51 protein-coding genes and 6 pseudogenes (2 of these 57 running past the window's edge) are annotated in these 57671 nt (G+C 58.6%); 17 read left to right on the top strand and 40 right to left on the bottom strand.

Annotation, left to right across the window (positions count from 1 at the left end; translation table 11 throughout):
• From P3T25_RS06880 to glnT, 5 genes are all read right to left on the bottom strand, one after another.
• Positions 1 to 423, bottom strand: the beginning of a protein-coding gene (locus P3T25_RS06880) for an APC family permease (protein WP_154563661.1). The gene continues 1014 nt to the left of window position 1, outside the view; 423 of the gene's 1437 nt are visible here — the first part of the coding sequence; its start codon is at positions 421 to 423; its stop codon lies beyond the left edge, outside the window.
• A gap of 80 nt (positions 424 to 503) precedes the next feature.
• Entirely contained in the window at positions 504 to 1865 is a 1362-nt protein-coding gene (locus P3T25_RS06875; protein ID WP_154563659.1) for an FMN-binding glutamate synthase family protein, read from the bottom strand.
• A gap of 25 nt (positions 1866 to 1890) precedes the next feature.
• Positions 1891 to 2580 carry a protein glxC gene (locus tag P3T25_RS06870; protein WP_154563657.1) on the bottom strand — a complete coding sequence of 230 codons (690 nt, stop codon included), beginning with the start codon at positions 2578 to 2580 and terminating at the stop codon, positions 1891 to 1893.
• A complete protein-coding gene (locus tag P3T25_RS06865) occupies positions 2568 to 3476 on the bottom strand; it encodes a class II glutamine amidotransferase (protein ID WP_154563655.1) in 909 nt (302 codons plus the stop codon). The genes P3T25_RS06870 and P3T25_RS06865 overlap by 13 nt, the downstream gene beginning before the upstream one ends.
• Positions 3477 to 3487: 11 nt before the next feature.
• Positions 3488 to 4876 carry a type III glutamate--ammonia ligase gene (gene glnT / locus P3T25_RS06860; protein WP_174825311.1) on the bottom strand — a complete coding sequence of 463 codons (1389 nt, stop codon included), beginning with the start codon at positions 4874 to 4876 and terminating at the stop codon, positions 3488 to 3490.
• Positions 4877 to 5100: 224 nt separating this feature from the next.
• Here glnT and P3T25_RS06855 point away from each other — a divergent pair, with 224 nt between their 5' ends.
• Positions 5101 to 5706 (top strand): helix-turn-helix domain-containing protein, encoded by a 606-nt coding sequence (locus tag P3T25_RS06855; RefSeq protein WP_154563653.1) that lies wholly within the window; start codon positions 5101 to 5103, stop codon positions 5704 to 5706.
• Between the two features lie 258 nt (positions 5707 to 5964).
• Here P3T25_RS06855 and P3T25_RS06850 read toward each other — a convergent pair whose 3' ends face one another.
• A complete protein-coding gene (locus tag P3T25_RS06850) occupies positions 5965 to 6930 on the bottom strand; it encodes a LysR family transcriptional regulator (protein ID WP_154563651.1) in 966 nt (321 codons plus the stop codon).
• Positions 6931 to 7116: 186 nt separating this feature from the next.
• On the opposite strand from P3T25_RS06850, the gene P3T25_RS06845 reads away from it, so the two are divergent.
• From P3T25_RS06845 to P3T25_RS06830, 4 genes and pseudogenes are all read left to right on the top strand, one after another.
• A complete protein-coding gene (locus P3T25_RS06845) occupies positions 7117 to 8304 on the top strand; it encodes an NAD(P)/FAD-dependent oxidoreductase (protein ID WP_154563649.1) in 1188 nt (395 codons plus the stop codon).
• A 46-nt stretch (positions 8305 to 8350) separates the two neighbouring features.
• Positions 8351 to 9124 carry an electron transfer flavoprotein subunit beta/FixA family protein gene (locus P3T25_RS06840; protein WP_168435836.1) on the top strand — a complete coding sequence of 258 codons (774 nt, stop codon included), beginning with the start codon at positions 8351 to 8353 and terminating at the stop codon, positions 9122 to 9124.
• Positions 9121 to 10062: an electron transfer flavoprotein subunit alpha/FixB family protein gene (locus tag P3T25_RS06835; RefSeq protein ID WP_429357740.1), complete on the top strand. Its 942-nt coding sequence runs from the start codon at positions 9121 to 9123 to the stop codon at positions 10060 to 10062. Before P3T25_RS06840 ends, P3T25_RS06835 begins: the two co-directional genes overlap by 4 nt.
• Positions 10063 to 10136: 74 nt before the next feature.
• A pseudogene (locus P3T25_RS06830) lies at positions 10137 to 10211 on the top strand (4Fe-4S dicluster domain-containing protein); the annotation flags it as partial.
• A 49-nt stretch (positions 10212 to 10260) separates the two neighbouring features.
• On the opposite strand, the gene P3T25_RS06825 reads toward P3T25_RS06830, so the two are convergent.
• From P3T25_RS06825 to P3T25_RS06765, 13 genes and pseudogenes are all read right to left on the bottom strand, one after another.
• Positions 10261 to 11187, bottom strand: coding sequence for a flavin reductase (locus P3T25_RS06825; RefSeq protein ID WP_154563641.1), 927 nt, complete (start codon positions 11185 to 11187; stop codon positions 10261 to 10263).
• An 11-nt stretch (positions 11188 to 11198) separates the two neighbouring features.
• Complete coding sequence (locus P3T25_RS06820; protein ID WP_154563639.1) at positions 11199 to 12026, bottom strand: alpha/beta fold hydrolase; 828 nt, start codon at positions 12024 to 12026, stop codon at positions 11199 to 11201.
• Entirely contained in the window at positions 12016 to 12603 is a 588-nt protein-coding gene (locus tag P3T25_RS06815; RefSeq protein WP_154563637.1) for an amino acid synthesis family protein, read from the bottom strand. Before P3T25_RS06815 ends, P3T25_RS06820 begins: the two co-directional genes overlap by 11 nt.
• Positions 12604 to 12788: 185 nt before the next feature.
• Positions 12789 to 13478, bottom strand: coding sequence for a GntR family transcriptional regulator (locus tag P3T25_RS06810; protein ID WP_372342457.1), 690 nt, complete (start codon positions 13476 to 13478; stop codon positions 12789 to 12791).
• Positions 13479 to 13572: 94 nt separating this feature from the next.
• Complete coding sequence (locus P3T25_RS06805) at positions 13573 to 14655, bottom strand: ABC transporter ATP-binding protein (RefSeq protein WP_168435831.1); 1083 nt, start codon at positions 14653 to 14655, stop codon at positions 13573 to 13575.
• Positions 14652 to 15449 carry an ABC transporter permease gene (locus P3T25_RS06800; RefSeq protein WP_154563633.1) on the bottom strand — a complete coding sequence of 266 codons (798 nt, stop codon included), beginning with the start codon at positions 15447 to 15449 and terminating at the stop codon, positions 14652 to 14654. Before P3T25_RS06800 ends, P3T25_RS06805 begins: the two co-directional genes overlap by 4 nt.
• A 1-nt stretch (position 15450) precedes the next feature.
• Complete coding sequence (locus P3T25_RS06795) at positions 15451 to 16284, bottom strand: ABC transporter permease (protein WP_233464978.1); 834 nt, start codon at positions 16282 to 16284, stop codon at positions 15451 to 15453.
• Positions 16285 to 16369: 85 nt separating this feature from the next.
• Positions 16370 to 17431 (bottom strand): ABC transporter substrate-binding protein, encoded by a 1062-nt coding sequence (locus tag P3T25_RS06790; protein ID WP_308102515.1) that lies wholly within the window; start codon positions 17429 to 17431, stop codon positions 16370 to 16372.
• A 60-nt stretch (positions 17432 to 17491) separates the two neighbouring features.
• Positions 17492 to 17806, bottom strand: a complete 315-nt coding sequence (locus P3T25_RS06785; RefSeq protein WP_429357739.1) for an NIPSNAP family protein — start codon at positions 17804 to 17806, stop codon at positions 17492 to 17494.
• Positions 17807 to 17816: 10 nt separating this feature from the next.
• Complete coding sequence (locus P3T25_RS06780) at positions 17817 to 19289, bottom strand: aldehyde dehydrogenase (RefSeq protein WP_429357738.1); 1473 nt, start codon at positions 19287 to 19289, stop codon at positions 17817 to 17819.
• Between the two features lie 47 nt (positions 19290 to 19336).
• A complete protein-coding gene (locus P3T25_RS06775) occupies positions 19337 to 20383 on the bottom strand; it encodes an LLM class flavin-dependent oxidoreductase (RefSeq protein ID WP_154563625.1) in 1047 nt (348 codons plus the stop codon).
• Positions 20384 to 21200: 817 nt separating this feature from the next.
• Entirely contained in the window at positions 21201 to 22298 is a 1098-nt protein-coding gene (locus tag P3T25_RS06770; protein WP_154563623.1) for a branched-chain amino acid aminotransferase, read from the bottom strand.
• Positions 22299 to 22573: 275 nt separating this feature from the next.
• Positions 22574 to 22840, bottom strand: a pseudogene (locus P3T25_RS06765) (FAD/NAD(P)-binding oxidoreductase); the annotation flags it as partial.
• Between P3T25_RS06765 and P3T25_RS06760 the strand changes: the two are divergent.
• Entirely contained in the window at positions 22751 to 23092 is a 342-nt protein-coding gene (locus P3T25_RS06760; protein ID WP_174825309.1) for a hypothetical protein, read from the top strand. The pseudogene P3T25_RS06765 and the gene P3T25_RS06760 overlap by 90 nt on opposite strands.
• A gap of 15 nt (positions 23093 to 23107) precedes the next feature.
• Here the strand turns inward: P3T25_RS06760 and P3T25_RS06755 are convergent, their stop codons facing one another.
• From P3T25_RS06755 to P3T25_RS06735, 5 genes are all read right to left on the bottom strand, one after another.
• Positions 23108 to 23875, bottom strand: coding sequence for an IclR family transcriptional regulator (locus tag P3T25_RS06755; protein WP_154563621.1), 768 nt, complete (start codon positions 23873 to 23875; stop codon positions 23108 to 23110).
• Between the two features lie 240 nt (positions 23876 to 24115).
• Complete coding sequence (locus tag P3T25_RS06750) at positions 24116 to 24841, bottom strand: class II aldolase/adducin family protein (protein WP_429357737.1); 726 nt, start codon at positions 24839 to 24841, stop codon at positions 24116 to 24118.
• Complete coding sequence (locus tag P3T25_RS06745) at positions 24826 to 25668, bottom strand: VOC family protein (protein ID WP_429357736.1); 843 nt, start codon at positions 25666 to 25668, stop codon at positions 24826 to 24828. The genes P3T25_RS06750 and P3T25_RS06745 overlap by 16 nt, the downstream gene beginning before the upstream one ends.
• A 10-nt stretch (positions 25669 to 25678) precedes the next feature.
• On the bottom strand, positions 25679 to 27346 hold the full coding sequence (locus P3T25_RS06740) for a bifunctional 3-(3-hydroxy-phenyl)propionate/3-hydroxycinnamic acid hydroxylase (protein ID WP_429357735.1): 1668 nt from the start codon (positions 27344 to 27346) through the stop codon (positions 25679 to 25681).
• A gap of 93 nt (positions 27347 to 27439) precedes the next feature.
• On the bottom strand, positions 27440 to 28294 hold the full coding sequence (locus tag P3T25_RS06735; RefSeq protein ID WP_429357812.1) for a fumarylacetoacetate hydrolase family protein: 855 nt from the start codon (positions 28292 to 28294) through the stop codon (positions 27440 to 27442).
• Between the two features lie 196 nt (positions 28295 to 28490).
• Here P3T25_RS06735 and P3T25_RS06730 point away from each other — a divergent pair, with 196 nt between their 5' ends.
• The 5 genes and pseudogenes from P3T25_RS06730 (at position 28491) to P3T25_RS06710 (ending at position 32071) form a co-directional block, all read left to right on the top strand.
• Positions 28491 to 29531 carry a porin gene (locus P3T25_RS06730; RefSeq protein WP_429357734.1) on the top strand — a complete coding sequence of 347 codons (1041 nt, stop codon included), beginning with the start codon at positions 28491 to 28493 and terminating at the stop codon, positions 29529 to 29531.
• Between the two features lie 39 nt (positions 29532 to 29570).
• Positions 29571 to 30986: an MFS transporter gene (locus tag P3T25_RS06725; protein ID WP_408516589.1), complete on the top strand. Its 1416-nt coding sequence runs from the start codon at positions 29571 to 29573 to the stop codon at positions 30984 to 30986.
• A 24-nt stretch (positions 30987 to 31010) separates the two neighbouring features.
• Positions 31011 to 31079 (top strand): annotated as a pseudogene (locus P3T25_RS06720) (LysR family transcriptional regulator); the annotation flags it as partial.
• Between the two features lie 30 nt (positions 31080 to 31109).
• The gene (locus P3T25_RS06715) at positions 31110 to 31583 is read left to right on the top strand and encodes a LysR substrate-binding domain-containing protein (RefSeq protein ID WP_408516588.1); all 474 of its coding nucleotides are present in this window, start codon (positions 31110 to 31112) and stop codon (positions 31581 to 31583) included.
• Positions 31584 to 31873: 290 nt separating this feature from the next.
• Positions 31874 to 32071, top strand: coding sequence for a hypothetical protein (locus tag P3T25_RS06710; protein WP_171925604.1), 198 nt, complete (start codon positions 31874 to 31876; stop codon positions 32069 to 32071).
• A gap of 119 nt (positions 32072 to 32190) precedes the next feature.
• On the opposite strand, the gene P3T25_RS06705 is transcribed toward P3T25_RS06710, so the two are convergent.
• Entirely contained in the window at positions 32191 to 32376 is a 186-nt protein-coding gene (locus tag P3T25_RS06705; protein ID WP_120298521.1) for a hypothetical protein, read from the bottom strand.
• Between the two features lie 1090 nt (positions 32377 to 33466).
• Between P3T25_RS06705 and P3T25_RS06700 the strand changes: the two genes are divergently transcribed.
• Complete coding sequence (locus P3T25_RS06700; RefSeq protein ID WP_154567890.1) at positions 33467 to 34450, top strand: GlxA family transcriptional regulator; 984 nt, start codon at positions 33467 to 33469, stop codon at positions 34448 to 34450.
• Between the two features lie 453 nt (positions 34451 to 34903).
• On the top strand, positions 34904 to 35212 hold the full coding sequence (locus P3T25_RS06695) for a hypothetical protein (protein ID WP_171925641.1): 309 nt from the start codon (positions 34904 to 34906) through the stop codon (positions 35210 to 35212).
• Positions 35213 to 35443: 231 nt separating this feature from the next.
• Here P3T25_RS06695 and P3T25_RS06690 read toward each other — a convergent pair whose 3' ends face one another.
• The 4 genes from P3T25_RS06690 to P3T25_RS06675 form a co-directional block, all read right to left on the bottom strand.
• Positions 35444 to 36175 (bottom strand): carboxypeptidase regulatory-like domain-containing protein, encoded by a 732-nt coding sequence (locus tag P3T25_RS06690; RefSeq protein WP_408516586.1) that lies wholly within the window; start codon positions 36173 to 36175, stop codon positions 35444 to 35446.
• A gap of 19 nt (positions 36176 to 36194) precedes the next feature.
• Positions 36195 to 38570, bottom strand: a complete 2376-nt coding sequence (locus tag P3T25_RS06685) for a YjbH domain-containing protein (RefSeq protein WP_408516585.1) — start codon at positions 38568 to 38570, stop codon at positions 36195 to 36197.
• Positions 38571 to 39613: 1043 nt separating this feature from the next.
• Positions 39614 to 39916 carry a hypothetical protein gene (locus P3T25_RS06680; protein WP_408516584.1) on the bottom strand — a complete coding sequence of 101 codons (303 nt, stop codon included), beginning with the start codon at positions 39914 to 39916 and terminating at the stop codon, positions 39614 to 39616.
• A 537-nt stretch (positions 39917 to 40453) separates the two neighbouring features.
• Positions 40454 to 40942 (bottom strand): GDP-mannose mannosyl hydrolase, encoded by a 489-nt coding sequence (locus P3T25_RS06675; protein WP_408516583.1) that lies wholly within the window; start codon positions 40940 to 40942, stop codon positions 40454 to 40456.
• A gap of 700 nt (positions 40943 to 41642) precedes the next feature.
• On the opposite strand from P3T25_RS06675, the gene P3T25_RS06670 reads away from it, so the two are divergent.
• The 4 genes and pseudogenes from P3T25_RS06670 (at position 41643) to P3T25_RS06655 (ending at position 46225) form a co-directional block, all read left to right on the top strand.
• On the top strand, positions 41643 to 43016 hold the full coding sequence (locus P3T25_RS06670) for a UDP-glucose dehydrogenase family protein (protein WP_408516582.1): 1374 nt from the start codon (positions 41643 to 41645) through the stop codon (positions 43014 to 43016).
• 1312 nt (positions 43017 to 44328) lie between these two features.
• Positions 44329 to 44412 (top strand): annotated as a pseudogene (locus P3T25_RS06665) (IS6 family transposase); the annotation flags it as partial.
• Between the two features lie 130 nt (positions 44413 to 44542).
• Positions 44543 to 45525: pseudogene (locus tag P3T25_RS06660) on the top strand (IS110 family transposase).
• 313 nt (positions 45526 to 45838) lie between these two features.
• Entirely contained in the window at positions 45839 to 46225 is a 387-nt protein-coding gene (locus P3T25_RS06655; protein WP_408516581.1) for a transposase, read from the top strand.
• 26 nt (positions 46226 to 46251) lie between these two features.
• On the opposite strand, the pseudogene P3T25_RS06650 reads toward P3T25_RS06655, so the two are convergent.
• From P3T25_RS06650 to P3T25_RS06600, 11 genes and pseudogenes are all read right to left on the bottom strand, one after another.
• Positions 46252 to 46374 (bottom strand): annotated as a pseudogene (locus tag P3T25_RS06650) (UDP-glucose 6-dehydrogenase); the annotation flags it as partial.
• Positions 46375 to 46435: 61 nt separating this feature from the next.
• Positions 46436 to 47671: a glycosyltransferase WbuB gene (locus P3T25_RS06645; protein WP_408516580.1), complete on the bottom strand. Its 1236-nt coding sequence runs from the start codon at positions 47669 to 47671 to the stop codon at positions 46436 to 46438.
• Between the two features lie 260 nt (positions 47672 to 47931).
• The gene (locus P3T25_RS06640) at positions 47932 to 49935 is read right to left on the bottom strand and encodes a right-handed parallel beta-helix repeat-containing protein (protein ID WP_408516579.1); all 2004 of its coding nucleotides are present in this window, start codon (positions 49933 to 49935) and stop codon (positions 47932 to 47934) included.
• Between the two features lie 988 nt (positions 49936 to 50923).
• A complete protein-coding gene (locus tag P3T25_RS06635) occupies positions 50924 to 51496 on the bottom strand; it encodes a putative colanic acid biosynthesis acetyltransferase (protein ID WP_408516628.1) in 573 nt (190 codons plus the stop codon).
• Entirely contained in the window at positions 51496 to 52239 is a 744-nt protein-coding gene (locus P3T25_RS06630) for a glycosyltransferase (protein WP_429357733.1), read from the bottom strand. The genes P3T25_RS06635 and P3T25_RS06630 overlap by 1 nt, the downstream gene beginning before the upstream one ends.
• A complete protein-coding gene (locus P3T25_RS06625; RefSeq protein ID WP_408516577.1) occupies positions 52233 to 53339 on the bottom strand; it encodes a hypothetical protein in 1107 nt (368 codons plus the stop codon). The genes P3T25_RS06630 and P3T25_RS06625 overlap by 7 nt, the downstream gene beginning before the upstream one ends.
• A gap of 80 nt (positions 53340 to 53419) precedes the next feature.
• Positions 53420 to 54655 (bottom strand): glycosyltransferase, encoded by a 1236-nt coding sequence (locus P3T25_RS06620; protein WP_429357732.1) that lies wholly within the window; start codon positions 54653 to 54655, stop codon positions 53420 to 53422.
• Between the two features lie 8 nt (positions 54656 to 54663).
• Positions 54664 to 55110 carry a DapH/DapD/GlmU-related protein gene (locus tag P3T25_RS06615; RefSeq protein WP_408516575.1) on the bottom strand — a complete coding sequence of 149 codons (447 nt, stop codon included), beginning with the start codon at positions 55108 to 55110 and terminating at the stop codon, positions 54664 to 54666.
• A gap of 53 nt (positions 55111 to 55163) precedes the next feature.
• A complete protein-coding gene (locus tag P3T25_RS06610; RefSeq protein ID WP_408516574.1) occupies positions 55164 to 56018 on the bottom strand; it encodes a glycosyltransferase in 855 nt (284 codons plus the stop codon).
• A gap of 12 nt (positions 56019 to 56030) precedes the next feature.
• The gene (locus P3T25_RS06605; protein ID WP_429357731.1) at positions 56031 to 57095 is read right to left on the bottom strand and encodes a hypothetical protein; all 1065 of its coding nucleotides are present in this window, start codon (positions 57093 to 57095) and stop codon (positions 56031 to 56033) included.
• Positions 57096 to 57130: 35 nt separating this feature from the next.
• Positions 57131 to 57671 carry the final stretch of a lipopolysaccharide biosynthesis protein gene (locus P3T25_RS06600; protein WP_408516572.1) on the bottom strand. 902 nt of this gene lie beyond the right edge of the window, so 541 of the gene's 1443 nt are visible here — the last part of the coding sequence; the start codon falls outside the window, past its right edge — the gene reads right to left on this strand; its stop codon occupies positions 57131 to 57133.

Below are 57671 nucleotides of genomic sequence, written 5' to 3'. Positions count from 1 at the left end.
CCACGACGGGATATTGACACCCCAGGCCGTAAAAGCGTTCTGCACGAACACTACGCCTGCGGCGCCAACCCCCATTGCAGTGCCCACGTAAGCCGCGATCAGGCCCCAGCCGGCAATGCCCCCCGCCATCGGCCCAAGCGCGCGCGAGATATAGATAAAGAACGAACCCGCCGACGCGATCCGGCTCGAGAGCGCGATGATGCTCATGCTCACCAGCAGCAGTCCGAGCGTCGAAAGACCATAAATCAACCATGTCCCCGCACCGGCCAGCGCCGCGATCGCGGTCACGTTGATCGACGGCGTGAAGGTCGGTGAAAGGTTCGCGATAGATTGGCCGATGACCTCGGGAAAACCTAACGTGCCGGCACGCAGACCGCCGGATGGTGCCGGCGCTGCTTGCGTGGTGCTTTGCGGAGTGCTCATGTCGGGCTCCTGATAGATTGGTGAATCAAGGTTGAATGCACTCAACTTTTCCACAGTCAAAAAACTCAAAACAATTCAATTCATTTGGTCCATCCGGGAATCCAGGAAGTACCCGCGAGCGGAATGCGCGCCATCGCCGCCGCCTCGACCGTCAGCGCGACCAGATCCTCCGGTTCGAGGTGATGGACGTTCTGCTTGCCGCACGCGCGCGCGATCGTCGTCAGTTCCATGTTCAACGTCTTCAGGTAGTTGCGCACGCGGCGCGAACCTTCATCTGGCTGGACACGCTGTTCGAGCACCGCGTCCTGGGTGGTCACGCCGACCGGGCACTTGCCCGTGTGGCAGTGATGGCAGAAACCCGGCGACGTATTCAGCGCCGCGTAATCCGCCGCCGCCGAATGCAGCGCGCCGTTCTGAAAGTACGTATCGCTGTTGCAGCCGAGCGCCATCAGCATGCCCTGCCCGATCGCCACCGCATCCGCGCCGAGCGCCAATGCCTTCGCCACGTCAGCACCGGTGCGGATGCCGCCCGAGACGATCAGTTGCACCTGGCCTTTCATATTCAGGTCTTCGAGCGCGTCCACCGCCTGGCGAACCGCGGCCAGCGTCGGAATGCCGACGTTCTCGATGAAGCAGGTCTGCGTCGCCGCCGTGCCGCCCTGCATCCCGTCGATCACCACCACGTCCGCGCCCGCATGCACCGCGAGCTTGACGTCGTTGAACGTGCGGGTTGCGCCGACCTTCACGTAGATCGGTTTTTCCCAATCGGTGATTTCGCGCAGTTCCTGAATCTTGATCGCCAGATCGTCCGGGCCGGTCCAGTCCGGATGACGGCTCGCAGAACGCTGATCGACGCCGGCCGGCAACGTGCGCATCGAGGCGACGCGCGGATTGACCTTCTGCCCGAGCAGCATGCCGCCGCCGCCCGGTTTCGCGCCCTGGCCGATCACGATTTCGATCGCATCGGCGCGGCGCACGTCGTCCGGATTGAAGCCGTAGCGCGACGGCAGGCACTGATAGACCAGCGTCTTCGACGAGCGGCGCTCTTCCTGCGTCATGCCGCCGTCGCCGGTGGTGGTCGAGGTGCCCATCGCGGTCGCGGCCTGGCCGAGCGCTTCTTTCACGTTTGCGGACAGCGCGCCGAAGCTCATGCCGGCGATCGTGATCGGAATGTCGAGCACCACCGGTTTTTTGGCGAAGCGCGTGCCGAGCACGGTCTGCGTCGCGCATTTCTCGCGATACCCTTCGAGCGGATAGCGCGACAGCGAGGCGCCGAGAAACAGCAGATCGTCGAAATGCGGCACACGGCGTTTCGCGCCCAGACCGCGAATTTCATAGAGGCCGCGCTGCGCGGCGGCGTGGATATAGTCGATCGTCTTGCGGTCGTAGCCTTGCGACTCTTCCTGCTGCAAGCGGACGAATTGAACGGATTTGGCTTCCATGGGGGCCTTCTTCGAGAGCGTGTGTTCAATATTCCTGGTTCGCGTCGGCGTTCCAGTGATAGAGCGTGCGAGCGGAGGCGATCCGTTTGAACGACGCCGGGTCGTGGTCCATGCCAGCGGCGGTCAGCAGCGCGCGCACCGCGTCGATATCCGTCTGCGTCATCGGCTCGTACTGCGCGTCCGCGCCGAGCGATTTCACGTCGCCGCGCACGTACAGCACCGCTTCGTAAAGTGAGTCGCCGAGCGCATCACCCGCATTGCCACAGATCACCATGCGGCCCGCCTGCGCCATGAACGCCGAGAAGCTGCCCACCGAGCCGCCCACCACGATGTCGCCACCCTTGAGCGAAATACCGCAGCGCAGGCCCGCATCGCCGTCGATCACCAGCAGGCCGCCGTGCGCCGAAGCGCCCGCGCCGTTCGACGCGAAACCCTTCACATGCACCTTGCCGCTCATCATGTTTTCCGCGACGCCGGTGCCCGCGCTGCCGTCGATCTCGATCGTCGCGTGTTTGTTCATGCCGCCCGCGTAATAGCCGGCGTGACCGGCGATCGTCACTTGCACCGGCGCATCCACGCCGACTGCGAGGTTATGCGCGCCATTCGGCGCGACGACCGTCACCGCCTGGCCCTCCAGTTCGCTCGCCGGTTTGTGCAGGAACTGGTTCAGCTCACGGACCGTCGTGCGCGCCAGATCGAAAGTCAGGCTTTCCATACATACATCTCCTCAGGTGCGGGTTCGAAGACCCTGGCGTTCTTGATATCGGGCAGATGCGCGAGCGAACGGAACTCGGAAGCGATAGCGACGTAGTCGTCGTTTTCCGCGACCACCGCCGGCTTGCACGCGAACGGATCGCGAATCAGCGCGAGTTCGGTCGAAGTGCCCATCAGGAACGTGTAGAAGCCGTCGAGTTCTTCGAAACCCTTCTGCAAGGCGACCGGCAACGTGTCGCCTTCGCGCAGCCGCCATTCGAGAAAGCGGCAGGCGGCTTCGGTGTCGTTGTCGGTATCGAAGTGAATGCCTTGCGGTTCGAGCTTGCGGCGCACGCCATGCGCGTTCGAGAGCGATCCGTTGTGGACGAGGCAGAAGTCGTCGCCGGCCGTGAACGGATGGGCGCGGTCAGGCGTCACCGCCGATTCGGTCGCCATACGTGTGTGGCCGACCAGGTGCGAGCCTGTCAGGTTCGCAAAGTCATAACGCTCGGCGACTTGCGACGGCGAGCCAATATCCTTGTACAGATCGATCGAGCGGCCGCTCGACAGCAGATACAGCTTCGGATAGCGCTCGCGCAACCACGTCTTCACGCGCTCGACATTGCCTTGCACCGTCAGTACCGCATGATTGCCCTTCGCATCGGCACGGGCAGTCACGTCCATTGCCGCGTTCAATGCGTCCAGCAGCGGTTGCCATGCGAAGTCCGCGCCTTCGTCGGTGAAGCCCGCGTAGATGCTCAGCTTGCGCTGGCTCGCTTCGACCTGTTTGCCGAACACCGCGAGGCCCGCCGAATCCGGTCCGCGCTCGGTCATGCCGATCAGCATCGGCACCATCAGTTCGCCGAGCCGTTCGCGCAATGCCGGCGTCTTGACCAGCAAGCCCACAATTCCGCACATGGTGCTTCTCCTTAGAAAAATTCGAGGTAGGTCTTCAGTTCCCAGTCCGAAACGTGGCGCATGTATTCGAGCCACTCCATCCGTTTGAGCTTGAGGAATTCATCGGCAACCGGGCCGAGCGCGTCGCAGATCACGCGGTCGCTTTCGAGCGCATCGAGCGCCTGCTCGAGGTTTTGCGGCAACACGCCGATGCCGTGTTCGGCGAGTTTCGCGGGCGACCACTCGTAGAGATTTTCGTTAGCCGGTTCGCCCGGCGACAGACCACGGTCGACGCCGTCCAGCCCCGCGGCAATCACGGCCGCCGTCGCGAGATACGGATTGCATGCGCCATCCGGCAAGCGCAGTTCGATGCGCTCGCCGGGCATGCGCACCATCGTCGAACGGTTGTTGTCGCCGTAGCTGATGTAGGCCGGCGCCCACGTTGCGCCTGTCAGCGAACGGCCAACCACGAGGCGCTTGTACGAGTTCACCGTCGGATTGCACAGCGCGGCCAGCGCCGGCGCGTGCGCGAGCAGGCCCGCCGTGAACTGGTAGCCGAGCGTGGAGAGGCCCATGCCGAGCTTGTCGCTCTTGTCGGAGAACAGGTTGCGTTCGCCGTCGCCGATGGACATATGCATGTGCATGCCATTGCCGGGACGGTTCGCGAACGGCTTCGGCATGAACGAGCAGATCATGCCGAGTTCATTGGCGATCTCGGAGGCTGCCATCTTGAAGAACACGTAGTGATCGCACGAGGTCAGGCAATCGGTGTACGTGTAGTTGATTTCGAACTGACCGTTCGCGTCTTCATGATCGATCTGATAGACGTCGATGCCGACCGCGCGCATCGACTCGGTGAGCTTTTCCAGGAAGACGCGCGTACGCGAGAGTCCCTTGTAGTCGTAGCACGGCTTGGCGAGCGTATCGCTCGGATCGCAGGGCTCCAGCGTGCCGGACGCCGAACGGCGCAGCAGCGAGAATTCCGGTTCGAGGCCCGTGAAGAGCGTCCAGTCGCGCTCGGTCATCCGTGCGACCTGCTTCTTCAAGGTCACGCGCGAATCGTATTGCCACGCTTCGCCATCCACATGACCGTCGCAGACGATCCGTGCGAGACCCGGCTGCCACGGCACCGGCGTGAGCGTCGCCAGATCGCCGACGGCCATATAGTCGGGGCCGTTCGGCTCGATACCGACTCCCCAGATCGCAAACCCCGCGAAACCGGCACCCGCTTTCAACACGCTCTTCAGATGACTGACCGGCACCGATTTCGCCTTGGCCACGCCGTGAATATCGACAAACTGCGCCAGCACGTACTTCACGCCCTGCTGCGTCAGATACGCTTGCGCCTCTTCCGCCGAGCCGAAGCGGGGCACGCATCCGAGCTCGTTGACCGGCAGCTTGCTCGCATCGTTCAAGTTCATCGCCACTCCTTGCAACTGCATCTTTCGTGGTTTGGAAAAGCCACACACAACGCGTGTGACCGGGTTACGCAATACGCTCCCGAACGCCGGTTGCGGCGCGCTTCGAGCCTGTTTTCAATCGGCCGGATACTTTATTGGTGAGAAACAAAGATTCTTTTAGTGAAACTCTTTGCGCGTGACTTGGCGCTGCAATCTGCTACGCTTTCCTTTTACGTGAGGCTTACATGCAAATCGGTGAAGACAATAAAACGCCGCTTGAACGCTACCTCGGCAACACCATTCGCGAATTACGCCAACGCCACGGCCTGACCATTGCTCAGGTTTCCGCTCAGGCCGGCATCAGCCGCGGCATGCTCTCGAAGATCGAAAACGCGCAGACTTCCGCAGGTCTCGAGGTCCTCAACCGCATCGCCCAGGCACTCGGCGTTTCGCTCTCCATGCTGTTCCGCAATTTCGACGTGCCGCAAGGCGGTGCACAACTCGTCAAAAAAGGCAGCGGCATGGAAGTGGTGCGCAAGGGCACCAAAAGCGGCCACACCTATCACCTGCTTGCCTATGACCAAGGTCCGCATAAGCTTTTCGAACCCTTCCTGATCACGATGGAGGACGAAGCCGAACGCTTTCCCGTGTTTCAGCATCCGGGCACCGAATTCATTCACATGCTCAAGGGCGTGATCGAATACCGCCACGGTCAGCAAACCTACATTCTTCATCCTGGCGACACCCTCACCTTCCAGGGCGAGATACCGCACGGTCCGGAACGCCTGATCAAGACGCCCATTCAATTCCTGTCGATCTTCGTGTATCCGCAATCGAGTGCAACTGACTGATCGCTCGCTGCGGCCGTCTCAGTCGATGCCTCTATCAATGCAACGTTTGTGCCATGTTTATCTGAGTGAATCAAAGATTCCCACCAATAAACGCTTTGGACGCCATGCGCCGTTCCTGATTTCGACGCTGAAAGGTTCATCAGTCTGACTGCGGTGCACATCGTCGCTGTGACTGGTGCGACTTTGCACAAAAACGAGGTGTGCGGTTAAGCAGCGTTAAAAGCAACACTTATACAAACTCGCGCTATCGCGCCTGAATCAGCGCAATGCATCGTCCGGCAGATCGGGCAGCGCCCGCGCGAGCGACGGTTGAATCGCGTTGTCCAGCACGCCGCGCGTCAGCATGACGATGTCGCCGGCGAACTGTTCCCACTCGCCCTGGCGATGCAGCAGGAAAAAATCGCGCCGCCCGAGGCGGCTCGGCGGCAACGGCATCACCGCGATATCGTCCAGATAGTGCCGCGCCTGCCACAGACACAAAGGGGTCGAAATCGCGAATCCCACCCGCGCGGCTACCAGACTCAGCAGCGGATCGGTCGCGTCGAACTCGTAACGCCGCGGACTGTTGATGCCCAGATGCCGCGCGAAACGCTCGATCTGCTGGCCGATCACCGAGCGCGCCGTATAGCGGATCAGCGGCAGCTCAAGCGCAAGCGTGCGCCAGTCGATATTGCGGCGTCCGTTTAATTGGCTGCGTGCAACCACCACCACGAATGCCTCGGAAAACAGCGGCACTTCGATGATCCGTGCGTCGCTCAGCGTGGTCTGCGTGCAGATCGCGATATCCAGTTCGCGGTCGTGCAACTGTTTGCTAAGCCCCGGCGTGAGACCGGACCACATCGAAATCTGCCGCTCTGAATTCGACACCGCACGAATCAATTCAGGCCCGACAGTGGCCGCGAACGAATCGACGCACCCCAGGCGTACCGGCATCTTGCCGGCCTGCGAGGCATCGCCGATGCGGGTGCTCACCATCTGCGCGTGTTCGATCAACGGCCCCGCCAACTCCAGCAACGCGCGCCCCGCTACATTCGGGCGCGGCGGACGGCTCTCGCGATCGAACAGCGTCAGGCCCTGATCTCGCTCCAGCGCGGCAATCGACTGGCTGATGGCGCTCTGGCTCACGCCGAGCTGCTTCGCCGCGCCCGTCATCGAGCCGCTGTCGCAGACAGCCACAAAAGCCTGCAACGCGCGCAGATCGATCGGGGTCGGGGTTCGTCTCATGAAATGCTCCGCTCGCGTGGGTGACATGCCGGTCATCCTGTGCGGTACGACAGCATGGTGCCGAGGTTCGCGCGGTTGGTGCACAGGATGAGAAATTGCATTGGCTCGCCATAAGTTTGCCTAATACAAAATTGGCGCGGCCAACGTTTTCCTAGAATTCGCCTCATTGCCTACACAGAGGTCCACATGAGCCACTACGATTTCATCGTGATTGGCGCTGGCGTCATCGGCGCGTCGGTCGCCCATCATCTCGCCGCATTGGGCGCGCAAAGCGTGCTGGTTATCGAACAGGGCACGATCGGCGCGGGCACCACGTCACAGTCGTCCGGCCTGTTGCGCACGCACTATTCGGTGCGCCAGAACGTCGAACTCGCGCGCTCTTCGTGGTGGGCATTCAATAATTTCGCTGACTATCTCGGCGACGACGAAGCGTCCTGTGGTCTCGTCAAATGCGGCTATCTGATCTGCGCGCCCGACGGCGACAAGCTGGAGCCGCTGCGCGCCTCGCTCGCCGCGCAGCAGGAGATGGGCATCGAAGTGCAACTGCTCGACAGGGCGCAAGCGCACGAGCGCCTGCCGATCGCGAACTTCGACGACGCCGCGCTGATCGGCTATGAACCGGAGGCGGGTTTTGCGGATGCCTATCTGGTGGCGACCGGCTTCGCCCGTTCGGCGCGCCGGCGCGGTGTCAAGATCATGGAAGGCGTGACGGTCACGGGGCTCGTGCGCGAAGGACGCCGGATCACCGGCGTCGCAACCAGCGCGGGCAACTTCAGTTGCGGAACTCTCATCAGCACGCAGAATATCTGGACGCCGGAACTCGCCGGCTGGATTGGTGTGCCGCTGCCGGTCAAGCCTGAGCGTCACACGGTGCTCGCGCTCGAATGCGATGGCGCCGCGTACTCGTTCAAGATGCCCGCGTTCAAGGACCTGGGTTCGGCCGGCATGCTCTATTACCGTAGCTATGGCGGCAGTCAGATGCTCGTGTCCGAAGGCGTGGTCGGCGAAACGCTGAACTCGCCGGAAACCGAACAGGGCGATATCTCGCTCGACTACGTCGCCGAAGTCGGCGCGCAAGTTGCCGAACGCTTCCCTGCTTATGAGGCCGCCGGGCTGGCTTCGTCATGGACCGGCGTCTACGACGTGACGCCCGACTGGAATCCGGTGTTGGGCAAGGTCGCCGATATCGAGGGACTCGTTGTCGGCTTTGGCTTCTCCGGGCACGGCTTCAAGCTGTCGCCGGGCATCGGCAAGATTCTCGCGCAGCATGCGCTCGGCCAGCCCACGGATGTTTCTCTCGCACCCTATGCGCTCGACCGGTTCGCCAGTGGCGCGCTACTGGTGGGCAAGTATGGCTCGGGCGCGGTCTCCTGACTACTGGACGTAAATACAGAACGTAAAGGGTGCTCAAGTCATGACAATCAACATTCTGGTTCCAGTCAAGCGCGTGGTGGACGCCAACGTCCGCGTGAGGGTCTCGTCGAACGGTTCGATCGACACCACCGGCCTCAAGATGTCGCTCAACCCGTTCGACGAATGTGCCGTCGAAAAGGCATTGCAACTCAGGGAAGCCGGTGTTGCGTCGAAGGTGACGGTGATCACGTGCGGCACGCAAGCCAGCCAGGACGTGTTGCGCACGGCGCTCGCGATGGGTGCCGACGATGCCGTGCTGATCGACACATCGGCGGCAACCGCCACGCTGGATTCGCTGGCGGTGGCGCGTCTGCTGAACGCTCACATGGCGAGTCGGGAATACGGCCTCGTCCTATGCGGCAAGCAGGCGATCGACGGCGACATCGGCGGTGTCGCCGCCATGCTCGCCGCCCTGCTCGACTGGCCGCAGGCGTTGAACGCAGGCGCACTCACGGCGGATGGCACAGGCTGGTCCGTCATGTGCGACGACGACACCGGCACGGCGACGTGGCGGCTCGAGGGCGCGGCTGTCGTCAGTGCGGATCTGCGCCTCGCCGAGCCGCGCCGCGTGACCTTGCCGAGCATCGTCAAGGCGAAGCAGAAGCCGCTCGCGATCGTGGACGCCGCCACGCTGTCAATCGACCTGACGCCCCAGAGCCATATCATCAAGCTCAGCGATCCGCCGGTTCGCCAGCCCGGCATCAAGGTCGCCGACAGCGCCGCGCTCATCGCAGCGCTCGCAGAACGGCGCGTATTCGATCAAGCAGGAGTGTCCGCATGAGAAGCCTTGTCGTAGCTGAGAGCGAAAACGGCCGAGTGGCCGACGCGACGCTTCGCGTCATCACCGCGGTCATGCAACGCGGCCTGCCGGTCGATGTGCTCTTGCTGGATGCCGCGCTTGCATCCACGGTCGAAAAGATTGCCGGTGTCGAGCGCGTTCTCGTGATGGCCGACGCGATGAGCGAGGGCGTTGTGCCTGAAACGCTCGCCGCGCAGTTGCACGCGATGCATGGACCATACTCGTTGATCGCCGCGAGTCATCGGACGCTCGGCCGTAGCACCCTGCCACGCGCCGCGGCGCTTGTCGGCGGTGCGTTCATTCCAGATGTGATCGCGGTGGAAGGCGAAGGCGCGTTCGTGCGCAGCCTTTATGCAGGAAGCGTCATCGCCAACGTGAACACGGCCAGCGCCGTGACGTTCGCGACATTTCGGGCGTCGTCGTTCGCGCCGGCGACCGACAGCGGCGGCAACGCGCAACGCGTGACGCTTGAACCGGCTGCGGGCTTTAGCCGGACGAAGCTCGTCGAGCGCCAGGCATCGGCACGGACTGGCCGCGAATTACCCGACGCGCGGATCGTCGTCGCGGGCGGGCGCGGTCTGGCATCGAAGGACAACATGGATCGGCTCGGCGAACTGGCGGAAAAGATGGGCGCGGCGCTCGGCGCATCGCGGGCCGCGGTGGATGCCGGCTACGCGCCGAATACCGCGCAGGTCGGGCAAACCGGCAAGATGGTCGCACCCGACGTCTACCTTGCATTCGGCATCTCCGGCGCGATTCAGCATCTGGCCGGGATGAAGGACTCGAAGACCATCGTCGCAATTAATAAAGATCCGGACGCGCCGATCTTTTCGGTCGCGGACATCGGGCTCGTCGGCGATCTGTTCGAGGTGGTGGGCGAGATCGAAGCGCATGTCGGCGCGGGAGGCGCGAGCCGATGACGCTTCATCTGGCGGGCGCGATTGAACCGCTGGCGGACCGCTAAGAGAACCCTATGGCAAGCAACGCACTGATCGTCAAGGACCCGACCCAGAACATCGTCTGGGTCACGCCGGAAGGTGGTGATAGACCGAACTACGCGAACATGTGAGCGCCGTAAAAAAGGCGGCTTCGGAGTCGAAGCCGCCTTTCTTATGCATTCACGCATTTGCCATCAGCGATTGCACGGTGCCTTTTTCGACATCGCCGACATAGATGCCAAAGGCATCTTCGGTCCGCTCCTTCACGTAGCGGCGCAGCATCGACTGCACGGCCGGGTCGCGAATCTCGTTCCATGGTATCGCGTCGAGCGGCACATAGCGGACGTCCGCGACTGCCGGCGCGTCGTCGACGACGCGCCCGCGATAGTAGATGTGCGTGACGCCCTTCTCCTCGAACACCGCGAACAGAAAATCGAGGTTGACGTTCAGTTTCAGAGCGTCAAGCACGCCGCGCAAACTCGTAGCGTCCGCCGACGGTTCGAGCCGCGTGCCGGTAGGCAACTGCAATCCGCTCGCGGTCCTGGTCAGCACGAGCCCTCTGGCATGTTCGAGAATCGCGCCGACTTGCGCACGTTGGCCAGTCGCCGCCAACGCTTCCTGCGACAAACTGAAATTCACATACGCGCCGCGGCAATACCCTAATGGCGTCGCGCTGGAATGCGTGAAGTCCACCACGCGCCCGATCAGGATGATGTGATCGCCGGCGTCCACCACCTGATGCGTCTCGCAGTCGAAGCTCGCCGCCGCGCCGTCCATCACCGGGCTGCCGGTGCGCCGTGCGTGCCAGGCGACCTGTGCGAACTTGTCCGCGCTCTTCGACGCGAACACGCCCGACACCGGCCGCTGGTCTTCCGCAAGCACACTGACCGCAAAACGCTGCGTCTGCGAAAACACCGGATGGCTCGACGCGGTCCTGGCGATGCACACGAGGATCAAGGCAGGATCGAGCGACACCGACGTGAACGAATTCGCGGTAAAACCGCGCGGCGTGCCGTCCGGCTGGATTGTCGTCACCACCGTCACGCCGGTGACGAACGCGCCCAACGCGCGGCGAAACTGGATGATGTCAAAAGAAGAATCGGTCATGGCGCTGCTCCTCAGGACTGACGGCTCACATCGCGAATAAAGTGCAGAAGCCGCTGATTCACAATCGACGGCGCCGTGACGTTCATCATGTGCCGTTCGTTGGCAATAATCTCGGCGCGGCCGAGCGGCGCTGCGGCCGCCATTGACTCCGACATCGCCGGACTCGAATTCGGATCGCATTCGCCGGTCATGAACAGCGCCGGCATCGCGAGTTGCGGCAAGCGGCCCAGATGCGCCTGGTCCGAACTCGCAAAAAGCCGGTACGCGCGCGCATAGCCTTCGAGATCGACGCTCTCCAGCAACGAGCGCACGAGCTCCGCGACGTTCGCCAGATGACCCGGCACCGGGTCGTCGAACCAGCGTGCGATCGTGGCATTGATGCTCGGCTGGTCGAGCCCGCCGTTCAGCGACGCCGCGCGCTGCATGACGGCGGCCCGTTGCGACGGCGTGCGGTCGTACACCGCATTGAGCGCGGTGACGCTCGTCACCCTCGGCGGGTAGCGCAACGCGAATTCGAGCGCGATCAGCGAACCCATTGAATGACCGACGACATGCGCCGTCCGAATGCCGAGGTGATCCAGCAGCGCCAGCAACTGCGCCGCGTATTCGTCCAGTTGCGGCGACGCGGCCGGCAGCCGGCTCGCGCCGTGTCCTAGCATGTCGTAGCTAACGACGCGAAAGTGCGCTCTCAACGCTGCGACCTGCGGCTCCCACACGCAGCGATTCATCCCCACGCCATGGATCAGCACGAGGACATCACCCTCGCCGGCCACGCTGTAGGCCGTGCCGTCAAACACGCCTTTCATCGACGCATTTGCGATGTCGGTTTCACGCTTCATTGGAGCCCAGCTCCTTCAGATCCTGATAGCGGTCGCCGATCCGGTGGTGCGGCCGCCCGCCAATCGACGCACCGAGCGCAATCACGAGTTCGTCCGGCGCAGGCGCGTCGATGATCGAAAACTGGATGGTCAGGTAGTGCGAGCGCATGCCTTCGTCGCCCTTGTGCATCAACGGGATCGTGACCGGGCAGTTCGGGCCGCCACGCAGGTTCGTAAAGCTCAGATAACTTTTAGCGCCGACCGCTTCGCGAAACTTGTTGCCAAAGCGCAGCGTATGAATCAGCGCCGACGCGTGTTCGACTTCACCTGACGTCCCAACGATCGCCGCCTTGCCGTAACCCTCCACCGCATCGCCGGAACCGGCGATGCGCAGAATCTCGGCCGTCAGCACTTCACCGAGTTGCGGCGCGAGCGAGTGAATCTCCGGCCTCAGGTCCTCGACGAAGCCGCGCCCGGCCCATGGATTGCGCAGCACCGCCGCAGCCGCGAACAGTTTCAACGGCCGGGCAGCAGCTTTGCCGCCTTCGATGAACGTGTCTTCCACATAGGTGATCAGTTTGCGAATCTCGAGCTTCATCAGACTTCCTCCGGAGACAGATGCGCCTTGGCTCAGTGCGCGGCGCGCTGGGAGTATTATGGTATTCCATATTAGCGTATGCAAGATTTTTCATTCCGACGACGGGTTTACGAGACTCCCTTCAGTGCACGGACGAAAAAAAACCGTCGCGCGCGACGGTTTTTCTGGCGAACGATACGAAGTGTTCAGGCGCTTTCGCTTTGATCCGCGACACGCTCGGCGAGCGTGGCCATGGCGATGGCTGCCGTGCGCCGCACATGCTCGAGCGACGCGGCAGCAGCCGCAGCGCCGTCCTTCTTTGCAATCGCGCTCAACAACTTGTTCATTTCGCGATTCGAATCCACGCCGCGCCCCGGCGACGAGATCGTCACCGAACGTAACTGGTTGATGCGGCCGTTCAGCGATTTGACCACCTGATGCATCATCAGCTTGTGGCCGCCCGCGAACATCGCTTCGTAAAAGCGTTCGGTGTAAGCCAACACCCGGCGAAAGTCGGACTTGTCGAAAGCGTCTTCGATTTCCTTGCGGATTTCGCGCAACTGCTTCACGAGCGCGGGCGTTGCAAGCTCGGCGCAAGCCCGGGCCGCCTCCGACTCGAGCAACGCCCGAATCTCGTAGATTTCCTGCACCTGTTCCGGATCGAGCCGCGCGACGATGGGGCCGGAATGCGCGACCGTCTCCACCAGCCCTTCCGTTTCCAGATGGCGCAGCACTTCGCGCACCACGGTGCGGCTCACGCCAAGCTGATCGCACAATGTTCGCTCGATCAACCGGTCGCCTGGACGATAGAAGCCCTGCGAAATGGCCTCGCGCAGCTTCTCGAGCGTGAGTTCGCGAAGGGTCGGCGCACTACGGTCAACGCGCATCTGTTCGATCATGGCGAGCTTCCCAAGCGAGATGCTGGGTCAGTTGGTTTTTGGAATACCATAGTATCGCACAGTCGTCGGCTACGGACCGCGATGCCGCGCGTCATGCGGGAAACACCTGCGCATGGGCGCGGTCCCAGTCGAGCCAGGCTTGCGCGCCCACCGCGAGCCCCGCCTCATGGGCGCCCACCGCTGTGCGCACCGCGATCTCCTGCTGCCAGGGCGTCGCCACCGAATAGTGCATGGTGTCGCCCAGATACGTGATGTCACGCACGACGACCGGCAAGCCATCGTTCGCCATGTGCGGCGCCTGCACGCGGATACGGATCTGTTCGGGCCGCAGCATCAGCGCGCCGCCGTCGCCCGCGTTAAGCGCATGGTCGCAGCCCGCGATCGGCACCGGCCTGCCGTTGGGAAACACCGCATGCGAGTCCGCATGGCCGCCGGCCAACGTGACCGGCAGGAAGTTGGAATTGCCGATGAAGCTTGCCACGAAGCGCGACGCCGGCTTTCGGTAAAGATCCTCACCCGTGCCGACCTGCTCGATGCGCCCTTTGTTGAACACCGCGATCCGGTCGGACAGGCGCAATGCCTCTTCCTGATCATGCGTCACGTACAGGATCGTGACACCGGTTTGCTGATGAATGCGCCGCAGTTCGGTCTGCAGTTCTTCACGCAGCTTCTTGTCGAGCGCGGACAGCGGCTCGTCCATCAGCAGCACTGGCGGATCGTAGGCCAGCGCACGCGCAATCGCGACACGCTGTTGCATGCCGCCCGACAACTGCCCGGGCATCCGGTCACGGCAATCGGCCAGATGCACGAGCTTGAGCATTTCATCGACTTTCGCGCGCACTTTCGCCTCCGCCCAGCGTCGCACGCGCAACGGAAACGCGACGTTCTCGCCGACCGTCAGATGCGGAAACAGCGTGTAGCGCTGAAACACCATGCCGATGTTACGGCGGTTCGGCGCGACCGACAGCAGCGGCTTGCCGTCGAGCAACACGCGGCCGTCGGTCGGCGACTGGAAGCCCGCAACGATGTACAGCGTGGTGCTCTTGCCCGAGCCAGACGGCCCGAGGAAAGTCATGAACTCGCCCTTCTCGATGTCGAGCGACACCTGATCAATGGCGACGACCTGATCGTAGGTCTTGCGAAGACGCTGAATCTGCAAAAACGGCGCGCTCACGATTTACCTCTCTTCAATACAAGGCTCAGCAACATCAGGACGACGGTCAGTCCGACGAGCAACGACGACGCGGCGGCGATCACCGGGGTCAGATCCTGCCGCAGCGTGCTCCAGATGCGCACCGGCAACGTCTGCAGCGTCGGGCTGGCCATAAAGATCGACACGACGACCTCGTCCCACGACGCAAGAAACGAGAAGATCGCCGCCGCAAACAGGCCGAGCCGGATACCCGGCAGCGTGACGCGCCATTTCACTTCAAGCGGCCCGGCGCCGCAGATCAGCGCGGCATCCTCGAGCGACGTGTCGAAACTTTCCAGCGAGTTGCTGATCGCGATGATCGAAAACGGCAACGCGATGATCAGATGGCCGATCACGAAACCGACCAGCGTGCCGGTCAAGCCGATACGCAGGAAGAAGCCATACAGCGCAACGGCGAGCACGACGACGGGCAGCACCATCGGCGTCAGAAAGAACGCCTTGAGCAAGGCACGTCCACGAAAATTGCCGCGTGTCAGCGCCAGCGACGCGAGCAGCCCCAGCACTACCGACAGCACCATCACGACGAGCCCCAGCTCGACGCTCGTCAGCAGCGAGTCGAGCCAGCCCGGATCGGCAAACAGCATGCCGTACCACTGCAGCGTCCAGCCGGGTGGAGGAAACATTAGCCATTGCGAATTACCGAACGAGAGCGCGACGATGAACAGCACCGGCAGCAGCAGGAACAGCGACACCGCTCCGCCGACGCTCAGCAGCAGCCAGCGCAACGGGCCAAGACGATCGAAATCGAGCAGCATGTCAGTGAACTCCTGTGGCGCTCACGGCGCGGCTCGAGAAGCGAAGCTGCACCGCGTACAACGACAACGTGACGAGCAGCAGCACGAACGCGGCCGCCCCCGCCAGCCCCCAATTCAGCAACTGCTGGACAAGTTGGGCGATCAGTTCGGCAAGCATCATGTATTCCGGGCCGCCCAACAGCGCGGGTGTGACGAAGTAGCCGAGCGCCATCACGAACACCATCAGCGCGCCGCTCGCAATGCCTGGCATCGCGAGCGGCACCAGCACCCGCCAGAATGCCTGCCAGCGGGTCGCGCCGCAGATTGCGGCGGCGCGCAGCGTGGTCGGATCGATCGCGCGCAAGGTGGCATGCAACGGCATCACGAGAAACGGCAACATGATGTAGGTCATGCCGATTGTCACACCGGTGAGGTTATTCACGAGCGTAAACGGCTCATGGATCACGCCAAGCCACATCAGCAAACGGTTGATCGGGCCAGTCTGTTGCAGCAGCACCATCCATGCGAAAGTGCGCGCAAGCAGATTGGTCCACATTGACAGCAGCAGGATCGCGAACATCAGCTTGCCGATCCAACGCGGCGCGATCGCGAGCAGCCACGCGGTCGGAAAACCGATCACAACCGTCACGAAGGTCACCACCGAAGCGACGAAAAACGTATTGCCGAACACGCGCAGATAGGTGGTCGAGCCGAATAGCTGCGCGTAGTTCTGAATGCCGGGCGTCGGCTCCAGCACGCTGCGCAGCAGCAGCGAAAGAACCGGCAACACGAAGAACACAACCAGCAGGAACAGCGCCGGCGCGATCAGCCGGATTTTCCTGAGGCCGACTGTCATCTTCGGCGCCACGACCGGCGGTTCCGCGATAGTACTGACGGCATTCGACATGATGACTCCTTCGCTGGGTTCGTCCGGCCGCGCTTTACTTCGACTGCCACGCGTACCAGCGCTTCGCGATTTCATCGCGGTGATCGGCCCAGTACTTCATGTCGAGATTGATCTGCGTCGTCTTGTACTGATCCGGCTGGGTCTTCGCGACATCCGGCGGCAGAAGCGCGGCGGATTTCAGATTGACGGGCGCATAACCGGTTTCCGCCGCGAAATTCGCCTGGGCCTGTGCACCCGTCGCGCTGGCAAGGAGCTTCATGGCCTCGGCTTTATGTTTCGTGCCCTTCGGCACGACCAGCATGTCCGCTGCGGTCAGGTTCTGATTCCACGATATGCCCACGTCCACACCGGTCTGCTGCAATGCATGCAGCCGGCCGTTCCAGAACACGCCGATCGGCGCTTCGCCGGATGCCATCAATTGCTGCGACTGAGCGCCGCCGCTCCACCAGACGATCTGGCTCTTGATCGTGTCGAGCTTTTTGAAAGCGCGATCGAGATCGAGCGGATAGAGTTTGTCAGGCGCGACGCCGTCGGCGAGCAAAGCGACTTCGAGCACGCCGGGCGCAGACCACTTGTAGAACGTGCGCTTGCCGGGAAAGCGCTTCGTGTCGAACAGATCGGTATAGTTCGCCGGCGCGCCGCTCTTGTACGCCGCCTTGTTGTAGCCAAGCACGAACGAATAGTAAAAGCTGCCCACAGCGCCCGCCGACATGAAGCGCGGGTCCAGTTGCGCCTTGTCTACCACCGAATAGTCGATCGGTTCGACGAGGCCGTCACGCAGCGCCGCATACGCAAAATCACCTTCGACGTCGACCACGTCCCACTGCACGTTGCCGCTGTCGACCATGGCCTTGAGCTTGCCATAATCGGTCGGGCCGTCCATCAGGACCTGAATGCCCGATGCCTGCGTGAACGGTTGCGTCCAGTCCTTCTGCTGAGCCGACTGCGTCGTCCCGCCCCAACTGGCGAATACGATCGGCGCGGGGGCCGCTGACACCGGCGCATGGATCAACACGGCCGCTGTGGCGGCCACGGCGGCAACCACAGTGACGGCCACTGCGCGCGCCCGCGCGGGCATACGTAGCGCTTGCTTCATGACGACTGCCCCTTGAAAGGATACGGCTGGCTTCGAGAGGACGGTTTGCGAATACGGTGCTTACTTCAGCGGCGAAAACGCGGCGGGCTTCATGATCTTGCTTTCCATCGTTTCCATCAGCGCCTGAATCTTCGGAATGAAAACCTGCCATGCGGGATCTTCCGCAAGCCGTTGACGGCGCGCTTCGCGCTCGTCGAGACTCGGATATGCCCACATGTGGACAATCTGGTTCAGCGGCCCGATCTCCGAGAAGAAGTAGCCGACGAGTTCACCGAGATAGCGCTTCTGCAGTTCGATGCCTTCTTCCTCGACCAGCTTCAGATACGCGGGCACCGCGCCTGTTTTGATCTTGTACGTGCGGATTTCGTAGTACATGTCAGCCTCTTTAGCGCATGACGAACGGGTCGGCGATCGGGTCGTCCGACGTACGGATCCAGACGGATTTGGTACGTGTGTAGTCGAGCACCGCATCGAGGCCGCCCTCGCGCCCGAGGCCGCTCAAGCCATATCCGCCGAACGGCACGATGGGCGACACGGCGCGATAGGTATTGACCCACACGATGCCTGCACGCAATTGTCGAATGAGCCGATGCGCGCGCGTCAGATCGCGCGTGAACACGCCCGACGCAAGGCCATACTTCGTATCGTTGGCGAGCGCGAGCGCTTCGGCTTCAGTGTCGAAAGTCATGACGCTCAGCACCGGACCAAACAGCTCCTGCGCGACGCTTGGAACGGTGGATGACGGGCAATCGACGATGGTCGGTTCGAAGAAGAAACCCTCGCCGTGTCCTTCTGGACGGCCGCCCCCCGTCAGCAGCGTGGCGCCCGCTTCGAGACTGGCAGCGAGCACGGCTTCGATGTGATCGCGTTGCTTGCGCGTCGCGAGCGGCCCCATTTCGGTACCCACATCCTGCGGATCGCCGATCCTGATCGCGCGCGCCTTTTCGATGAGCCGCGCGAGCAGCCGGTCACGGATGCCGCGCTGCACCAACAGGCGCGAACCCGCCACGCAACTTTGCCCGCTCGCGGCGAAGATGCCTGCGATCACCGCGTTGCTGACGCTGTCTACATCCGCGTCGTCGAAAACGAGCACCGGCGATTTGCCGCCCAGTTCCAGCGACGTTGCCGCGAGGTTCCCGGCGGAGTTATGCACAATCTGACGCGCGGTGTCTGGGCCGCCCGTGAACGCGATCTTCGACACGAGCGGGTGACTCGTCAGCGCGCGGCCGCAGTCCACGCCGAAACCGGTCAGGATATTAACGACGCCCCGCGGAAAGCCCGCCTCATGCACGAGTCTGGCGAATGCGAGCAGCGGTGCAGGGCCTTCCTCAGACGCCTTCAGGACGATCGTGCAACCGGCGGCGAGCGCCGGTCCGATCTTCACGGCCGAGAGAAACAGCTGCGAATTCCACGGCACGATACCGGCGACCACACCCACCGGCTCGCGTCGCAGGAAAACGTCCATATCGGGTTTGTCGACGGACAGGCAGGCGCCCTGGATCTTGTCGGCAACGCCCGCGTAATAGCGGTAGTACTCGGCGACGTAGCCGATCTGGCTGCGCGTCTCGCGAATGATCTTGCCCGTGTCCGCCGTTTCAAGTTGCGCGAGCTCCAGCGCGTTTGCCGTAACGAGGTCCGCGAGCCCGTATAGCAACTTGCCGCGCTGACTGGCCGTCAGACCCGCCCACTCTGGCGCGAACAACGCGCGGTCCGCAGCGTTCACCGCGCGGTCCACGTCCGCCGCGCTGGCTGCGGGCATCGTCGCCCATGCGGCGCCGGTCGCGGGATTCACGCTGTCAAAGGTGTCGGCCGCCTCGCTGAACTCACCGTCGATGTAATGCTGGAACGACTTCAACATAACTTCTGCTCCTGAGTGCAGAACGTCGATTCGAGGACGACCGGCAATCAGCCGTGCGCAGCGAAGGCAGGCATCACATCGGAGATGAAGCGTTCAAGCGAGCGGCGCTTGCGCTCGAAACTCATGTTGCTGTCGACCCAGAAACTGTATTGATCGAAACCGAGTTCCTCATACTGTTTGAGACGGTCGATCACGGTACCCGGTTGGCCGATCACGAGATTCTTGCGAATCTGCTCCGGCGCGTATTGCGGAAACGACGCGATGTCGGCGTCGGTCAACGGCTCGATGAAGCCCTGCGTCACCGGACGCTCGTTCTTGAACCACTTGCTGAAGTAGCAGTAGAAGCGCGACAGGTCTTCGACGGCCGTGTCGACTTCGGCGGCATCCGCGCCGACGAAGGTGTGCATTAGCATCATGATCTGCGGCCGCGGAACATTGGGGTTAGCCTTGCAAGCTGCGTTAAAGCGCTCCATCAGACTGACGACTTCGCCGTCGCCCGCGGCGAGCGAGGTCACCTGCACATTGCAGCCGTTGCGTACCGCAAATTCATGCGAGTTCGGATCCCGTGCGGCCAGCCACATCGGCGGATGGGGCTGCTGGACAGGACGCGGTACCGGCGTGGTGGACGGCCACGACCAGAACTCGCCCTGATGCGCGTAATCGCCCTTGAACAACTGGCGCAACGCAGGAACCAGTTCACGCATTCTGGCGCCGGCGCCGAAAGCATCGAGTCCGGGCAACAGACGTTCGTATTCGAACGAGTAGGCGCCACGCGCAATGCCCAGGTCGAGCCGCCCGTTGCTCGCGACGTCCACCATGCCGGCCTCGCCCGCGAGGCGAATCGGATGCCAGAACGGCGCGATCACCGTGCCCGTGCCGAGGCGAATCCGCTCGGTGCGTGCGGCCAGATACGAAAGGTTGATGAAGGGATTGGGCGCGATCGTGAATTCCATCGCGTGATGCTCGCCGATCCAGGCGGTTTCAAAACCGCCCTTTTCCGCGATCCGAACGAGTTCGGTCAGCTCGTCGAAGAGTTGCCGGTGGGGCGTGGCAGCGTCGTAACGCTCCATATGAGCAAACAGCGAGAATTTCATGATCGACCTGTATGCAGAAAGCTGGGAGTCGGTCCTGCCGCGACCGGCGCTCGTTGAAGGACGCCGTCGCTCCGTGTCGACCGCTGGGACGCCGCGGTTGGTATTACGGTATTCCACCAGAGCGCTCAGATCAAGCGTTTCAATATTATGGAATACCATAATATATCGCGCTGCCGCCGGCGGAGCGCCCAAAGCGATGGTGTAGGCGTGGTTGGCCAGGAACAGGACTCGCCGAACCTGCTGCGGCGATCGGCACAGGTCACGTTCATGCAGGGTACGGCGCCGATTTCGTCCGCGGGAATCAGGGACTGGCGTCCGTCATCTCACGTGCGCTCAGACGCACCCAAGCGCCGCACCCATCAGGCCTACCGCGGGGGCTGTTGCCTTGGCAAAAATCCGCCGCGTGGGGTAAGCAGCTTCTCGCGTGCGTTGGAACACGGTGAATGCGCGCAAGCGTTACTCCGATCGCCGATATCTTTTCGGAAATGCGTGACGACCCTGGCATCATTCATACCGAGGCCTTAGGCTCCCCACGGTGAAAATCAATGGCTTGGCAAAAGCAAATGAAAGTCGTCAGTGCATCCGCTACCGCTTCGCGAGAGTCAACTGACGCAGGTCTATGTTGAAGCATCCGTAGAGGTCCGCACGAGCACCGTAATTGGTGAGCCGAAACGGCGGACAATCACGAATTGCGGGGCCTGGATAACGCACTGACTCTGACGTCAATGATCGCGCCGCCGGTTCCTGGTAGGTGTCGCTATCTCCCGGCGGCGCGCATCAGACAAATTACTCAGTCCATATTATTCGGCCAAATCGCTCAAGCGACGTGATGGACCCAGCCGAACGGATCGGCGATCCTGCCACGCTGTATGCCGGTGAGCCTGGTGCGAATCTGTTGCGTGACGGGGCCTTCGCCACCGTCGCCGATCCTGAACTCGCCGCCGGCATGACGGACCTCGCCGATCGCCGTGACGACCGCCGCGGTGCCACAGGCAAATGTTTCCTTAACGCGGCCGCTGGCGACGTCCGCTTGCCATGCTTCGAACGAGTACGGCGACTGGTCGACAGCGATACCTTCACGCGTGGCCAATTCGATGATCGAGGCGCGCGTGATGCCCGGCAGGATCGTGCCCGACAGGGGCGGGGTGCGCAGCGAACCATCGTCCAGCACGAAGAACACGTTCATGCCGCCCAGTTCCTCGATCCACTTGTGTTGCGCGGCGTCGAGGAACACGACCTGGTCGCAGCCCTTGCTGGACGCTTCGGTCTGCGCAATCAGGCTGGCAGCGTAGTTGCCGCCGCATTTCGCGACGCCGGTACCGCCCGAAGCGGCGCGCGTGTATTTGTCCGACACCCAAACGGTGACGGCCGACTTGCCGGGCTTGAAGTAGGGACCAACCGCACAGGCGATCACGCAGAAGATGTACTCGTGCGCAGCGCGTACGCCCAAAAAACTCTCCGAAGCGAACATGAACGGGCGGATGTAAAGGCTGGCACCTTCGGCGGCCGGAATCCATGCGCGGTCGATATCAACCAGCTTTTCGACCGCTTCAACGAACGCGGTTTCAGGCAGTTGCGGCATCGACATGCGTTCGGCCGATTCACGGAAACGCCTGGCGTTGGCTTGCGGCCGGAATAGCAATATCTTGCCGTCCTCGCCGTGATACGCCTTCATGCCTTCGAAAATCTCCTGCGCATAGTGCAGCACCGCGCAGGCTGGGTCGATCTCGAACGGACGGCGGGCTTCGACCTTGGCGTCATGCCAGCCCGTACCCTCGGTCCAGCGGATCGTGACCATGTGATCGGAGAAGACGCGCCCGAACACCGGGTTGACTAGCTTGGCGGCAATCTGGTCAGCGGGGGTAGAGTTGGCGTGCGGCTCAATGACAAACCGCAGTTGATTCTCAGTGCTCATGTCTCAGTACCTCCAAAAAAATGCGTGTCCTGAATTCTGCCATCGTAAACGGCATTGGTGCCATTGGCCACGTATCCGGTCTTCTACGTCTTCCAGCCTATACGACAGCGGCCACAATGGTGATTTCTACCAGCAGTTCCTCAGAAGCAAGATGTGCCTGCACAGTCGTACGCGGGGGCATCTCCGGCGGGAAGCCATGATTCCCACACCTCATTCAGCGTGACGCACGATCTTGCTCATGCGCGTGGTTACGTCAATGCGTTCAATTTGAGTCGTCATTCCGAGGCATCCTCATCAGTATTTGCTTCGCCTAAACCAATATGCAATCCGCCAAGCGAGTGCAGAGGGATTGGTTTGATTGGCGCACGCGCGCGATACGCTCCAATTTGCTGCGGCGTCTCGTGCCGTGATTCGGCCAATATTTGCGTGACGGTAATCCCACACAGACGACCTTGGCAGGGTCCCATACCGCACCGGCTGAAGAACTTGGTCTGGTTCGGCCCGGTGCAGCCGAGGCGTGCCATTTCGCGCACTCGTCCTGCCGCGCGACGGGCGTAAGCTGGATGCTCGGAATCGGCCGTATCGGCGGTATCGTCGGTGCGTCCATCGGCGGAATTCTGTTGACGATGGGCTGGGACTTCCAGCTCATCTTCAATAGCCTCGCGGTACCGGCCGCGCTGGCCGCTGTGGCCATTGGCGCGATGGGTATCCAGGCGGGGAAGCTTTCGGCGCGTGGAAATCGCGAGGCGAGCGTCGATGCCGGGCCGGATCAATCTGCTCGCAGGCAGACCTGAAACCGGAGCAGCGAATCAGGACGGAACGGCAGCCGTTTCGTCGCGCAACTCCATCTCGATCTCCCGCGCACCGGTCGAGACCAGTGCGGCGAGGCGAGCAATCGTTTTCTCGTCTGTCTGCCCGGTCACGACATAGCTGATGCTTCCGACGCCCGTCCTGTCAGCCGACAGAATGGCCGCCGCGATCCCGACCAAACCGGTATCGACCTCTCCTCGTGTCACGACACTACCGGCTTTGCGCCATTCGCCCAGCACAGACCGAAAGGCGGGAAGTGTCTTGCCCAACCCCGCCTTCGCGATCGCTTTGGTGTGCTTCTCAAAGAGCGCCTTCACACGCCTCGGCGGCAGATACGCGAGCAGCATCTTCGACGTCGCGCCATAGAACAGCGGCATAGGCCGTCCCCGTTCGTAGCTGACTGCCGGCGAACTGCCCGGTGCATGCACGCGGTGAATGCACAGGACGCTTTCACCGACTGCACGGCACAGCAACACGACCGAGCCGGGCGGCGCGTAGGCAGACAGATCATTCATGACCGGGCGCGCGGCGATCAGCAGCGGGTCGGTCAACTGCAACTGCCGGTCGAGCTGTGTGATCGCCGGCCCCAGGCCGTAGCGACCAGGACGGGTCGTGGCGATCAACCCTGCTTCGTCGAGCGCAGACAGATAACGATAGGCCGTGGCAATTCCAACGTCCAAAGCTGCGGCAACGTCTTCCGCGGTCCATTCCGGATGCTCGACCGTGAAGAGTTTCAGGACGGAAAGAGAACGGTCAGATGCGGCCATGGCAAGTATTTTTTGGCAGGAAAATGGTTAAATTTTCTCACCTTTAGATAATTTTGTGCAATCCATGTAAACACCGCGCCCCACGCCGATCAAAGATCTGATCGATGTGGGACCAAGGCGGGAAGTCGCCGTCCGTGCGGACGGCTGGATTGCGGCCGATGCGGCCGTATTGAAGAATGCATATTGACCGGACAATCACGGCAGCCGCGATGTCAGCGTCTCGAGTCGTCTGAACTTGCGTCAGACTTCCGTCTTGCGCCGCGCCGCCGCCTGCTCGGCCCACAGGTCCCAGCAGCGGCTGGTCTGGGTCGCGTTGGCCCGGGTAGCAGCACCGGATTCCGCAGCGCTCAGATAGTCGACTTCCGTACCGAGCGCAATCGCCTGAGCCTGGATCCGCGCGTTGACCTCCGTGTAGACAGCCCGATACACGGACTCGCGCAGGTTGCAACCGACCACGACCGAACCGTGACCGCGAAGCAGAGACACACAGGCGCCACCAAGCGCCTGGGCCAGATAGCGGCCTTTCTCCGCATCGCGGATCAACAGGTCGGTTTCATCGCCGAAACCCTCCCGGATCTCGAAGCGCGTAGCGCCATGCAGGAACGAGGCCATGTGAAATACAGGCTTCAGGCTCACCCGGGATATACCGAACGGAATGACGGATGCCGAGTGACTATGCACCACCGAAACGACGTCGGGCCGTGCCCGATAGATTTCGGCATGGATGAACCGTTCCAGATACACGCCTCGTCCATTCGCATCGACCGGTTCACCATTTTCGTCATGCTCGATGATGTCCTCGGCACGTACCCGCGATGGCGCCATGGAGCGCGAAAGCAGGAAATGCCCCGGCTTGCCGGGATGCCGTACGCTGACGTGCCCAAACGCGTCGACAACATGCTCGTCGAACAGAATATGATTCGCAACGACCAGCTCGGCAATGACCTGTTCTAGGTTCGAATCCATGCGCGTCCCCACGAATTCAGCGTACGTTCGCCATGCGGCCAGACACCCGGCGCATCGTCAATACTGACGTGTGCCAGTTCCGCCGAGAATTCCAACCGGTTGCCATCCGGGTCCGTGACCATGAAGAAGAGGTTGTTGCCCGGTCCATGGCGGCCCGGCCCGAAGAAAATCGGCACTTCCGCCTTCGCGAACAGGTCGCCCCAATCGCGCATGTCATTCCATTCGCTCGTCTCGTAGCAGTGATGATCCCAGACATTCTGGCTGCCCTGAAAGAACGCGAGCGTGTGGTGTTCGTCGTCAGAACGCATGAAGACCACCATCGGTTTGCCGCTGTCGTCGACCACCTCGTCCGAGATCGCAAAGCCGATGACTTCCGTATAGAAGGCAATCACACGTTCCAGTTCCGTCGTCTGGAATACGGTATGTTGCAGGCGCCCCGGCATACCATTTCGCTGCGGCCCGTCAGCCGCCAGCCCAAAAGAAACCAGCCGGCCCTGGGGATCACGAACCATGAACGCCCCGGACTGATACAGCACGCTGTCGGTAGGCAAGCATTGAACGTCGCTCGTGGTCAATCGTTGACGCAGTCTGTCGAGTTCCTGCGTGGACTTGAGCACGAAACCCGAATGAGGCAAACGCCCGCTGCGGGAATCGCTGATTTCCACCGCGCGCGACGGCCCCGTTAGCACGATCCTGTCGTCCAGCGACTCGACATCCTCAAGGCCAAGCCGGGCGCGATAGAAAGCAGCGAGCTGTTGCGGATCATCCGACACGATATGCAGATGATGCAGTCGTGCAGGCGTGGCCTGCTGAAGCGTAGTTACCATGATATTCCCCTCAGACATGCGATGACGCAGCAGCGGACTCAGTCACCGTGACGACATCCGCCACACGCTCGTCAAAGCGATCGATACCGAGTCGTGCTGCATAGACAGCGGCGAACCGTGACTGCTCCTCCACCTTGAAAGACCCGGCAACATAGCGATCAGGGCGTAACAGCAGCACGCGTCCTTCGTGGTGTGCGAGCGGCGTTTCAAACACGCCATTAACGTCAACAACAAATCTGTGCGAGGCGCCACTTCGAAGCGTCGGAAAGGGCGAGCCGGCAGGCAAGACATGCACCCTTGTACAACGTAACGTTCTCCACAGCGGATGATCCAGCGCAGCCAGCCCGCTGACATTAGCCGGACCATACTGGATGAGTGCGAACCCCTGACCTGCCAGATCATCAAGCAGGCATGTCCTGCCATCGGCGGTCCGAACCAGGGGTTGCGGCAGCATGCGCCCGCGATAACTCTGTTTGCCGAGATCGTCCTCCGGTCCCAGCAACCCCTCCTTGAAGCGCGGCTTGGGCTTGAACTTCATCTGCAGGAAATAGTCGCGCAGCGGCGGGATATGACCGGCGAAGGTAAAGAACGACTGCCAGAGGAACGCGCTCAGACGCGATGACGGCGCCATCACCGTGCCAAGATTGAGCGCAAGGCGGATCAACGCCCATGCATGCTCGCGGCGCTCCATCTCGTAGGTGTTGAGCACCTGGGCAGGCAAGCGCCCCTCCAGCACAGCGGCGATCTTCCAGCCGAGGTTGAACGCGTCTCGCACGCCGCTGTTCATTCCCTGCCCGGCATAGGGCGGCGTCAGGTGAGCGGCGTCACCGGCGAGAAATACCCTCCCCTCCTGCCAGCGTTCAGCAACCCGCGCGTGGAACGTATAGACCACCTCGCGAATGATGTTCGTCTCCCGGTCGCCCCGGAACGGCATGAGCAGTTTCCGGATCGCTGCGGGTTCCATGATCGCGTCGGCGGACTCATCGGGATGAACCAGAATCTCGAACCGCCGCGTGCGGTGTGGTCCCGGCACGTCGACGACAGCCCGCTTCGCGTCGCAGTAGACCCGCATCTGCGAGAACGTATCGTCGTCGTCCTCCGTATCGATGACAAGCCATCGCGACTTGAACGTCGAGCCGACCATCTTGATACCGAGCATTTCGCGCACCGGACTGCGGCCGCCATCACAGGCAATGAGGTACCGTGCGCGAATTTCCATCTGCGCGCCATCGTGAGCCGTGACCTGGGCGACCACCCCCTCGTCGTCCTGCGTGAAGGACTCGAGCGTATGACCGAACAGCACCTGGCCGCATTCGAACCGGTTCAACCCCTCGCGCACCGTTGCTTCGAACAGAGGCTGTCGGAACGCGTTCCGGCGCGGGAAGCCATATTCGCTGGCAGTCGGAATCACTTTGCCAAAGCACCGCCCACCGTAACGCGTAAAGTAATGAACGCCGTAACCAGGAACGACGTCTTTCATCACGGGCTCCGCAAGCCCGATTGCCTGCATGGTTCGCAGCGACTCGTCGTCGATCGATACAGCACGCGGCTCTGCGATTGTGGATGGCTTGCGGTCCACGAGCGTGAACTGCACGCCTGCGCTCCCGAGCACATTCGAGAGCGCCAGCCCGGTCGGACCACCTCCGACTACGAGTACGTCGGCATGAATAATCTTCAATTCCTGACTCCATCAGCATCAGCTACCGGCGACGTCACCAGGGACGCGCACCAGCCGCCCACCGTAAGGCGGGCGCCTCCTGGACATTTATTCCTAGCGGGCCTCGTCGATCACCACATTGCGCAGCGTGCCGATGCGGGAGATCTCGACCTCAACCACATCGCCAGCCTTCATCCACAAGGGAGGTGAGCGGAAGGCACCGACGCCGCCTGTGGTTCCGGTGATGATCACGTCACCCGGGCGCAGTTCGGTGAACGTGGAGCAGTATTCGATCAATTGACCCACGTCGAAGATCAGGTCGTCGGTTTTCGCTTCCTGGACCGCTACGCCGTTCAGGCGTGTGATCAACGTCAGTTTCGACGGATCGCCGACCTCATCGGGCGTGACCAGCCACGGTCCAAATCCGCCGGTTGACGGAAAATTCTTGCCCGGAATGAACTGGATCGTATGCTTCTGCCAGTCCCGCACGCTGCCGTCGTTGTAGCAGGAATATCCGGCGACGTATTGCGCGGCATCCTCCCGACGCACGTGACGCGCGGTCTTGCCGATCACGATTGCCAATTCGCCTTCAAAGTCCAGTTTTTCAGACGCACTGGGCCGAACAATCGGGCCGCCGTGTGCGGTCTGCGAATCAGCCCAGCGGGTAAAGATCATCGGAAACGTGGGAATCTCCCGCCCCGTCTCCTTCACGTGCGACAGGTAGTTGATGCCGACGCACAGAATCTTCTCCGGGTCCGGCACAACGGGTAACAGCCTCACGTCCGTCAGCGCGATGCGCTCCTTCGCGCCGGCGACCCATTGCGCGATTGCCGGCAGGCTCCCTTTCGCCAGCGCCGCCTTCAACGTCCCGCCAACTTCGCCGGCGATGGGCGCCAGATCCACCAGGCTATCGCCATCCACCACGCCGAACGACGTGGCACCCCGATACTCGAAACTCACCAGCTTCATCTCATGTCCCTCCGGAATCGATGTCTGAATCATAACGCAACTGGAATTCACGTCAACAAATTTATCGTATTTCGATAATTAAGCGTTAACGATAGTTATGTTTGTATCGGTATAGGGTCAATATTCACGCCATTGCGCGGATGCCAACACACCGGCGAACGACTGGATGACACAACAACATGAAGGAGACAGATAGATGAAAGCAGCATGGCTGGCGGCCGCACTCTTATGCACAAGCGCCACAAGCGCGTACGCGCAAAGCTCGGTCACGCTATACGGCATCGTCGATTCGTATCTTGGCGTGACCCATGCCACCGGTAAGGGAACGGCAGTCAGTATTGACAGCGGCGGGTATCAGCAAAGTCGTCTGGGCCTGCGGATCGTGGAAGATATTGGTGCGGGCTACCACGTCAACGCGGTGCTCGAGAATGGCTTCTCGCTTTCGCAGGGTTCGGCTGCCGATCCCACACGCGCATTCAGCCGGCAAGCCTGGGTGGGTCTTTCCGGCCCGTTCGGCGAAGTGCGCGCGGGGCGGCAAAACTCACCGCAGTACATCATGCTGGCGCAACTCGATGCTTTCTACGGGGCAACCTACGGTTCGATCATCAACAACTCGTCAAGCCTCGGCATCCGCTACGACAACTCGCTCAGCTATATCTCCCCGAATCTCTATGGCTTCAAGGTGCAGGGACTCGTGTCGCTTGGCGGACAGGCGTCGCCGCACACCGGCAACAACGTCTATGTCGCGATGATCGATTATTCGCGCGGCCCCTGGTATTTCGGTCTGAACTACGCCGAACAGAAAAGCCAGAACGCGTCGTTCTCGGTCAAATCAACCTTCGCCGCCGCGAACTACGACTACGGCCACGGCCGCATCTACCTGTCTTACTACCGTGGTGACAACCCCGGCGCCAATGCGCCGGCCAACGTACGCGGCGTGTATGCCAGCATCTACTCGCTCTCAGGCGACTGGCGCATCACGCCGGATCTGGCAATCGGCGCGGGATGGGGATGGATTGATGTCAGCGGCGCAAACGCCCCGCGGGCATGGCAGGCAAGCGCAATCGGAACCTATGCGCTATCGAAGCGCACGCTCCTGTTCAGCACGCTCGCTTACGTCAGCAACAGCAACGGCGGCGTGTTTTCCCTTGGCGGCGCCGTGCCCATCACGCGCAATGTGCCGCTTGCCGGTGGCAGCGAGCTCGGCTTCCAGGCAGGTATCCGCCACACGTTCTAGGTTGGTCAATCCATCACGGATTAAATGCGAGGAAATTTCATGCGTATCGCTCACGTCACACTGGATGCCGCCGGCCGCGGCAAATCTGGACAATCAGACCGGCCACTCGCGAGCGGCGGCAGGCGCGAAGCGCTCGTGGGCGACGTCATCGACGCGCACCCCATGTCGGCCCTGCAACGCTTTACCGTGGCCTTATGCATGCTGGTCGCAGTACTGGACGGGTTCGACACGCAGACCATCGGCTTCCTTGCTCCCGCCATCTCCGCCGACCTGCACATTCCGCTGCACCAGTTCGGACCGGTATTCACAGCGGGACTCGTCGGCCTGATGATGGGCGCGGTCGTATGCGGCACGCTCGCCGACCGTTACGGCCGGAAAAAGATTCTGATCGCGTCCACACTTTCGTTCGGCGCATTTGCACTCCTCACCGCTTACGCGACGACACTGCCACAACTGCTGGTCGTCCGGTTCCTGACCGGTGTCGGCCTGGGCGGTGCCATGCCGAACATCGTCGCCATCGCGTCCGAGTTCTCGCCCCGCCGCCTCGCAAGAATCTCCGTGACACTGCTCTTTTGCGGCATGCCGGCCGGCGCGGTGTTAGGCGGGCTGGTCAGTGCGGCATTGTTGCCCCACTTCGGGTGGCATGCCGTGTTCTATGTGGGCGGAGGCCTGCCGCTGATCATCGCAGCGGCGCTGGCGGCATGGATGCCCGAGTCGGTGCGCTACCTCATCTGTCGCGGCGATGCGAACCTGCGCGTCAATGCAATCATGCGACGGATCGCTCCGGATCTTGACTCGAACGCCGTCGCCTTTGTCGACACCGTCCGCGGTCCAGGTGGCGCAACGATCCGGCAATTGTTCACGGACGGCCGCGCGCCCACCACAATCCTGTTGTGGATCCCCTATTTCCTCAACCTGATGGTTCTGTATTTCTCGATCAGTTGGCTTCCCGCCGTGCTTGTTTTGAACGGGCAGAATGTGTCGATCGGGATCGAGGCAATTACGGCATTCAGCGTCGGCGGCATCATCGGATCGATCGCGCAGGGCAAATTGATGAACCGGTTCGGCGTGACACCAGTGCTCTTTACAGAATTCATCCTTTACATGGCATTTGTTGCGATGCTGGTACTGCTGCCCCTCGACAGCACGCTCATTCTGGCCTGTACGCTGGGCGCAGGCTGTGCCGTACAGGGCGCACAGGCGGGCCTCAATTCGCTCGCGGCGGAAATCTATCCTGTCTCGATGAGGGCGACGGGGGTCGGGTGTGCGCTGAGCGTCGGCCGTATCGGATCGATCCTCGGTCCGGTCGCCGGCACCCTGATGCTCGCGCAGCACTGGAATGCCAGGCAGATCTTTCTGTCCGGACTCGTGCCGGGCGCCATCGCCGCACTCGCACTGCTGAGCGGCGCGCTGCTCCAGCAACGCACGCGAATTCCGGCCGGGGAGCAAAGATAACGCGGTGCCGGTAGCAGCGGGACGATCCGGAATCTTGAGCGCCGTGTCGGGCTTGCGCTGTTCAACCGCAATACCCGAGGCGTTAGCCTGACAGAGACAGGCGAGATTTTCTTCGAGCGAATAATGCCGGCAGTACGGGAGCTCGTGCAGGCTTCGGACGAGTTAGGCGCCATTGCTGAACTTCCTGCCGGCTTGCTGCGCATCAACGTCGCGCGTGCCGGGCACATGATCGTCATGCAGCCTGTTTTGCGGCGTTTTCTCGATCGCTACCCGGAGATCCGCATCGATATCAGCGTCGAGAACTCGCTTGTCGACATTGTCGGGCGCGGCTTCGATGCCGGCATCCGCTTTGGCGACCTCGTCGAGCGTGACATGGTTGCGGTCAAGGTCGGGCCGGCGATCTCCGCCTGGATCCTCGGGCTTTTTACGGGCGGAGCGCTACTGACCCGGCTGGCAACGCTCGTGTGGGCGGCGCATGGATGGTATGGCGTGTGTACGCTAGGACTCGTTGCCACCGCGGTTGCCGCAATAGTGAATTTCGTACCGGGCAGGCGTCGCGCCATGGGCATCAGTGTCAATCATTCGCCGGCGGAGTAAAGGACCGGGATGAGCCCTTTTTCATGTCCTGTTCCGTCAAGAGCATGACGCCATCCGCCGCGTACCTCCACCGTCTGCTTCGAACGACTAAACTCAGCTTCGGTCTTTCGAGGGGGCGCTTCTCTCAAGCGAACCCCACCCCTCGAACTTTTAGCCTGCCGCTCCGTCGGGCGGCAGGTTCTTTTTCGTGGACCTCTTCTATACCAGGCGGTATGAGACTGCCGTCCACGGCCATAGACGAAGGATGATCAGTTCCTGCGGGAGAATCGCACGACGTTGTCGAGGGAAGCATGCAGCTACCGAACGTAGACAATTTCATCAAAGACCGGCAGCACGGCGTCACGTACAACATTTGCGCCTATCGCAAGCTTTCAGGCCAGGAGATGACGCGCGCCATGCAAGTCTTCATTCAGCAACAGGGTGAGCGTCAACCGAAACCAGGATCAGTCGTCAAGATCTTTTCCCTGGTGGGTCTTGGTGACCAGTAGTTGTCGTAAAGCTTCAGACGCCAATTGACGGACATCGGATACGTCCACAATCACGCCATGCGGCCGACTGTGCCGCGAGCGGTGGAAATGCCGCGCCTGAACCGCGCCGACGCCGCCATCTAATCGAACATTGACAGCAAATCGGCGATGTTCGTGTTAGGGAGTCGCTTGGCAAGCATGTCCCAAAAGATCACATCGCGCATCGCGCTGGCATCTTCGGCCGTCTTCCACTCGCGCGCACCGACGATAGAATCGGCCGTTTCGCGAGCTGCGGAGACAATTGTCTGAATGTCTTGTTTGTGCATGAACCCGTTAACGGTCGCGCGCAGAGCTTATTTAGGCTCACGCGCAATCGTTTGCTAAAAATTTTTTATCCCCCGCCCCCCCGCCCGCAACGATGCCAGTGAGGTAAACGAGTTAAACATCACACGTCACATGGCACAAGCGTTCCCCATGCGCAAGTCGGCGGGAAACGCCTTTCGTGAAAATCCGGGCGCATCGCAGACGAACGCCTGCTGACCAGCAGCAGACCACATACGCCCAAAAAGCCACCATTCGGCCGCTGGTGTTGCTCCAGAGTATTGAGCAATCCGCAAGGCGATCGGCACGTTCAAAGCCCGTGGCCCGAACGACGCCGAGTCCCACGAACCCTGATCGTTAGATTCCGGCGTGACGGCAAAGTAGAGTCGGCTCGCGAGGTATCGCATTGAGTTAACGTGCTGATGCACCCTATTCCTGGATGTATCGTGATGCAGTACCTTCGAAATCGGCACACGGTCGCTGCCCTACGGCGTAGCTGGGCAACGATACGCGTGGCGCGCCTTTGCAAGCGCGGATTCTGAGCAGCCGAGCGAAATTTTACATCTTCCCGTGTGTCGCACCGTTTTGAGGCGTTTATCGGAAAACTTCTGTCCGAAAAGACCAAGCAGCTGGACGTCGCCCCGCGAATGGCCTGAGGCGTCTACTTTCCCGGCGTCGGCAGTGGCGTTTTGTGAAAGCCTGCGACGCGACATAGCGAATGCACTAGGTTGGGTCAACATAGCTCCAAATTGAATTACTTACGAGATGTTTCGCTTGCAATGGTCAATTCAGCGATATTGACAAACAATTATTCGTTACCACATATAAATATAAAAAGGATGCGCTATACATTCCGTCTCAATTTTTTTGAGAGACGCACTGGGCATTCGAAATTTTGCCAGTTCGCGGGTAGAATCATAAGCCCAGCAAGACTGCCCGCTATCCCGCTTCTCAGTGTCCGCAACAGCCAATGTGTTGGCTAATTCGGCCATTAAATACTGGTAAGAGAACCATATGTATAGGATGCTCCAATAAGAAAAAGACAGAGTCTTGGGGAGAAGACTTTGCAGACCACATATTTCCGGGGAAAACTAAATGGATTTGGTACATACTCTGCCGCGCATCTCGCGGCAAAGTGCCGTGCCGATGCAAACGAACGCTTTGACTCGCATCGACATTGCGCTGTTCAACGGATTTGCACTGCCTACGGTCGCAGCAATCATCGAAATCTTCCAGAAGGCAAACTCGCTCGTCGCCGCGCAGCGATCTGGCAGTGCACGCTACGACGTCTCGCTACTTTCCGCCGCGGGTGGGCGCATCGCCAGTTCGTCATCGGTATTTGTCTGGACCGACGACGTCCAGTCGCACCGAGGCACGAACCAGACACATCTGTTGTTCATCGCCGGCGGTGCGGGCGTACAGCAGGCATGCCGCGACGAGCGGCTGAGCAACTGGCTACGCCGTAGGCACCCGTTCAGCGAGATCGTGCATCCGATCGCAGAGGGCCTGTTGCTGCTGCAAGCGGCCGGGCTGCCCAGTCGCTACTGCCCGCTTCTCTATGGCGGCAACGAAGCGCACGGCCTGTATCCGGCGAAGTCGCTGACGGAAGCGCCGGGCGCCGTATCCACGGCGTTACGCATCGTCGAGGAGGATCTCGGGGCCGATTTGGCGCAGCAGGTTGCAGAGTCGATCGCGCCACAACCCAATACACCTTTCACGTCGTCGGTCACGCTAAACGCGGCGCCGCAGATCAGCGAGAAGATCCTGGCGTCGGCACGCTGGCTGGAAGCGAACGTCGATCGTCCCATCTCAATCGACGATGCTGCGCAGGTCGCGGCGATGAGCGAGCGCAACTTCCTGCGCCGCTTCAAGAGCGAGATCGGCATGACGCCCTCCGACTATCTACTTCGTGCACGATTAAACATGAGTTGTCGGATGCTCATTGAATCGCGTTTGCCAGTCGACAAGATCGCGCGCCGCTGTGGTATCAGCAGCGGTGGGCAGTTGTCGAAACTCTTCAGAAAATATCTGGCGACGACACCGACGGACTATCGGATGCGCAACGAAGTGGCACTGTAGAAGGCCTCAAGCACAGGTGCCGGATCAACGGCACGAGCCCAATCCGGGGAGTACCGCGGCAGCCCCTACTCCAAGCGGACGCCACAGATTGCCCTCCCCGATTACTACCCGTGACAGTCTGCCGAGACGAATGAGTCCCTTCGCAGTCGCGTTGACAGTCAAAGCAGACACAGCCAACACGACCGTGGATATTGAAAAGCAGGACCGCGCATGGATAACGCGCGCCCGTTTTACTGAACGTAGCGCTTGACTATATCGGCCAATATAGTGGTTTATTCAGCCGTGCTTTCATTGTCCCGGGACGGTTTCGATAACATCAAAACCGGTCAACTCGTTTCTGAATTCCGAAGACCGATTGTCCTGAGCGGCCGGCATTCGATGGTAACGTTCGAATTGGCGGCTTTCAATTTCAGATGGTTCTGGTGGTTTAACGTTCCAGGTGAACGGGAAGTTATGGGCGAGTTTATTCCAGAGTATTTGCTCCGCGAACAGGCTGCTGTGGGTGCGCTTGTATTATTCGGCGTTCTGCGCGTTGTCGCCGCTGCTGTCGCTTTCGAGAAAGGCTGGCGCATATCGGTCATGCAAGGTTATTGCATTGTGATCGCAGCGTTCTACTGCCTACCTCAGCTATTTGATCTATCCACGCACCTGTACGGAATGCAGGCCGCTGCTGCGGCCGCGGTGCTCGAGGGTAAGGCAGCGGGCTCTGCGATAGCACTCTTTTTCGCGCCCATTCTGAGTCATAGGCTCGGCTACGAATAGTTGCCTTTCACGTCTCAAGCCCTTGTAGTTCCGTTCATGGATATTGGCGGCAGAATCGCAAAGACCCTCATTATCCAATCCAGACCATCGCGATACGAAGCCTCAAATACCCTCCAGGCTTGTTAGAGCGATTTCGTATTGGACAAAGGTTCTTTAGCGAGCGGCCGGCCCAGTTCCGTTGAGGACCTGAACCGGTCCGGCGGCCCGATTCTCTGCTTCCGCGCGTGAAAGCTATTTCGTTGTGGTTCCCGTGCCACCGGTGCCGCCCGTTCCACCGGTTGCTCCACCGCTGTTACCCCCGCCGGAGATCGGAGCTGCCGCCCCCGCCGCTGTCGCAGCGGCTGTCAACGACGCCGCTGGCTGACCATTCGCGGTAATCGCGCCAGCGGTCAGCAAAGTGTCCAAATCCGCATCCGCGCCGGGCTGCCCTGGCGTGAACGAAACCGTCAAGAACGAAGATGACGAAAGCGTGATCCCGTACCGGGTCTTGATCAACTGGGCGATGGCCGCCTCTGCGTTCGCGATCACCGTGCTGTTGGACAGCGCGCTCTGAAATGTTGCGTTGCTCGAGATTCCCGACAGCAGCCCGCTAACCGTGGTTCCAAGCTGCCCGGCCAGATAGCTCAAAAGCAATTCGGTCAAGGGAGTCACATTGTAGGTACCCGCGCCGGCCGCAAACGAATGAATCGTGACCGCGCCGCCGGTCGCCGTAATCGCACACGGTCCGTCAAACTTGAAGGTCGCCGAATACGCGCCGCTTGCGTTAGCCGTCGCACTACCCGTGCCGTTCTTGCAAGTCAGGACAATGCTTGCGTTTACCATTGCTGCACCCACCGCGGCCGTACCGCTCACCGTCGCGCCCGGCGAGTCGCCGCTGCCACCGCATGCGACCAGCGCACTGGTCGCAAGCACTATCGATCCGAACTGCAGCGTGCGCAGCGTGGCGCCGTTTAGAAGCTTCATCGCCTATCTCCAAAGAAAGTCATTCACAATTGACCGGCACCAGCGCCCGTCCGTCGCTTACACCCTGCAAACCGTTTCCGCAGACGCCATGTGAAAGCGCCGCGCCCGTCGATACAGCCGGTACACCCGCTTGCGGCTTCGGCTTCGTTTCGCCACTACCGGGGCGCCCATAACGCAGGTACGCATCACGCATCCGGTAAAGCTGGGTCGAGAAGTACTCGCCGCTAAAGCGGCCCTGATTCAGCAAGAACTGCTGCGTGCTGTACGGGAAGATCATGTTCTCGGCCGCATTGGCCGACAGATAATTCGTCGACCCGACTCGCGTGCGGAAGTCGAGCTGGAACTGTTCCGAGCCATACACCTGACTGATCCCCGGCTTCATGCCCTGACGCAACGTCAGCGGGAAGCTGATTGCGGCGCCCACAAACGTGCCCTGCCCGCTATGTTCGCCGTGCACGCTCACCGAAACGTCGTCGAACCAGCGCGTCAGCGTCGCGACCGGTCCCTTGTCTCCACCCACAAAGCGCGCCACGCCCGCTTCGATCCACAGCTTCCAGGACGGCTGCACCCAGCGGTAAGTCAGCTCGGCATTCTTCACACCCGGCAATTCGTCATGACCCGGCTCATGGTGCAAATAGGCAAGCCGCAAGCGAATCAGGTCGGGACGGCCCGGCACGAACACCGTTGTTTCGTTTTGCACACCCACATACGAGTAATCAAACTTGCCGACCGACGCCACGTTGAACACTTGCGGAATGATCCAGAAGCTTTGTGCCAATGCGACTGCATTCAGGCCGCCGCGCAGGCGGTAATTGCTGAACACACGGCCGTCGTCCATGTTCTTCGTGTTGTAGATCGGTGCGATGTAACTCGCGTACAGCTCCGCGCCGCGCCACAGCGGCACGAACCCTTCAATGTTGGCGCCGAGCGAAATGTCGAAGTTGCCGTACTCGGTGCCGTACAGGTAACTGACGATCGGTTCGATCTGAATCCGCGTCAGCCCATGCGTGTGCTCGTTGCCATGCCATGCGATCGAATCCGCGTCGTAAGTCGGACGCGTGCGCATCGTCATTGATGCGCTTGCGGCCGTCGGCGCGCCACCCGCAACGAACTGCGCAAACGCATCGCGATCGACAATGACTTCGCCTAACGGCTCATTGGCCTTCTTGATCACCACATGAATCTTGTCCGTCCCGTGCGGCGCATTCACGCTTGCCACGCCAAGCACAATGCCGAGCGCGTCGGCTTCGTTCTGGTTGTAGCGGTGGTTCTCGTACTCAACAACCAGATCGCGACCGCTCATCCCGACGCGCACACGCTCGAGGCCGGCGGCAAAGAGTTGCGCGGCGATTTCGTCGAGCGCGGAGGTGTCCAGCGCTTCCGGAATAGCGGGCGACTGCGCGTCCGACGATTTGGCCGTCACATCACTCAGCATCACAGACGCATACGACTGCAGCGGCGGCACATACGTAATCGGTGCCGCAGCCAGCGGGTTGTTGTTCGCTGTGGCGGCACGCATGTCCACCGGTTGCAGGCTGGCGAGACGGATGGGGCCGTCATCGTCGGCGTCCGCAGTCTGGGTGACCGGCACCTGTGGGCCCTCGCACAAACCGTCTGCACACCGCGCACTGCTAAAGCGTTTGCCCAGCGGAATCTGAATGCCCACCGAGAACGACGTGCGCGGCGACACACCATCCGTCGAACGGATCGAACGCATGAACGTGCCAATCACGTTCGCATCGGCGAGCCAGCTAATCCGCGGAGACTGATAGCGCACGCCGGCATAAGGCGTCTTCGAATCGTCTTCTGCAAGCAGCGACAAGCCCGTGTTCCACAGCGATACCTGCGCGCCGCCGAACAGACCATCGAGGCGATCGCCCTGTCCGTAACCGGCGGTCAACGTCACCGGTCCAAATGCTTGCGACACCACGCCGTACTTCGAACGGAAGAAATGCGTCTGGCCGCCAATGTCGCTAATGCCGAACGCAATGCTCGGTTGATACTTGAAGAACTTCGGCACTTCGATCTTGACGTCGCCCATCAGGTGACGAAACAGGAAGTGGTCGGCGCCGCTGAATGGCGCGTGGACATCAGCCGGGTAATTGGCGAGCCCGCCAGAGAACTCCACATAAGGCAGCAACCCCACCGCGCCCCAATACATTTGCGCGCCCGTCGCTTTCTTCCCGTAGCGCGGATCGATGTAGTTGTTGTACTGCGCCTCCACCGTCCCTTCGGGCAGTGCAAACGCATACGGAATCACCAAACCACCAGCCTGACCGAGTGCATTGAGCGCAGGGTCGGCCGCGTGCGCCGAAGCGGAGAACGCTAAGGCTGCAGCAAGCGTCAGCGCGCTCGGCGCCGATCGGGGTTGTTGTCCGCGCAAATTTTGAGTCATATTTTTAATTTTTTGTATCAGTTCGCGTTGCTGTGGACCAACCCGTCGCGATCGCAGCGATTATCAGCCTATCTTGATGTTTAATACTCGACGTATTCATCACCAGTCCACTCGCTGATACGTCACGCCCACGTCCAGTTCAGCCGCCTCGTGTTGTTTCTCGCTAATTCTGGACGATGCCTCTCTTTTCATGCCACGCGCTTTCACGAAACCCCATAACTGGATCGGGTTAGAAAAATCTCCCTCGTATATCAGGCTAACTTGCCGATGCAATAAATAAGCATGCCGAATTAATTACGACGATCCTAGTGATTTATTTCAATACGATGTGCCAATTTACTATCAACCAAAATTGCCAATTTGACGTTGGGCAGCAAAGAATATTGAACTGCCTGACACAGCGACTTCCAAGATTCGTTACAGCGCAGAGAAAAGTCTATTTAGATTGCAGTGCATCATATCCAGATTGCTGTATGGCAGAATGCCGCTGACGGAAAAAGCTAACATGTTGGCGGAATACTCCATTTTTCAACTCTATGCCGCGGGATCGGATGTGGGTCTTCGAGATTGGATCCATGCCTTGCCCTCAGCCTGAGTAATAGCAGCGAATGCCCGATTCGGACAAAATCTTAACTATCACCGCCATTTGTGCGCCGCGCCATTCTTACCGCTCGATACTAGCGACTGGCCGATTCGAGGGGTCATCCCGGTCCGACGACACTCCTCGATTCTTTTTGCCCGCCGGCACCTCGTCCGGCGGGCTTCTTTTTATTTCCTTGCCATCACGTACGCGATTGCGAGCGCTTCAAGCTGCCCCTGCCCTCTCTCATGGCAGATGATCCCCTTACGATCAGTCGACGGCCAAGCCATGCGGCTAAGCGAGCAAGTAGGTGTCGGACAGGAATACCGACGGCGGCGACGACGTCCCGCTGCCGGGAATAAAATGCAGCGCAAGCCGTCACTTTTCATCTCGCGCACTGCGCGGTGAGACGCCGCGCAGCCGTCTAGCGTCCGCTGCCATGACGCGCCGCGCTGCGGTTCACTTAAGCGTGGCCGCCCCGTGCCACCGTTTCCGGTCTGATCGGCCACATTAATACGCCGTTGGTCAGAGCAACGGTTAGGATGCTCGGCCGACCCGGTTCTTCGGCCGCGATCGTTATCGCATACTCGTGCGCCGTTTCGGCATCCCCGGCTTCTACTGCGGCCCGGAATGCCTCGAGTTGGGCATTGAGTCGGATGTTCCCCTCAATGTTCGGAAGGCTCGCCTCGATGAGGTCGATCGCTTCCCGATACTTGCCTTGACCACGCAGCGCGGCCGACTCCTGGATGATTTCATTCTCCGTCACCGATCATTCTCCCGCTTACCAACCCCGTTTCCAATTAATCCAGCGCTTGTGAGTCCTGTGCGCTATCAGTACGCTCAACCCTTTATGGTGGTCGTGTCATTCCTTGACGACCGGCGCCAGGGGTTCGCCGCGCCGTCCGTTGAAGTGGGCCACGTCACCGGTCCACCGGCCACTAACGCTATTGCGAGTTCCAGTGCGCGCCAATTCCAACGCCTGACCACACACGTATTTCACGAGGCGTGCTGTCCGTCCCCACCCGACATCTCGAAGAATCAAAACAAGCGCTCACGTATTGAATTGGTGGGAAACACGAGGTTTAAAAGGTGCGGAAGTACTCACCGAGACCAACAAGCAATGGAAGTATGAGTGAGCACCGGCGTGCGTGGAGACAGGTTGGCAGATACCAACCAACCTCTGACGTTAACGGACACGATAATTCTTTAATCCTCCGCCGCGTGCATGCGCGGGCTAACCATTTTGCCAACGTATTCGCGCTTGGCGAAACAGTCGGCCCCGGGTTCGGGGAGGGCGTCCATGTCATACTGAAAAACGACCTCCGCACCGTAGCGCGGGACCACCGAAATAAGCTTTCGTGTTCAGATGAACCTCCGCATCGGTCGTGATCTCTTCTTTCGTGGCCCAACGGTACGCCGTGTGTTGCAGGTCGGGCAGGCTCGCAAGTTCAATAGTGCCCCGCAGCTTGTACCCGAGTACAACGTAATGAGTCGAGATGCCGGATTGACCACTAAAATTGTCCTCGTACAGATGTTCGTACACGCCAAGAAGGTCGGCGTCGGCCCGTCTGAGGTCGGCTCGACCAAGTTCCTCGCTTGCGATCCGGTGAAAGGCGTCGTCAAGGCGCTCGTTCTTGCGAATGCGACCGCCCGGGACAAACCAGAAACCTTGAGCGGGTTTGTTGACGCGGCGCCCGAGAAGATAATCGCCCATCTCGTTCTCGATGATAAGGTCGATGGCTACCAGTGGTGTTGCATCAACGACATTCAAGTACATATGGATTGGAAGCATGGTCATTCAGCAGGAAATGATCGAAAAGAACGTTGTTACGTGTGAGAAAGCCATCACAGATTGCGGGAAAAAAGCATTGATCAATGCGCGTGCCCCGTGCCGGTATGTCTTTGAGATAGCCATCGTACGCGTACTTTCGCGCTACCGGAGCCGTGCGTATCCCAGCAAGGGTACGTTGCAAGATTGGGCCCTGTCCGACAATCTTGGGACCTTATCCGCCGTCTTCTCGTCACTTATCTCGTCAATGCAGCGCTACGCTACTCACGTAATGAAACTCGACGCCGCGCTATGCGGTGAATGTCACGTGCAGTCTCATAGAAGTGCGCGAAAGAACGTCGGATATGCTTGATATGCGAACTGTTGACCAGCAATGCAACAGCGTCGTGAAAGAGAGAGTGGCGCTTCCGTATAGAGACACCACCGCTGCAAACCACCCTTCATTCACCAGAATCTCCCAACCGTCAGCTCCCTACTAGCGAAGCGGACACTCTCGCTGCGCATCCGCCAAGCTCGCCATGCCGATCAAACCTTGACGGAAAGAGAAATTACCTTGTCGCCTTGCGCCAGATATTCCCGAAACAGGTTTCGTTGAGTAAAGATGCGAGCTCGTCGGACCGTTACGCCTTCGGACAAGCCGATCAGGCGTGCATTTGCGTGCCGACTCGCAGAATATTTCCACTTTCTACGCGCACCATAATCCATGAAAGTCACTATCGTCGGAACAGGTTATGTCGGTCTTGTCACCGGAGCATGCCTCGCGGAGTTGGGTAATGATGTGCTGTGTCTCGATGTCGATGCCGCGAAGATTGAAGAGCTCAACAACGGTGGTGTACCCATCTACGAACCCGGTCTATCGGAAGTGATCGCACGCAATCGCGATGCCGGTCGCCTGACGTTTTCCACCGATGTCGCCAAAGGGGTCGCACACGGCGATATCCAGTTCATCGCGGTCGGAACCCCACCCGATGAGGACGGCTCAGCAGACTTGAAGTACGTGCTTGCTGCCGCGCGTAGCATCGGCCGGCACATGGACTCATTCAAGGTCGTTGTAGATAAGTCGACCGTACCGGTGGGTACCGCGGACAAGGTGCGTGATGCGATCTTGGAGGAATTGGCGGCACGCGGCCAAGACGCACAGTTCGCTGTGGTCTCAAACCCGGAGTTTCTCAAAGAAGGCGCTGCGGTCGAGGACTTCATGCGACCTGATCGTATCGTATTGGGATACGATTCCGACGTCCCGGGGTTGCGCGCGAAGAGCCTGATGGAGCAACTCTATGCACCGTTTAACCGCAATCATCAACGCACCCTGTGCATGGACGTGCGATCGGCCGAGTTCACCAAGTACGCGGCCAATGCAATGCTCGCCACACGGATATCCTTCATCAATGAACTCGCGAACCTGGCGGACCGCGTTGGCGCGGATATCGAACACGTCCGGCGTGGCATTGGTTCTGATCCACGGATCGGTTACAGCTTCCTCTACGCCGGGTGCGGCTACGGTGGCTCCTGCTTTCCAAAGGACGTGCAGGCGTTAATGCACACCGCCAACGAACACGGCATGGAGCTGAACGTCCTCGCTTCGGTCGAGTATGTGAACACCCTGCAAAAGACGGTGCTGTTCGACAAGATCAAACAGCACTTCAACAACGCACTTAATGGCAAGCACTTTGCCATTTGGGGCCTCGCTTTCAAGCCGAACACCGACGATATGCGAGCGGCAACCAGCCGGCAACTGATTGCGGCATTGATTCGCGCTGGCGCGTCGGTCAGCGTGTACGATCCTGTTGCGCTCGACGAAGCCCGGCGGCGCCTGGCGGAAGACCTCGGTCCCGACCATTACGAGTGTGTGACCTTTGCGAAAGAGCGCGACGTGGCGCTCCGAAACGCCGACGCGCTGGTGATCCTGACCGAATGGAAGGAGTTCCGCAGCCCCGATTTCGAGCAGGTTAAAGAAGCGCTCAACGAGACGGTCGTGTTCGACGGACGCAACCTGTATGACCCCAGTGTGATGAGGGATAGCGGCTGGACGTACTATACGATCGGCCGCGATGCGGCCCACTCTACTTCCCGGTAACGCAGTGGTCACGATTCGGATTCGTATCAGGCTCAACGCGTTTGCGCTGCTCCACCGCATCGCGCGGGTCTGTACGTACACAGGTACGAACCGACTGCAAGTTCGCGTGGGCAGATTCGATCTGCTTTGGCGCGACGCTGGTGCTGGTGAGCGGCGTCAGTACTTTGACTCGCATATGAATATCTGCTTTATGAAAGTTAGACCAATTGCAACGGTAGCGGCTGCGGTGGCTGCCATCGCCTGCTCATCGGCGCACGCGCAAAGTAACCCTAACTCAATGCGAGCCCAATATTCAAGCGGCGATCCGCAGCGCGGTGGGCAGACTGGCTCAGAATCGTCCTTGAGCCCCCTGCTTGGATCGCCTCCGGACTACGAGATGAACGACCTCTCAGGTAATGACACCTCGAGTTCAACCCGGAGTCAAACTTCCGTACGCGATGACCAAACGCGTAATACAAAGCCGTCGCAGGGTGCGCGCATTAGCTTCCCGTACGGCGCGCCCAAAAATTTCGAGGATAGCTGCTCAGCACGCTTTGGAAGCCAGTCTGAAAAAATGCATGGGGCGCGTCATTTGACGAGCTACGGGCTCGCGTCGATTGAGGGTTTGTCGTCGCCTGAAGGTTTATCGTCGCCTGAAGCGGGCAGCAATGAGAGGGCTTCCGCTGGGAAGGGGACATTGCGGCGGAATGCTGGAGGCGTACGCCGCGGTCAGTCGAGCAACAGCGATATGTTCGGGTCTTCGATGGCGGCGCCCGAGTCGTCTTTTGTTACGTGATCTGATTCACCTGACGGCGGAGATACGGCCGCAAGCCTCTATCAGCCGCCATGGTAGCCTTCCTTGATTGCCATTCATCGTGTAACCATTAGCTACTGCCTTCGCGACCATTCCCTGCATATCAAGATCAAAGCGGGCGCCAATCCGCACGATCCGCAATGGGTGCCGTACTTCGAATCCCGATGGGGCAGGAAGATGCTGAACTCGGCGCGCGGTCGCCGTAAGCTGTACCGTGTCTGGTCAAGGCAAGATGGCATGTGCTCCAACTGTCAGCAGCCCATCACAACAAACACCCGCTGGGGTGTTACGCATATTGCGAAGCAAACTGACGGCGGGACGGATGCAGCCAGCAACCTCAGATGCACCATCTCACTCGCCATAGCAATCCGCAATATGCCGGAAAATGAAGTTGTGCTACGGGGTGTCGACAGATGCCTTTGTAGAGGCTTGAGCCGTATGCTCCTAAAAGCGCACGTACGATTCTTAAGGGTCAACAGCGCAGCAATGCGCTGCAGCTACCCCACCAGGACCATAGCGCGATCAAGCGCCCGCCGCACGCGCCCCATGCAGGGGTTCAAGACTTTTCGCTGCGCTCGGATTCTGCTGGGCGGCATCGAAGTCAATGAAAAGAACGCCTCCCACCCGTGAGCAGCGGCGACGATGTAGGAAGGCGGACCGTCATGAGCCGACGGCACCAGAGTACCCAGACGGAAGATCATGTAGTTCTTGACAGGCAACTGGAGCATCCGACATGAAGCCTACGCCAGTAGGGATCGATATCGCCAAAAGCGTGTTTCAGGTGCACTACGTTGATGAGGAAACTGGCGAGATCGTGAACGGGTCGATCAAACGAGCGAAGTTTCTTGAGTACTTCGCGAACCGTACACCCTGCCTGATCGGGATGGAGGCGTGTGGCGGTTCACAACACTGGGCACGGCAGCTCACGAAGCTGGGGAACGAGGTGAAGCTGATGCCGGCCGAATTCGTCAAGGCGTTCAACATCCGCAACAAGAGCGATGCAGCGGACGCCCGGGCGATCTGGCTGGCCGTGCAGCAGCCAGGCAACGCAGTGGCAGTAAAAAACGAAGCGCAGCAGGCAGTGCTGGCGCTGCACCGGATGCGCCAGCAACTGGTGAAGTTCCGTACGATGTAGATCAACAGCTTGCGCGGACTGTTGACCGAATACGGCGAAGTGATGGGCAAGGGCCGCGCTCCGCTGGACAAGGCGACACCTGCGGTGCTGGCCAGAGTCTCGGATCATCTGCCGGCAGTGCTGGTCGATACGTTGCGCGAGCAGTGGAACGGGTTGACAAAGCTCGATGAGCAGATCGTCGTGATCGAGCGGCGGCTGCGCCAGTGGATGCTGGAGGACAAGGCGGTCAAGGCGATTACCGAGATCCCGGGCGTTGGTGTGCTGACGGCGACAGCCGCAGTGGCGACGATGGGCGATGCGAAGTCGTTCAGATCGGGCCGCGAGTTTGCGGCCTGGATCGGTCTTGTGGCAAAGCAAACGGGCTCGGGAGGCAAGGTGACGCTACTCGGCATCAGCAGGCGCGGCGACACGTATCTGCGCATGCCCGAGAGCCTGGCCCGTGGATCGAACAGATCAGCAAGCGGCGCCCGCCGAACGTCGTGACTGTGGCGCTTGCCAACAAGATGGCGCGGACGATCTGGGCAATCCTCGCCCATGAACGGCCCTACCAGAAGGGGTACTTGAATGCGAAGCCAGTCTGAACAGTTAGCCGCGCCTTGAGGATTTAAATCTACACAGGATGACACGTCGAAAAGTTGCGTTGGAAATCGAATGTGATGACAAGACAGGTTGGACCGGGACTCGCTAAACCTGAATGTGCATAAGAGCTACCAGCTCGTGAGGTCAATGAGGTGCGAGTCAGCGAATTTCATATTGGCCCGCTGCGTCCGTATCGGCTGCAGTAAGACCGTATATACAGCCGCAGCCGATCCTGTACGTCAAAACAGGCGGAATTGCTTCGCAAATGGGGGGCGATCATATACATGCACATGATCGCCAAAAGACAGATGAAGCGTGCTCGCGGAACCCATCCGTCGGTCGCTGACCTATTCTACGACTTTCCAATATAACCACTACTATTCATATCGATCTCGTGTACACCGCATTCCTTACTACGACAAAACCTTTCGCGAATCCTATATCCGAGGGAATTATGTCAAGCGTTTCGTTGCCGAGAACACTGAGCGCCTGCGCCTGATCCGGCTGCCGGGGTACTGTCCCGAACTGAACCCGGACGAGCTGCTCAATCAGGACGTGAAGACCAACGCGCTCGGGAAAAGCCGCCCGACCAGTAAGGCGGAAATGATCGGCACCGTTCGCCGGCACCTGCATCGCCAGCAGAAGGAACCTCACGTAATTCGCAACCTGTTCAAGGAGAAGCATGTTCGTTACACCACTTGATAAACTACGTACTATTTGATCCACCGGTCAGTAAGGATGTCGATTTTGCGTTGATCAACGTCAAGACGAAAGACGTCGTTACCAATTTCCGCAAGACATGCGCCAGTGACCAGACCAACGTAGCCGGTGCCGATAATGGTGATCTTCATGTTGCCCTTTGTAATGAGAAGACGCTTGCGATTTCAGAAATCCGAACGCCGCGCCAGATGCCTAAGTGTCAGAAGTGCCGGCGCGCAGCGCGCATAACTTCGCCTCGAACTCGCGCAGGACGGCGTCGCGCGAGAGCACTTTCTGGGCGAATTCGCGGGCCGCCTTCCCCAGACGCGCTCGCTCGACCGCGTTGCTGGCCAGCCTTTCGATCGCCGAGACCAACAGGTTCGCGTCTCCCGGCTGCACCACCACGCCACGAGGGGAGACGGCCTCGTACAACTCGGTGCCGGGGCTGGCCATGGCGATAACGGCCCGGCCGCTTGCGAGCATGCCAGTCAGCTTTGATGGCATCACCAGATCCGCCGCGTCGGCGCGCTGGGGCAACACATGAATGTCCGCCAGGTTCAACAGTTCGTTCAGTCGGTCAAGCGGCTGCAGGTCAATGAAGCGACAGTTGCGCAAATTGCCGCATATCGCTGCGATGGCCTCCCGCGCCGGGCCGTTGCCGCAGAAAACAAAGACTACGTCGTCGCGCTGGGCAAACCCAATCGCGGCCGCCGCGAGCACTTCGAGGCCCTGTTTCGCGCCCATGTTTCCCGAGTAAAGGACCACTGTTGCGGCGTCAGGGATATTCAGTTCGTCCCTAAGCCGGCTGCGTCGTCCAAGCGGATAGATCGACTCGGTGTCCGCCCAGTTCGAGAAGCGCACAACCTTACTTTGCTCGACCCCTTTGCGTAGCGCGTGTTCAACCATCTTTCCTGAGATCGTAGAAACAGTATCGAAGCGTTTGAGCAGCACTCGCTCCAACGCTAGTGCCGTACGCTTTAACAGCGAGCCTTTCAGCATGCCAAGACTAAACGCGGCGTCTACCTCGTAGTCCTGAATATGCAACCACGCATACGCGCCAGTCAGTCTGGCAACCAACCAGCCGGTGGGCGCATTCATCAAGCTCGGTGCGATGCAGATGACCACATCCGGCCGCCAGAACGCATGACGCAACAGTATCGGAAGGCTTGACAACGCAAAACTCGCCAAATGGGCGATGCGCTGCGCACCCTTCGGCTGCGCGGGTACCCATAGCGGCGTACGCCAGATATGCACACCGTTGCGCCGCTCATTCGCGTAGCGGAATGCGGCAAATCCCTTGGCGACACGCCATTCGGGGTAGTACGGTGGCGCACACACGACGCGCACCTGGTGACCGGCCGCGGCGAGCGTCTCCGCCATCTCGGCGGTGTATTTGCCGATCCCGGTTAACTCCGGCGCGTAGTTGATGCCATATAGGAGAATCTTCATTGGGCTCCAGCGCGACTTCGCTACAAAATGCTGCAGTGCATAACGATTGCATCTTGCACGATGTGCATCTCAACGACCCGCCACGATATTGGCGCAGTCCGCCAATCGTCGCCGCTGCCAGTCGGGCGCGCTGCTGAGGCGGATGGATAACGCCAAAATGTTCACATTGTCCGCAAATTTCCCTGCCTAGATCGCCACCGTCGACCGCGACGACAAAGGTGTTTGGCGCCAAATTGCGGCCCCGCGCCATTTCAGTTCCGTCATTTCATTTGTGTCAGTGGGGGCCGGACGAATCCTGGCGGCAACAAACCCAGTTTGTTGAGCGACCGAAAATCGAGTGCAGCCGGGCTTTCAAGGTCACGAAACAATTGGACATTACTATCACAGATGTTATCTGAGTAATCAAACCAGCTAGAATTTTCCAGCACACTTTGCCCATTCTGTTTCGCGCACAGGGTTCTGATCATTACATTTCTACGTACGACGTTATATTTCGGCGCACCCGGATCGTCCGAAAGCAATTGTTTCAAATGCGAATACTTTTCGAACGCAACTGGCGCATGCAATACGGACGCGTATCGCCTTCTTAGCTCACTGTTAGCGTCAGTTACCGAACTGGTCTGCCATGTCATTCCTCGGTCATCCGCAAGGATAGCTACCGGCGTATCCACAAACACATTATCCTTAACCTGATTGTCACGCCCTCCGCCAATAAAAACCCCGGTACCAACATTCGAAAATACGTTACCGTATATTTTCGCACCACTAGCCTGATCATCCAAATACACACCATATATCAACCGGCCATTTGACGGTGATATATTATCAATAAAATTGTACCTTATAACATTCCCCCGCTCGGTCCAATCGCGCCCGAAATATATCGCACCAGCATCACTCACATCCTTGTCAACATCATGTATATGGTTATATTCCAGCACATGATCATTTCCGTGCAATATAATTGCAACATGCTGCGCGTCATATATCTCATTTCCCGATGCAGCATTACCCACGCCACTCGTGGAAATTGCTGGCCGATAGGTCCAGTCAAACTGACTGTACCGGTATATTTTGCTATTAAATACTCCAAGATTTCCCGACGTGAGGGTTGCGCGGTCCCCACCTTCGATATCCACACCACCGCTGCCGGCATCATGGATAGAGCAGTTATACACACCACCATTTTTCCCAGTGAACTTTACAGCCAATAAACCTATATTACGAATTTCACAATTCTCAAGCTTGACGTGGTCCGCATCTCGAATATCAATTGCAGTCCCGCGCGAAAGCTCAAAATTCACGCCAGTAATATTGATGCCACTCCCACCGGCGATGGTAAGCAAGTGATCTGTATTGGCAACCTCAACGATCTGTTTTCTATTCGCATCTTTCGGCAAAAGATAAATCATCCCAGCGGAGCTATCCAAATACCAATTACCCCGCGACATCACTCCAGCAGCGACATTTTCGAAATAAATTCGCTGCCCATTTTTTACAGGTCGTCGAGGATAAGTCAATATATCAAGAGTATCTACGGACTCGCTTGACGAGTGAACCTGTAGGGATTCCATTGAATAGTCATTCGACCAATATCCTATAGCCCACAGGTCCGACTGCGCCGAAAGATCTTTCGGCAAAGGTCGATCCAGGCGAACTTGCATCGGATACGCTGCCACGATTTTCAGAAATCCGTCCCTAGGCCACCTCGCAATTTGCATTGGCGCGTGATCGACATATAATGCTGAATAGGCACCTTCTGAATTCCTCTCTGTCCCGTGATTGAATGGCCCTTGGACATTAACACCAGCAGCCCGAAGGTCGTACTTCACCATTCGATCCGCGCCCGACGAAGGAAAGCGCGCTTTTTCGGCGTCTGAAAGTGGCAACGGATTTTCAAGCGCGACGCCACCACTAACCCAGACCGTCCCCCTTTTTTTGGCGTATATCCTCAATGGAGCCTTGGAAGTACCGGAAAGTTCTCCCGGAATATCAATAGGATTGCTAACGCGGTACACGCCCGGATACAATTCGATTTCAAGCGGCTCGGTCGACGCAGGGTGCTCCTTTTTGTAAATCTTCAATACCTCAATTGCGGCGGGTAGATCATGGACAACCGGCGAACCTCCCTCCCCTCGCCCCTGCGCAACGGGTGTCGCCATCACACGAACCGTCATAGCTTCTGCTTGATTCACGTGGCCGATAGATACCAACGTAGCTATCGCTAACCCGAATCGCAGGAGCCCTGTCTTTGGTTGATTCATATTCATTTCCTTTCGTAGCAGTCCTATTAATTTTCAGCACGCCAGTGCGGTCCGTGCGCGGCGGATGCCAACGACGCGGTTGATTTGAGGCAAATTTCGAACTTCGCTGATCGATCTACTGGCAATCACGGGCATTATCACTAAGGATACCTAGACAGATTGACTGGGATGCGAGACGATGGTAACCAAGCACATTGTGAGGGCAGGAACGCCCAGTGAGGACTCTATGCAAATTATCTTCAATCCGACCATTACACTTTCGCTCCTACTTGCGGTCGTCTCTGTACCAGGCGCCGCTCAATCTGTCTCGGCTAAGGCCGGTTCGCAAACAACGCCCGCACACGGAACATCTAAGTCGTCAGGATCGCAATACGGGTCGTTGAAGTCAAAAGCCAACAAGCAGAACTTGGACCTGAATGGTATAGGCGGCGACATTCTGGGCGCCCCCCCGGACTATATTGATGCTGATACTTCCTACCTTGGAGCCCCCTCGGTTCCCTTCATCCCGCCGGAGGACCGCGTCACTGATGACTCCCCCCTTCCTATGGGGCAAGGGCTCTCTCTTAGCTCGCAACGATCCGGAGGCGATTCGTCTTCCGACACGCTTGGAACCGATTTGAGCCAATCCCCCAAGTCAAAACAAAAACGGGTCGGTCACGCAGGAACAGTTCAGACCACCCGCAAGTCGCCTACCGGTACTCTCGATGCCGGCGGTGACGCTCACCCAATCTACAGGACACCTTGGTAAATTCTTTCTCTGCATCAAGCCGCAAGAGAAGCCGCAGCTTCCCCAGGATCAGTGCAACCAATCGGCTCCAACAGGAGCTCCGCGGCCTGAGTCTGTTACATGGGCGGCGTCTCGCTCCAGCTCACGCATAACACGTGCGCCGCTCGAACCGGCGTGGGCAATGCCTTCCTCATGCGACAAATCCGACGCACACTGCAAATACCGCAGCCTCGCGGGGCGGGGTAGGTTGTTTAGAGCAGACTAACTAACGCTAGTTCGACACTTGATTGGTACGCATGGGTGCCCCTTGCAGATCATGTCAGACGGCATGTCCTTAAATACTGAACTGCGAGCCCCGATCACCGCACCTCGAGCAATTGTCACCCCTGGCGCGACAAATACGTCTGCGCATACCCACGCCTCATCCTCAATCACTATCGGGCGACCTCGAATGTCGAACGACACACTTCCTGGATCGTGATCTCCTGCGCATAAGTAACTACGCTGTGACACGACGGAATTACGTCCAATCTTTACGTCTGCGAGACAATAGATCACCACGTCGTCACCTACCCAACTGAAATCACCGATCTCGCATTTCCACGGGTAGGTCACTGTCGCAGTAGGCCTGATCTTCACTCCACGGCCCACACGCGCGCCAAATAACCGCAGCAACAAAGATCGCCACCCGTAGAGAAACTGCGGCGAAAGTCGAAACAGGGTGGCCTGTGTTAACCACCAAAGCTGGACGATCACAGCGCTGCGCCCCCTGAAACCCGCGGGCAACTGAAATCGATCCAACTCCTGCACGGACACTCGCCGAGCGTTCCGCATCATGTGTTCCTCCGCATCCTCAAGTATTGGCACAACGTAAAGCTACAAGCTATAAATCTCCGGCTGGCCGAAATTACCCTCCTAAAATAACCCAATTCAAGTACATCGCGTTGAATCAAGTAGGCTTGTCTAATCAGCGGCATAATCTTGATCGTCGATACCCCACCCACATAAAATTTCGCAACAACTGAGTTGAGATAGTCAACTTTCACGCCTTTTCGCGCCAAATGCGCTGCGAGAAAAAAATCACCACATATAGAAAATGGGTGCAAGAAATATTCCTTCGCAAGAAGACTACGCCGATACAAAGTCGCTTGCTGATTTGCCGGTACCGAATGCCAAATAGATTCATAAAAATTGCGTGCACGCCGAACAGCAATAGGCAACGACCCGACCATAAATCGAGCATCGCACAGCAACATATCGGCTTCGCGCAACTTTCCTTTTACACTGAATACGGCGTCAGCACTATCAAGCTCATCCCCTGCATTTAAGAACCAAACAAATTCTCCTGTGGCAATTTCTACGCCCTTCCACATGGCGTCATAAATTCCATTATCAAGCTCAGAGATATAACGGCTTATTCCCGGATTTGACTCGATCAACTCTTTCGTGCCGTCCGTCGAGTCACCATCAACAACAATCCATTCAAAGCTCTGGCTACTCTGAGCCTGTAGCGATTGCATTGTTCGGAGCAAACCGGCTGCATCATTCCAGCACACGGTAATTATAGAAATCAACATATGCTAACCTCGGCAGCACGCCCTTGCCGCCTCTCAGGGAGTACTTTTCTACCGACGACAAAAATGACCGCAGACAACATTACAAATCGGTCATAATATAGCGGACTTCCGTTAATCATGCAGAACGCGCAGAACAGAATAAAAAATTTCCGGCCAAATAACCGGAAGAAGGCACCAAATACAAATATCACATACAGGCCCGAGAGCAATGCCTTGCCGAGCAGAAAATTGTCAAATATGTTTTTTCCTGCGCCTAGCGATGACGCGTACATAAGAGCCCGTCGCTGATCCAATCCCAATATATTCCAATGTTCTACTAGGACACGAAATGGAAAATATAAGCGCTGCATGGTGGACGCGTCCTCGCCACTCACGACTGTCGATAGTCGCGCCGCAAGAAGGCTGATGCCTAGTACACATGCCACACCCACCATCAGGCGTTGAATTTTATTCAGCCTGCCGTAAAACGATAAAACAATTATCGGCAAACAACCCAAAGATGACAATGACGCACTTAATATCGTAATAACTATTCCGATCAGCAGTAGCTTAGGATTCCTAAGCACACCGGCAACGAAGCAGACGCAGAGCCCGAACGCTCCAAGTGACGATGGCTCGGAAAACGTCGCGGATGGCCGACTAAATGAGCCATATCGCTCATACAATTCCGCACCTAGTGTCCCATAGTCCAGATTGTAGTAATTCCCCGGAATAAATAACTTCCCCGAGTGTATAAATAATGCGTCCATTGTTTGTACCGCCGCCAGAGCAGCTACGCATATCGATACCAGCGTAAATGCCCGCACACGCTTTTCGTCGACTCCCGAGCTACTTGAAGCCAAAGTAGCCAATAGCGCGATTGAGGCGAGCTCCCGAAGATTTGTTAGGAAAAGTGGATCGTCCTGCCTAAATATGGAAAAAATTATTGCTGCTGCAGCGGCGATACCGACGGGGCCGATTAACACGCGCACAAGATACGGAAAGCGTACCAATACCAGATATCCCGCAACTAGCGCAAAAAGAACGAAACTAACCGAAGCGAATTCGCTCCTTCCTAAGTGCACGAAAGGCAAACAAAAAATCACGATAACGCCAAGCACGCTGCCCAGTCCCCCGACTGAACTACGTGTTTCCGAGATATGCGTTCTGACGACAGCCTCTGAAGAGTACATAGATTCCCTTAATTTTTTGCGACATCAAGAAATACATTTCTGTATTGCTCGGCAATCACCGAAAAAGAATATTTTCTTACAGCAGCGTCACGACACCACGCGGAAATTTCGGAATTGCTTCGCTTATCCAAGCATTCTTCAATCGCAAGTCCGAGTGATTCCGGGTTATTCGGCTCTGCCAAAAAACCTGTCACGCCATTCTCCACGATGTCAGAAAGACCGCCGACGTCGAAAGCCACCACTGGCGTTCCACATGCCAACGCCTCGACCCCGATGTTCGGTAAATTATCCAGACGCGAGGGAATTACCACTGCATCAACCGCCGAATAGACAACCTTCAAACTTACCTCATCGTTGAGATACCCCAAGAACGTGATTGAGAGATCACGGCACAGTTCAGCCCTTCCACCGGTGTCTTCGCCCAACACGAGATATTTGGTATCGTTACGCAGGTTGGAAGTAGATTTGACAGCCTTTATCAGCAAATCAAATCCTTTTCGACTGTCACCCGTTCCCCCGAAAGACGAAAAAAGAACATACCGCTCGTCTGGCCGTAAATTGAGAACCTTTCTCGCAAATGCTTTGTCTACAGGTGCCCAAAACGACGTATCGATCGCGTTTGGAACCACGTGCACTTTCCACTTACTCATCAACGCGCTCTCCTGCGCGCACCTTGCCAGCCATCTACTCGGGGCAATAACCGTCATTGGGTCAAGCCAACTCCGTTGCTTCCTTAGCCAAACCCACCTGTTCAGATCGAAGCCTTTTTCGCTTTCGTGCCGCGTCGCTTTGGTGTAGCCATCTTTCCAACGTGCGTCCGATGTATAGTGCTCCGCACCACAGAATCCCCACATATCATGTAGTGTCCACACGATCGGCTTTCGAACTCGACCCAAACCTTCAATGGATAGCATTTCGTTGCAGATCCAATGAAGGTTCACTACGTCAACGTCTTGCGCGTTGAGATATTTTGGAAGATCAGAAGGCAATACGCCAAAGGAATGAAGAACCTTGTTCGATGTCCTGAAAAGTGATTGCACCTTTGACCCCACTCTCGGTCGTAAAAGGTGATATATCCTTTCGAAGTCAGTTTCTGGACCTTGTATATCCGGACGTTCGGAAATCTTTTTCCGAACGAGAAGGCGTGCGTCCAAACCGCTATGCAAAAGTGCGTCGAATAGCCGTGTACCGGCCCGAGCCGCGCCTCCACCGTGATCCGAATAATTGACTAGCAGGGCTTTCATAGTAAGTATTAGCGTATCTGTCTGGCTGGGTTTCCGATCATGACCGCGCGAGGCGGTACATCCCTGGTCACTACAGCAGCGGCTCCGATTTTCGCGCCGTGACCGATCGTAATCCCTCCGATAATCACGGAGTTCGCACCCAATTCCACGTCATCTTCAATAACCGGCGACGGACCTTGGGTACCGTCTATTAGCATCTTGCATCCCACAGTGACACCATGGCGAATATCGATATTTTTTCCTAAAACGGCGTGTTTATTTATCACAATTCCATAGCCGTGATGAATCCTGAAGTCTCGACCTATCTTTGTTGCAGCCGGTATTTCATATCCAAGGACAAATTCTGTCAGATATTTGTATCCCAGTAGAACTGGCACCGCCCAGATCAGATTTAATCCAAATAATCCGTGTTTCTTAGCAGATGCCTGATGCGCAACCCGATATAGACCGATCATCAGCGATCCGCGCGGGTTGTCTATCAAACAACGCTTGGCTCTAGCCCACAAACTCACAACAGCCTCGCCTTCTTTCTAAAATATATTTCCGCATATTTTGCGAATGCAAGTACGCCGTACCGAGCGGAGACCAGCACTTCATAAAGAGGAAAGTTGGTTTGTGGATAAGCAAAAGCATTCAACTTGAGGAGGCGAGCGTCCTTATTACTGAAGAATCGACTGTGCTTCGTGTAAAAAGTCTCATATGCTGATACATATCGACTAGCGCCGCCTAACGAAATTCGATGATTGGCAGATTCGACGTCAACCACATAGCTAGATTCAGGAGAAACCTTCCTTCCCAAACCAAATTTCTCAACCAATCTGAACCAAAGTTCGTAGTCTTGCCAAGCCGGCATCGCCGCATCAAAGCCACCCACAGTACGTAGCCGTGAAGTTTCAGTGAAAATTTGGCAGCCGACAAAATTGGACTGTTTGAGCATATCGAGCGAAACAACATCCGGCAATGTACGCCGAACCCGACTATTCGCCCTCTCTATCAAGAAGTCAGTAAACAAAAACGCCACTGGCTTCTTCGAATATAAAATATCTTTATTTTTTACGAAGTCAGCTATACGGGTAGACGTATAGTAATCGTCGTCGTCCAGCCCTGTAATAAATTCCCCTCGAGCCCGACTTATTGCTTCATTTCTTGCTCGACAGGCTCCAACCGAGGCCTCGGACCTAACATAGACGACGTTGTCGCTAGTTCTAGCCAAATCCAGCAAATACTCTTGAGTCCCGTCGGTCGAGCCGTCGTCAAAAATTACCAGCTCTATTTCTTTATACGTCTGCGACAACACGGTATTAACCGCTCTTCTAAGCAGCTCAAGCCTATTATGCGTTGTTAGATAAATGCTAACCAACATAGTACAAATCCTTTAGATATCGGAAGTTGCCAATGCGCTTGCCGGGTAGCTGCACATCAGGGCTCGCTGATATTCCGCGTTGGCCCAATTTCCCGAATATATGAAATCTCTGTACGCCCCCAATCTGTCCTTTACCACATCGACGAAAACGTCATCTCGACCCCATGTGTCGAATTCTCTTTCGAATGTTATGACACGTTTCAGCCGCTTCGAAAGCGCAGAAACTCCCTCACAAAACGTACCACTCCCAGCTATAAGGGTTTCTGCCTTTAGAAGTATCCCTATATCATCATGCAATTTTCCGCCTATCCTCGACTCAACCTTGAGCGATCCTGATTGGCGCAAATATTCCAGAAGCGGCTTGATTACAGGATTTTCGTCATCCTCTGCGACCACTACTATCTTTGCGCATGCGATCGAGGCAAGAACGCTTTGATAAAACGAAAGCGGCGGTTGACCGTAATCGGGATGCGCACCCGTTCCTCTGAAGAGGTCACCAGATCTTATATGTATAACAACGGTTTCAGAATCGAAGTCCGAGGACGGCTCCTGGATACGCATTAAATTCATCACCGATCTAAGCGTATCGCTGCGCTTTCTGTATGCCCCGTATAACGGCCCGAGTGTCGTCCGGTAATAGTAATAGCCGTCCAGAACTAAACGTTCCCGGTGCATAAAAGGTACTGCCCCGGTACGCAAATTGACGCCACCATTGCTTATTCCGGAGCGGAGATACCAAAATCCTGGAGCATATACGGTCGAAATTCCGTTGGCCTCGGCAAATTCCACGGCGTTTGCCAGTTGGATCAGTGAGTTCGAAAATCGATGAGGTGCCCGAATACTAACCGCAGATATTGCAGGCGCTTGCACGGTGGCGTTGGAATTTCCCGGCCCAACGTTTCCGGAAAACAGTTGATAAGGGTCTTTTCTAAAAGCGTAGCGCAGATCTACATCGGTAGCAGCGCCGCGGAAGCTTTCCAGACTAAGGCCTCGTCGCATACAGAACCCTTGTTCCAGATCGCCTTCCCAGTGCAGAGACGCGGCCCGAATTACTCGCCGGAATGCGGATGCAAACATATGTTATCCTTTCTGCAAGAAATACCGTACCCGTCTCACGTTGCACGTCGCAACTTCAAGACGAGGGAAGCGTAACTGGTTGGGTAGAGCCAACGCACAGCAACTCCATACGCGATTGCGCCGGCGGACGCACCGACCAGCAATCGGACAAATTGCCCTAAATTTCCTTCAAATTCCGGCGCGAAAAGCAGCGCGACTGAGACACATAGGGCAAGGAGCGCTGTGGCGCAAGCAGGCCGAATCAACGCACTGAAGACGAAATTCGGGCTGGCGTTGATGCATTTCGAGCCGAAGTAGTACATCGGATACAGCAATATGATATTTGCCAGCGCGTATCCCCGTGATACGCCCAAAATACCGTAGCGTAAGCCGATTGCTATTCCTGCTACCTGCACAGCGGACGAAAGAATTCCCCAATAGAAAAAGCTCTTCGTTTTGCCCGTGCAGGTATATAGAAGCCCGGAGGTCGTGGTAATGGCTTGAATCATGCCAATCGGGGCTAGGTAAAATATTACATCTGATACCCTCACCCAGGCCGATCCCAATACAACGGCAACGAATTCTGTTCTCAGTAGC

It is taken from the genome of Paraburkholderia sp. GAS32, from assembly GCF_050434225.1.
In the GTDB taxonomy this organism is placed as follows: domain Bacteria; phylum Pseudomonadota; class Gammaproteobacteria; order Burkholderiales; family Burkholderiaceae; genus Paraburkholderia; species Paraburkholderia madseniana.
This window is presented reverse-complemented; position numbering and strand designations above follow the sequence as displayed.

What these genes read in the sequence shown, in the direction of transcription:
- P3T25_RS06875 (WP_154563659.1), bottom strand. Translation starts at nt 1,865, where the DNA reads ATGGAAGCCAAATCCGTTCAATTCGTCCGCTTGCAGCAGGAAGAGTCG.
- P3T25_RS06870 (WP_154563657.1), bottom strand. Translation starts at nt 2,580, where the DNA reads ATGGAAAGCCTGACTTTCGATCTGGCGCGCACGACGGTCCGTGAGCTG.
- P3T25_RS06865 (WP_154563655.1), bottom strand. Translation starts at nt 3,476, where the DNA reads ATGTGCGGAATTGTGGGCTTGCTGGTCAAGACGCCGGCATTGCGCGAA.
- glnT (WP_174825311.1), bottom strand. Translation starts at nt 4,876, where the DNA reads ATGAACTTGAACGATGCGAGCAAGCTGCCGGTCAACGAGCTCGGATGC.
- P3T25_RS06855 (WP_154563653.1), top strand. Translation starts at nt 5,101, where the DNA reads ATGCAAATCGGTGAAGACAATAAAACGCCGCTTGAACGCTACCTCGGC.
- P3T25_RS06850 (WP_154563651.1), bottom strand. Translation starts at nt 6,930, where the DNA reads ATGAGACGAACCCCGACCCCGATCGATCTGCGCGCGTTGCAGGCTTTT.
- P3T25_RS06845 (WP_154563649.1), top strand. Translation starts at nt 7,117, where the DNA reads ATGAGCCACTACGATTTCATCGTGATTGGCGCTGGCGTCATCGGCGCG.
- P3T25_RS06835 (WP_429357740.1), top strand. Translation starts at nt 9,121, where the DNA reads ATGAGAAGCCTTGTCGTAGCTGAGAGCGAAAACGGCCGAGTGGCCGAC.
- P3T25_RS06825 (WP_154563641.1), bottom strand. Translation starts at nt 11,187, where the DNA reads ATGACCGATTCTTCTTTTGACATCATCCAGTTTCGCCGCGCGTTGGGC.
- P3T25_RS06820 (WP_154563639.1), bottom strand. Translation starts at nt 12,026, where the DNA reads ATGAAGCGTGAAACCGACATCGCAAATGCGTCGATGAAAGGCGTGTTT.
- P3T25_RS06815 (WP_154563637.1), bottom strand. Translation starts at nt 12,603, where the DNA reads ATGAAGCTCGAGATTCGCAAACTGATCACCTATGTGGAAGACACGTTC.
- P3T25_RS06800 (WP_154563633.1), bottom strand. Translation starts at nt 15,449, where the DNA reads ATGCTGCTCGATTTCGATCGTCTTGGCCCGTTGCGCTGGCTGCTGCTG.
- P3T25_RS06795 (WP_233464978.1), bottom strand. Translation starts at nt 16,284, where the DNA reads ATGACAGTCGGCCTCAGGAAAATCCGGCTGATCGCGCCGGCGCTGTTC.
- P3T25_RS06790 (WP_308102515.1), bottom strand. Translation starts at nt 17,431, where the DNA reads ATGAAGCAAGCGCTACGTATGCCCGCGCGGGCGCGCGCAGTGGCCGTC.
- P3T25_RS06785 (WP_429357739.1), bottom strand. Translation starts at nt 17,806, where the DNA reads ATGTACTACGAAATCCGCACGTACAAGATCAAAACAGGCGCGGTGCCC.
- P3T25_RS06780 (WP_429357738.1), bottom strand. Translation starts at nt 19,289, where the DNA reads ATGTTGAAGTCGTTCCAGCATTACATCGACGGTGAGTTCAGCGAGGCG.
- P3T25_RS06775 (WP_154563625.1), bottom strand. Translation starts at nt 20,383, where the DNA reads ATGAAATTCTCGCTGTTTGCTCATATGGAGCGTTACGACGCTGCCACG.
- P3T25_RS06770 (WP_154563623.1), bottom strand. Translation starts at nt 22,298, where the DNA reads ATGAGCACTGAGAATCAACTGCGGTTTGTCATTGAGCCGCACGCCAAC.
- P3T25_RS06755 (WP_154563621.1), bottom strand. Translation starts at nt 23,875, where the DNA reads ATGGCCGCATCTGACCGTTCTCTTTCCGTCCTGAAACTCTTCACGGTC.
- P3T25_RS06750 (WP_429357737.1), bottom strand. Translation starts at nt 24,841, where the DNA reads ATGGATTCGAACCTAGAACAGGTCATTGCCGAGCTGGTCGTTGCGAAT.
- P3T25_RS06745 (WP_429357736.1), bottom strand. Translation starts at nt 25,668, where the DNA reads ATGGTAACTACGCTTCAGCAGGCCACGCCTGCACGACTGCATCATCTG.
- P3T25_RS06735 (WP_429357812.1), bottom strand. Translation starts at nt 28,294, where the DNA reads ATGAAGCTGGTGAGTTTCGAGTATCGGGGTGCCACGTCGTTCGGCGTG.
- P3T25_RS06730 (WP_429357734.1), top strand. Translation starts at nt 28,491, where the DNA reads ATGAAAGCAGCATGGCTGGCGGCCGCACTCTTATGCACAAGCGCCACA.
- P3T25_RS06725 (WP_408516589.1), top strand. Translation starts at nt 29,571, where the DNA reads ATGCGTATCGCTCACGTCACACTGGATGCCGCCGGCCGCGGCAAATCT.
- P3T25_RS06715 (WP_408516588.1), top strand. Translation starts at nt 31,110, where the DNA reads ATGCCGGCAGTACGGGAGCTCGTGCAGGCTTCGGACGAGTTAGGCGCC.
- P3T25_RS06710 (WP_171925604.1), top strand. Translation starts at nt 31,874, where the DNA reads ATGCAGCTACCGAACGTAGACAATTTCATCAAAGACCGGCAGCACGGC.
- P3T25_RS06705 (WP_120298521.1), bottom strand. Translation starts at nt 32,376, where the DNA reads ATGCACAAACAAGACATTCAGACAATTGTCTCCGCAGCTCGCGAAACG.
- P3T25_RS06700 (WP_154567890.1), top strand. Translation starts at nt 33,467, where the DNA reads ATGGATTTGGTACATACTCTGCCGCGCATCTCGCGGCAAAGTGCCGTG.
- P3T25_RS06695 (WP_171925641.1), top strand. Translation starts at nt 34,904, where the DNA reads ATGGGCGAGTTTATTCCAGAGTATTTGCTCCGCGAACAGGCTGCTGTG.
- P3T25_RS06690 (WP_408516586.1), bottom strand. Translation starts at nt 36,175, where the DNA reads ATGAAGCTTCTAAACGGCGCCACGCTGCGCACGCTGCAGTTCGGATCG.
- P3T25_RS06685 (WP_408516585.1), bottom strand. Translation starts at nt 38,570, where the DNA reads ATGACTCAAAATTTGCGCGGACAACAACCCCGATCGGCGCCGAGCGCG.
- P3T25_RS06675 (WP_408516583.1), bottom strand. Translation starts at nt 40,942, where the DNA reads ATGCTTCCAATCCATATGTACTTGAATGTCGTTGATGCAACACCACTG.
- P3T25_RS06670 (WP_408516582.1), top strand. Translation starts at nt 41,643, where the DNA reads ATGAAAGTCACTATCGTCGGAACAGGTTATGTCGGTCTTGTCACCGGA.
- P3T25_RS06645 (WP_408516580.1), bottom strand. Translation starts at nt 47,671, where the DNA reads ATGAAGATTCTCCTATATGGCATCAACTACGCGCCGGAGTTAACCGGG.
- P3T25_RS06640 (WP_408516579.1), bottom strand. Translation starts at nt 49,935, where the DNA reads ATGAATCAACCAAAGACAGGGCTCCTGCGATTCGGGTTAGCGATAGCT.
- P3T25_RS06635 (WP_408516628.1), bottom strand. Translation starts at nt 51,496, where the DNA reads ATGCGGAACGCTCGGCGAGTGTCCGTGCAGGAGTTGGATCGATTTCAG.
- P3T25_RS06630 (WP_429357733.1), bottom strand. Translation starts at nt 52,239, where the DNA reads ATGTTGATTTCTATAATTACCGTGTGCTGGAATGATGCAGCCGGTTTG.
- P3T25_RS06620 (WP_429357732.1), bottom strand. Translation starts at nt 54,655, where the DNA reads ATGAAAGCCCTGCTAGTCAATTATTCGGATCACGGTGGAGGCGCGGCT.
- P3T25_RS06615 (WP_408516575.1), bottom strand. Translation starts at nt 55,110, where the DNA reads ATGATCGGTCTATATCGGGTTGCGCATCAGGCATCTGCTAAGAAACAC.
- P3T25_RS06610 (WP_408516574.1), bottom strand. Translation starts at nt 56,018, where the DNA reads ATGTTGGTTAGCATTTATCTAACAACGCATAATAGGCTTGAGCTGCTT.
- P3T25_RS06605 (WP_429357731.1), bottom strand. Translation starts at nt 57,095, where the DNA reads ATGTTTGCATCCGCATTCCGGCGAGTAATTCGGGCCGCGTCTCTGCAC.